Source organism: Angustibacter sp. McL0619 (genome assembly GCF_049994355.1).
Classification (GTDB): Bacteria; Actinomycetota; Actinomycetes; order Actinomycetales; family Angustibacteraceae; genus Angustibacter.
Map to the genome: position 1 here is coordinate 2,948,336 of NZ_CP188257.1, position 55,785 is coordinate 3,004,120.

At 70.9% G+C, this 55,785-nt stretch carries 60 protein-coding genes and 1 tRNA gene (2 of these 61 only partly in view); 13 read left to right on the forward strand and 48 right to left on the reverse strand.

Annotated elements, in window-relative coordinates; genetic code table 11:
- The 12 genes from ACPPVT_RS13645 to ACPPVT_RS13700 form a co-directional block, all read right to left on the reverse strand.
- Window positions 1-616, reverse strand: partial view of a methyl-accepting chemotaxis protein gene (locus ACPPVT_RS13645; RefSeq protein WP_426561114.1) — the 5' end (the start) only. The gene continues 1,136 nt to the left of window position 1, outside the view; only the first 616 of its 1,752 coding nucleotides appear in the window; its start codon is at window positions 614-616; the stop codon falls past the left edge of the window.
- 21 nt (window positions 617-637) lie between these two features.
- Window positions 638-1,054 carry a chemotaxis protein CheW gene (locus tag ACPPVT_RS13650; protein ID WP_426561116.1) on the reverse strand — a complete coding sequence of 139 codons (417 nt, stop codon included), beginning with the start codon at window positions 1,052-1,054 and terminating at the stop codon, window positions 638-640.
- A complete protein-coding gene (locus tag ACPPVT_RS13655) occupies window positions 1,051-3,207 on the reverse strand; it encodes a chemotaxis protein CheW (RefSeq protein WP_426561118.1) in 2,157 nt (718 codons plus the stop codon). The genes ACPPVT_RS13650 and ACPPVT_RS13655 overlap by 4 nt, the downstream gene beginning before the upstream one ends.
- Window positions 3,208-3,280: 73 nt before the next feature.
- Window positions 3,281-4,900, reverse strand: a complete 1,620-nt coding sequence (locus ACPPVT_RS13660; RefSeq protein ID WP_426561120.1) for a methyl-accepting chemotaxis protein — start codon at window positions 4,898-4,900, stop codon at window positions 3,281-3,283.
- 101 nt (window positions 4,901-5,001) lie between these two features.
- Window positions 5,002-6,189, reverse strand: a complete 1,188-nt coding sequence (locus tag ACPPVT_RS13665; RefSeq protein ID WP_426561122.1) for an O-succinylhomoserine sulfhydrylase — start codon at window positions 6,187-6,189, stop codon at window positions 5,002-5,004.
- Window positions 6,186-6,374, reverse strand: a complete 189-nt coding sequence (locus ACPPVT_RS13670) for a DUF1737 domain-containing protein (RefSeq protein WP_426561124.1) — start codon at window positions 6,372-6,374, stop codon at window positions 6,186-6,188. Before ACPPVT_RS13670 ends, ACPPVT_RS13665 begins: the two co-directional genes overlap by 4 nt.
- Before the next feature lie 4 nt (window positions 6,375-6,378).
- Window positions 6,379-7,551: a bifunctional RNase H/acid phosphatase gene (locus ACPPVT_RS13675; RefSeq protein WP_426561126.1), complete on the reverse strand. Its 1,173-nt coding sequence runs from the start codon at window positions 7,549-7,551 to the stop codon at window positions 6,379-6,381.
- A complete protein-coding gene (locus ACPPVT_RS13680; RefSeq protein WP_426561128.1) occupies window positions 7,548-8,321 on the reverse strand; it encodes a zinc ribbon domain-containing protein in 774 nt (257 codons plus the stop codon). Before ACPPVT_RS13680 ends, ACPPVT_RS13675 begins: the two co-directional genes overlap by 4 nt.
- On the reverse strand, window positions 8,282-9,469 hold the full coding sequence (locus ACPPVT_RS13685) for a Nif3-like dinuclear metal center hexameric protein (protein ID WP_426561130.1): 1,188 nt from the start codon (window positions 9,467-9,469) through the stop codon (window positions 8,282-8,284). The genes ACPPVT_RS13680 and ACPPVT_RS13685 overlap by 40 nt, the downstream gene beginning before the upstream one ends.
- Before the next feature lie 149 nt (window positions 9,470-9,618).
- Window positions 9,619-9,694, reverse strand: a tRNA-Val gene (locus ACPPVT_RS13690).
- Between the two features lie 33 nt (window positions 9,695-9,727).
- Entirely contained in the window at window positions 9,728-10,186 is a 459-nt protein-coding gene (locus tag ACPPVT_RS13695; RefSeq protein WP_426567156.1) for a peroxiredoxin, read from the reverse strand.
- 71 nt (window positions 10,187-10,257) lie between these two features.
- Entirely contained in the window at window positions 10,258-10,638 is a 381-nt protein-coding gene (locus tag ACPPVT_RS13700; protein WP_426567157.1) for a DUF3052 domain-containing protein, read from the reverse strand.
- A 253-nt stretch (window positions 10,639-10,891) separates the two neighbouring features.
- On the opposite strand from ACPPVT_RS13700, the gene fdhD reads away from it, so the two are divergent.
- On the forward strand, window positions 10,892-11,731 hold the full coding sequence (fdhD, locus tag ACPPVT_RS13705) for a formate dehydrogenase accessory sulfurtransferase FdhD (protein WP_426561132.1): 840 nt from the start codon (window positions 10,892-10,894) through the stop codon (window positions 11,729-11,731).
- Window positions 11,732-11,744: 13 nt separating this feature from the next.
- Here the strand turns inward: fdhD and ACPPVT_RS13710 are convergent, their stop codons facing one another.
- Entirely contained in the window at window positions 11,745-12,167 is a 423-nt protein-coding gene (locus ACPPVT_RS13710) for a YjbQ family protein (RefSeq protein WP_426561134.1), read from the reverse strand.
- Window positions 12,168-12,312: 145 nt separating this feature from the next.
- Here ACPPVT_RS13710 and aceE point away from each other — a divergent pair, with 145 nt between their 5' ends.
- Window positions 12,313-15,054, forward strand: a complete 2,742-nt coding sequence (aceE, locus tag ACPPVT_RS13715; protein ID WP_426561136.1) for a pyruvate dehydrogenase (acetyl-transferring), homodimeric type — start codon at window positions 12,313-12,315, stop codon at window positions 15,052-15,054.
- On the opposite strand, the gene ACPPVT_RS13720 is transcribed toward aceE, so the two are convergent.
- Complete coding sequence (locus ACPPVT_RS13720) at window positions 15,051-15,710, reverse strand: hypothetical protein (protein ID WP_426561138.1); 660 nt, start codon at window positions 15,708-15,710, stop codon at window positions 15,051-15,053. The two genes, aceE and ACPPVT_RS13720, sit on opposite strands and share 4 nt — an antisense overlap.
- 188 nt (window positions 15,711-15,898) lie before the next feature.
- Here ACPPVT_RS13720 and ACPPVT_RS13725 point away from each other — a divergent pair, with 188 nt between their 5' ends.
- The 6 genes from ACPPVT_RS13725 to ACPPVT_RS13750 all read left to right on the forward strand — a co-directional run bounded on the left by ACPPVT_RS13725 (window position 15,899) and on the right by ACPPVT_RS13750 (window position 22,550).
- Entirely contained in the window at window positions 15,899-17,167 is a 1,269-nt protein-coding gene (locus ACPPVT_RS13725) for a PucR family transcriptional regulator (RefSeq protein ID WP_426561140.1), read from the forward strand.
- 91 nt (window positions 17,168-17,258) lie between these two features.
- Window positions 17,259-18,443, forward strand: coding sequence for an acyltransferase domain-containing protein (locus ACPPVT_RS13730; protein WP_426561142.1), 1,185 nt, complete (start codon window positions 17,259-17,261; stop codon window positions 18,441-18,443).
- On the forward strand, window positions 18,440-19,447 hold the full coding sequence (locus ACPPVT_RS13735) for a beta-ketoacyl-ACP synthase III (RefSeq protein WP_426561144.1): 1,008 nt from the start codon (window positions 18,440-18,442) through the stop codon (window positions 19,445-19,447). Before ACPPVT_RS13730 ends, ACPPVT_RS13735 begins: the two co-directional genes overlap by 4 nt.
- Before the next feature lie 77 nt (window positions 19,448-19,524).
- A complete protein-coding gene (locus tag ACPPVT_RS13740; protein ID WP_426561145.1) occupies window positions 19,525-19,773 on the forward strand; it encodes an acyl carrier protein in 249 nt (82 codons plus the stop codon).
- A gap of 108 nt (window positions 19,774-19,881) precedes the next feature.
- Window positions 19,882-21,135 (forward strand): beta-ketoacyl-ACP synthase II, encoded by a 1,254-nt coding sequence (gene fabF, locus ACPPVT_RS13745; protein WP_426561147.1) that lies wholly within the window; start codon window positions 19,882-19,884, stop codon window positions 21,133-21,135.
- On the forward strand, window positions 21,132-22,550 hold the full coding sequence (locus ACPPVT_RS13750; RefSeq protein ID WP_426561149.1) for an acyl-CoA carboxylase subunit beta: 1,419 nt from the start codon (window positions 21,132-21,134) through the stop codon (window positions 22,548-22,550). The genes fabF and ACPPVT_RS13750 overlap by 4 nt, the downstream gene beginning before the upstream one ends.
- Window positions 22,551-22,582: 32 nt before the next feature.
- Here ACPPVT_RS13750 and ACPPVT_RS13755 read toward each other — a convergent pair whose 3' ends face one another.
- Entirely contained in the window at window positions 22,583-23,377 is a 795-nt protein-coding gene (locus ACPPVT_RS13755; protein WP_426561151.1) for a hypothetical protein, read from the reverse strand.
- A gap of 107 nt (window positions 23,378-23,484) precedes the next feature.
- Here ACPPVT_RS13755 and ACPPVT_RS13760 point away from each other — a divergent pair, with 107 nt between their 5' ends.
- From ACPPVT_RS13760 to ACPPVT_RS13775, 4 genes are all read left to right on the forward strand, one after another.
- A complete protein-coding gene (locus ACPPVT_RS13760; protein WP_426561153.1) occupies window positions 23,485-24,090 on the forward strand; it encodes a TetR/AcrR family transcriptional regulator in 606 nt (201 codons plus the stop codon).
- A gap of 90 nt (window positions 24,091-24,180) precedes the next feature.
- Window positions 24,181-25,725 carry an MFS transporter gene (locus tag ACPPVT_RS13765; protein ID WP_426561155.1) on the forward strand — a complete coding sequence of 515 codons (1,545 nt, stop codon included), beginning with the start codon at window positions 24,181-24,183 and terminating at the stop codon, window positions 25,723-25,725.
- Between the two features lie 103 nt (window positions 25,726-25,828).
- Window positions 25,829-26,173, forward strand: a complete 345-nt coding sequence (locus ACPPVT_RS13770; protein ID WP_426567158.1) for a type II toxin-antitoxin system HicB family antitoxin — start codon at window positions 25,829-25,831, stop codon at window positions 26,171-26,173.
- Window positions 26,174-26,242: 69 nt separating this feature from the next.
- On the forward strand, window positions 26,243-27,130 hold the full coding sequence (locus ACPPVT_RS13775; protein WP_426561157.1) for a hypothetical protein: 888 nt from the start codon (window positions 26,243-26,245) through the stop codon (window positions 27,128-27,130).
- Here ACPPVT_RS13775 and ACPPVT_RS13780 read toward each other — a convergent pair.
- Window positions 27,127-27,630, reverse strand: a complete 504-nt coding sequence (locus ACPPVT_RS13780) for a DUF3145 domain-containing protein (RefSeq protein ID WP_426561159.1) — start codon at window positions 27,628-27,630, stop codon at window positions 27,127-27,129. The genes ACPPVT_RS13775 and ACPPVT_RS13780 overlap by 4 nt on opposite strands.
- A 244-nt stretch (window positions 27,631-27,874) precedes the next feature.
- Between ACPPVT_RS13780 and ACPPVT_RS13785 the strand changes: the two genes are divergently transcribed.
- Window positions 27,875-28,300: a hypothetical protein gene (locus tag ACPPVT_RS13785; RefSeq protein WP_426561161.1), complete on the forward strand. Its 426-nt coding sequence runs from the start codon at window positions 27,875-27,877 to the stop codon at window positions 28,298-28,300.
- Between the two features lie 62 nt (window positions 28,301-28,362).
- Here ACPPVT_RS13785 and ACPPVT_RS13790 read toward each other — a convergent pair whose 3' ends face one another.
- The 32 genes from ACPPVT_RS13790 to ACPPVT_RS13945 all read right to left on the reverse strand — a co-directional run.
- On the reverse strand, window positions 28,363-29,586 hold the full coding sequence (locus tag ACPPVT_RS13790) for an EAL and HDOD domain-containing protein (RefSeq protein WP_426561163.1): 1,224 nt from the start codon (window positions 29,584-29,586) through the stop codon (window positions 28,363-28,365).
- 30 nt (window positions 29,587-29,616) lie between these two features.
- The gene (gene csrA / locus ACPPVT_RS13795) at window positions 29,617-29,859 is read right to left on the reverse strand and encodes a carbon storage regulator CsrA (RefSeq protein WP_426561165.1); all 243 of its coding nucleotides are present in this window, start codon (window positions 29,857-29,859) and stop codon (window positions 29,617-29,619) included.
- Between the two features lie 21 nt (window positions 29,860-29,880).
- Window positions 29,881-31,200 (reverse strand): hypothetical protein, encoded by a 1,320-nt coding sequence (locus tag ACPPVT_RS13800; RefSeq protein WP_426561167.1) that lies wholly within the window; start codon window positions 31,198-31,200, stop codon window positions 29,881-29,883.
- Window positions 31,178-33,241 (reverse strand): flagellar biosynthesis protein FlhA, encoded by a 2,064-nt coding sequence (gene flhA / locus ACPPVT_RS13805; RefSeq protein WP_426567159.1) that lies wholly within the window; start codon window positions 33,239-33,241, stop codon window positions 31,178-31,180. The genes ACPPVT_RS13800 and flhA overlap by 23 nt, the downstream gene beginning before the upstream one ends.
- A 116-nt stretch (window positions 33,242-33,357) precedes the next feature.
- Window positions 33,358-34,461, reverse strand: coding sequence for an EscU/YscU/HrcU family type III secretion system export apparatus switch protein (locus ACPPVT_RS13810; RefSeq protein ID WP_426561169.1), 1,104 nt, complete (start codon window positions 34,459-34,461; stop codon window positions 33,358-33,360).
- Window positions 34,462-34,474: 13 nt separating this feature from the next.
- On the reverse strand, window positions 34,475-35,239 hold the full coding sequence (locus ACPPVT_RS13815) for a flagellar biosynthetic protein FliR (RefSeq protein WP_426561171.1): 765 nt from the start codon (window positions 35,237-35,239) through the stop codon (window positions 34,475-34,477).
- A 3-nt stretch (window positions 35,240-35,242) separates the two neighbouring features.
- Window positions 35,243-35,518, reverse strand: coding sequence for a flagellar biosynthesis protein FliQ (fliQ, locus tag ACPPVT_RS13820; protein ID WP_426561173.1), 276 nt, complete (start codon window positions 35,516-35,518; stop codon window positions 35,243-35,245).
- A 13-nt stretch (window positions 35,519-35,531) separates the two neighbouring features.
- Complete coding sequence (gene fliP / locus ACPPVT_RS13825; RefSeq protein WP_426567160.1) at window positions 35,532-36,389, reverse strand: flagellar type III secretion system pore protein FliP; 858 nt, start codon at window positions 36,387-36,389, stop codon at window positions 35,532-35,534.
- On the reverse strand, window positions 36,389-36,886 hold the full coding sequence (fliO, locus tag ACPPVT_RS13830; protein ID WP_426561175.1) for a flagellar biosynthetic protein FliO: 498 nt from the start codon (window positions 36,884-36,886) through the stop codon (window positions 36,389-36,391). Before fliO ends, fliP begins: the two co-directional genes overlap by 1 nt.
- Window positions 36,886-37,623 carry a flagellar motor switch protein FliN gene (gene fliN / locus ACPPVT_RS13835; RefSeq protein ID WP_426561177.1) on the reverse strand — a complete coding sequence of 246 codons (738 nt, stop codon included), beginning with the start codon at window positions 37,621-37,623 and terminating at the stop codon, window positions 36,886-36,888. Before fliN ends, fliO begins: the two co-directional genes overlap by 1 nt.
- The gene (locus tag ACPPVT_RS13840; protein ID WP_426561179.1) at window positions 37,620-38,579 is read right to left on the reverse strand and encodes a flagellar motor switch protein FliM; all 960 of its coding nucleotides are present in this window, start codon (window positions 38,577-38,579) and stop codon (window positions 37,620-37,622) included. The genes fliN and ACPPVT_RS13840 overlap by 4 nt, the downstream gene beginning before the upstream one ends.
- Before the next feature lie 69 nt (window positions 38,580-38,648).
- On the reverse strand, window positions 38,649-39,113 hold the full coding sequence (locus tag ACPPVT_RS13845; RefSeq protein WP_426561181.1) for a flagellar basal body-associated FliL family protein: 465 nt from the start codon (window positions 39,111-39,113) through the stop codon (window positions 38,649-38,651).
- Window positions 39,114-39,145: 32 nt separating this feature from the next.
- A complete protein-coding gene (locus ACPPVT_RS13850; protein WP_426561183.1) occupies window positions 39,146-40,045 on the reverse strand; it encodes a flagellar motor protein MotB in 900 nt (299 codons plus the stop codon).
- Window positions 40,045-40,812 carry a flagellar motor protein gene (locus ACPPVT_RS13855; RefSeq protein ID WP_426561185.1) on the reverse strand — a complete coding sequence of 256 codons (768 nt, stop codon included), beginning with the start codon at window positions 40,810-40,812 and terminating at the stop codon, window positions 40,045-40,047. The genes ACPPVT_RS13850 and ACPPVT_RS13855 overlap by 1 nt, the downstream gene beginning before the upstream one ends.
- A complete protein-coding gene (locus tag ACPPVT_RS13860) occupies window positions 40,812-41,087 on the reverse strand; it encodes a flagellar FlbD family protein (protein ID WP_426561187.1) in 276 nt (91 codons plus the stop codon). The genes ACPPVT_RS13855 and ACPPVT_RS13860 overlap by 1 nt, the downstream gene beginning before the upstream one ends.
- Window positions 41,088-41,281: 194 nt before the next feature.
- A complete protein-coding gene (locus tag ACPPVT_RS13865) occupies window positions 41,282-42,469 on the reverse strand; it encodes a flagellar hook protein FlgE (RefSeq protein WP_426561189.1) in 1,188 nt (395 codons plus the stop codon).
- 130 nt (window positions 42,470-42,599) lie between these two features.
- Window positions 42,600-43,037, reverse strand: coding sequence for a flagellar hook assembly protein FlgD (locus ACPPVT_RS13870; RefSeq protein ID WP_426561191.1), 438 nt, complete (start codon window positions 43,035-43,037; stop codon window positions 42,600-42,602).
- 67 nt (window positions 43,038-43,104) lie between these two features.
- Window positions 43,105-44,412: a flagellar hook-length control protein FliK gene (locus ACPPVT_RS13875; protein ID WP_426561193.1), complete on the reverse strand. Its 1,308-nt coding sequence runs from the start codon at window positions 44,410-44,412 to the stop codon at window positions 43,105-43,107.
- Window positions 44,409-45,392, reverse strand: coding sequence for an NlpC/P60 family protein (locus tag ACPPVT_RS13880; RefSeq protein ID WP_426561195.1), 984 nt, complete (start codon window positions 45,390-45,392; stop codon window positions 44,409-44,411). Before ACPPVT_RS13880 ends, ACPPVT_RS13875 begins: the two co-directional genes overlap by 4 nt.
- On the reverse strand, window positions 45,389-45,823 hold the full coding sequence (locus tag ACPPVT_RS13885) for a flagellar export protein FliJ (protein ID WP_426561197.1): 435 nt from the start codon (window positions 45,821-45,823) through the stop codon (window positions 45,389-45,391). Before ACPPVT_RS13885 ends, ACPPVT_RS13880 begins: the two co-directional genes overlap by 4 nt.
- Window positions 45,820-47,154 (reverse strand): FliI/YscN family ATPase, encoded by a 1,335-nt coding sequence (locus ACPPVT_RS13890; RefSeq protein ID WP_426561199.1) that lies wholly within the window; start codon window positions 47,152-47,154, stop codon window positions 45,820-45,822. The genes ACPPVT_RS13885 and ACPPVT_RS13890 overlap by 4 nt, the downstream gene beginning before the upstream one ends.
- A complete protein-coding gene (locus ACPPVT_RS13895; protein WP_426561201.1) occupies window positions 47,151-47,822 on the reverse strand; it encodes a FliH/SctL family protein in 672 nt (223 codons plus the stop codon). Before ACPPVT_RS13895 ends, ACPPVT_RS13890 begins: the two co-directional genes overlap by 4 nt.
- Complete coding sequence (gene fliG, locus ACPPVT_RS13900; protein ID WP_426561203.1) at window positions 47,806-48,831, reverse strand: flagellar motor switch protein FliG; 1,026 nt, start codon at window positions 48,829-48,831, stop codon at window positions 47,806-47,808. Before fliG ends, ACPPVT_RS13895 begins: the two co-directional genes overlap by 17 nt.
- 11 nt (window positions 48,832-48,842) lie before the next feature.
- Complete coding sequence (fliF, locus tag ACPPVT_RS13905) at window positions 48,843-50,438, reverse strand: flagellar basal-body MS-ring/collar protein FliF (RefSeq protein ID WP_426561205.1); 1,596 nt, start codon at window positions 50,436-50,438, stop codon at window positions 48,843-48,845.
- The gene (fliE, locus tag ACPPVT_RS13910; protein WP_426561206.1) at window positions 50,438-50,782 is read right to left on the reverse strand and encodes a flagellar hook-basal body complex protein FliE; all 345 of its coding nucleotides are present in this window, start codon (window positions 50,780-50,782) and stop codon (window positions 50,438-50,440) included. The genes fliF and fliE overlap by 1 nt, the downstream gene beginning before the upstream one ends.
- Window positions 50,782-51,177 (reverse strand): flagellar basal body rod protein FlgC, encoded by a 396-nt coding sequence (flgC, locus tag ACPPVT_RS13915; RefSeq protein ID WP_426561208.1) that lies wholly within the window; start codon window positions 51,175-51,177, stop codon window positions 50,782-50,784. Before flgC ends, fliE begins: the two co-directional genes overlap by 1 nt.
- The gene (gene flgB, locus ACPPVT_RS13920) at window positions 51,177-51,536 is read right to left on the reverse strand and encodes a flagellar basal body rod protein FlgB (RefSeq protein ID WP_426561210.1); all 360 of its coding nucleotides are present in this window, start codon (window positions 51,534-51,536) and stop codon (window positions 51,177-51,179) included. Before flgB ends, flgC begins: the two co-directional genes overlap by 1 nt.
- A 211-nt stretch (window positions 51,537-51,747) precedes the next feature.
- A complete protein-coding gene (locus ACPPVT_RS13925; RefSeq protein ID WP_426561212.1) occupies window positions 51,748-52,095 on the reverse strand; it encodes a hypothetical protein in 348 nt (115 codons plus the stop codon).
- A complete protein-coding gene (fliS, locus tag ACPPVT_RS13930) occupies window positions 52,092-52,526 on the reverse strand; it encodes a flagellar export chaperone FliS (protein ID WP_426561214.1) in 435 nt (144 codons plus the stop codon). The genes ACPPVT_RS13925 and fliS overlap by 4 nt, the downstream gene beginning before the upstream one ends.
- Window positions 52,526-53,893 carry a flagellar filament capping protein FliD gene (gene fliD, locus ACPPVT_RS13935; protein WP_426561216.1) on the reverse strand — a complete coding sequence of 456 codons (1,368 nt, stop codon included), beginning with the start codon at window positions 53,891-53,893 and terminating at the stop codon, window positions 52,526-52,528. Before fliD ends, fliS begins: the two co-directional genes overlap by 1 nt.
- 141 nt (window positions 53,894-54,034) lie before the next feature.
- Window positions 54,035-55,240, reverse strand: coding sequence for a flagellin (locus ACPPVT_RS13940; protein WP_426561218.1), 1,206 nt, complete (start codon window positions 55,238-55,240; stop codon window positions 54,035-54,037).
- A 103-nt stretch (window positions 55,241-55,343) separates the two neighbouring features.
- Window positions 55,344-55,785, reverse strand: the 3' end of a protein-coding gene (locus ACPPVT_RS13945) for a sigma-70 family RNA polymerase sigma factor (protein ID WP_426561220.1). The gene runs 485 nt beyond the window's last position; 442 of the gene's 927 nt are visible here — the last part of the coding sequence; the start codon falls outside the window, past its right edge — the gene reads right to left on this strand; its stop codon occupies window positions 55,344-55,346.

Genomic DNA, 55,785 nt, shown 5'->3' on the forward strand with positions numbered 1-55,785 from the left:
CCAGGATCGTGGCCTCGGCGGTGTCCACAGACTGGCCGTCACGGAGCCCGTACAGCGTCTTGACGGAGTCGTCGGTGGCGAAGAACTCGTTCCACAGCACGCCCATCCGGGAGAACGCGGCGCGCTCGTCGTCGGTCATGTCGCGGGTCGGCATGTTGGCCAGGGTGGCGCGCACCGAGGCGGCGGACTTGAGGTAGTTGGCCCGGCTCTCGCTGGCGTCGTCCACCGCCACAGCCGGGGTCCGTCGGCGCGCGTCCCAGGCGTAGGACGCCTGCCAGCCCAGGATGTCAGCGTTCGAGAAGCGCACCTGCTGGAGCTGGTTGGACAGGGCCTGCAGTCGCTGCAGCCGCTGGGTCGTCGAGGCCAGGTCCCCGAGGGCGACGAACGCGCTGCCGCCGACCAGAACCGCGGACAGCACGCCCACCCCGCCCACGGCCAGGATCTTCGTGCGCAGCCCGAAACCCTTGCGTGCCAGCGCCCGCGGCGTCCGGTGTGCCAGGGCGAGCGCTCGGCCCGAGGCCCGGACGCCGCGCCGGACCACCTGCCGGGCCGCACCCGCGGCGCCGACTAGCGGCTTGCGGCGCGTCGGCCCCTGCGTGCTCGTCTGGTCGTCCATGACCGTTCCTCCGGTGGGTGGTCAGAAGCCGACGGCGCGGTCGGCGTCGAGGGCGAGAACGAGACGGCCGGGCAGCTTGTACGCGCCGAGGATCAGCTCACGCTCGGCACCGAGGAGGGTGTCCGGAGCGGGCTCGAAGTCTTGCTCGTCCACCTCCACGACGTCACCGATGGTGTCGACCAGCAGGCTGACCGGCTCACCGGCGATCTGCACGACGACGACCATCGGCTCGCCCTCGGTGCGTTGCGGCAGCCCGAGCGGAACGCGCAGGTCGACGGCAGTCAGTACCTGACCGCGCAGGTTCACCAGACCGGCGACCTGCGGCGGCGCGAGCGGCACCCGGGTGCGGGACTGGCTGCGCAGCACCTCCTGCACCTGCTCGACCTGGATGCCGAGGGTGTGCCCGTCGAGGGTGAACGTGGCCAGCTGGCGGCTCACGCCGTCACCGCCGCAGTCAGGACGCCGGTACTCGGCTCGCCGGTGCGGTCGGGGCCCTGGTCGGCTGCGGTGAAGAAGTTCGGGTCCGCTGCCTGGATGGCTGAGCGGACGTCGAGCAGCTCGATCACCCGGTCGCGCACGACCGCCGAGCCCAGCAGGCCGTCGTCCTCGATGTTGCTGCTGACGTCCACGCCATCCACGATGTCCACGATCTCCTCCACGACGAAGGCCACGCTGCGCCCCGCGCTGCTGTAGACGATGACGGTCAGGTCCTCGTCGGCCCGCACGTTCGACGCGTGCAGGTGCTGACCCAGCCGGATGGTGGGCAGGATGCCGCCGCGGTATTGGATGACCTCGCGACGTCCGACGTGCTCGACCCGGTTGGCGGCGACCTGCTCGAGCCGGGTCACCATCGCCAGCGGGATCGCCACCTGGCGTCCGTCGCCGATGCCGGCGAGCAGCACCTGGTCGTGGCCGGCACCAGTGACGTCCGCGTCGCTGCGTACGGCGAGGTCGCGCTCCAGCGCGTCCTGGCGCAGGCGGCGCTTGGCCAGCGCCTGCACGTCGAGGATCAGCGCCACGGCGCCGTCCCCCAGAATCGTTGCGCCCGAGTAGATTCCGATGGACTTCAACCGCGCAGCCAGCGGCTTGACCACGATCTCCTCGGAGTTCAGCACGCGGTCCACCAGCAGCCCGAACCGGCGGCCGTCGGTCTGCAGCACCGCGATCACCAGCTGGCCGTCGTCGCGGGCCGGCTCGAGCTCCAGGACGTCGCTGAGCCGCACGATCGGTAGCAGCATGCCGCGCAGCCGGAAGACCTCCGCGGAGCCGACCCGTTCGAGCTGGTCCGCGGCCTGCCGGCTGTCCAGCGCCACGAGCTCGGCGAGGTTGACCTGCGGGATCGCGTACCGGTCGCCGGCGCACTCGATGGTCAGCGAGGACACGATGGCCAGCGTGAGTGGGATGCGCAGCCGGCAGGTCGTGCCGCGGCCGAGCACCGACTCGATCTCGATGGTGCCGCCAATGGCCTCGATGTTGGTCTTCACGACGTCCATGCCGACGCCACGACCGGACACGTTGGTCACAGCCGCCGCAGTGGAGAAGCCGGGCGTGAAGATCAGCTGCAGGACCTCGACCGCACTGAGCCGGTCGAGCTGGGCCGCGGTGCGCAGCCCCTTCTCCTGCATGTTGGCGCGGATCCGCTCTGGGTCGATCCCAGCGCCGTCGTCGTTCACCTCGACGACGACCTGGCCACCCTCGTGGAAGGCCCGAAGGGTGAGCACACCTTCGGCCGGCTTGCCTGCGGCGGTGCGCTGCTCGGCCGGTTCCAGGCCGTGGTCGACCGCGTTGCGGACCAGGTGGGTCAGCGGGTCCTTGACCGCCTCGAGAAGGGTGCGGTCCAGCTCGGTCTCGCGACCGACCATCTCCAGGCGGACCTGCTTGCCGCACTGGGCACCGAGGTCGCGCACCACCCGCGGCAGCTTCGACCACAGATGGTCGATGGGCTGCATGCGCGTCTTCATGACGCCTTCTTGCAGCTCGGTGGCGATCAGGTTGAGCCGCTGGGACGCGCGGACCAGGTCGATGTCCTCCTGCAGTCCGGCCTGGCGGACGATCTGGTTGCGGCAGAGCACGAGCTCGCCGACCTGACGCATCAGGCTGTCCAACAGGTCGACGTCCACCCGGATCGAGGACTCGGCGATGGAGCGCTTCGGTCCGACAGCCAGCGCGGCGGGAGCCAGCGCGGCGGGAGCCAGCCCAGCGGCGCCGCCGTCCAGCACGACCTGGATCCGGGCGACTGCGGCAGTCACGTCGACGGTGCCTTCGGTGCCGTCCGCCTCGATGGCAGCCAGCAGCTCGCGCACGCCGTCGACCATGGCCAGCAGCACGTCGGCGATCGGCGCGGTCATCGTGAGCTTGCCGTCACGCAGCCGGGCCAGCAGGTTCTCGCCGACGTGGGTCAGCGACTCCAGGCGAGAGAAGGCCAGGAAGCCACTGGTCCCCTTGATCGTGTGGATCGTCCGGAACACGCTGGCGAGCAGCTCACGTGAGCCCGGATCACGCTCGAGCTCCACGAAGTCCCGGTCGAGCTGGTCCAGGTTCTCGTGGCTCTCCACCAGGAACTCCTGGACGATCTCGTCCGTGTCATCCACGTGGTACTCCTGCAAGCCGGGGTCGGATCCGTTACCCGGCCTATCGGCCGGGCGAGGGTTGAACTGAGTTGGTTCAGTAGGTGAAGCGGGCGATCTGGGTGCGGAGCTGGGCAGCCATCGCCGACAGCTCCTCGATCGCCACCCGGGACTGACCCACCGCCTCGGTGGTGGACGCCGAGGCCGCGGCCACGCCGGTGATGTTGACCGCGATCTCCCCCGAGCCCGATGCCGCCTCGGCGACGTTGCGGGCCATCTCCTGGGTGGTCGCGGTCTGCTCCTCCACCGCGGACGCGATCGTCAACTGGTAGTCGTTGATCTGGCCGATGATCGACCCGATCTGCGCCATGGCCACCACGGCGCCCTGGGTGTCCACCTGGATGGCCTCGACCCGCCGAGCGATGTCCTCGGTCGCTCGAGCGGTCTCCCGAGCCAGCTCCTTGACCTCGCCGGCCACCACGGCGAAACCCTTGCCCGCCTCCCCCGCCCGAGCGGCTTCGATCGTCGCGTTCAACGCCAACAGGTTCGTCTGCTCCGCGATGGAGGTGATCACCTTGACGACGTTCCCGATCTCCGTGCTCGAGGCGCCCAATGCCGCCACGGACCCGTTCGTCGACTCCACCACCTGCACTGCTGAGGACGCCACGCGCGCCGCCTCGTTCGCGCTCACCGCGATCTCACGGATCGAGGAGCCCATCTCCTCGGAGCCCGCCGCGACCGTCTGTACGTTCCGTGACACCTGCTCAGCGGCGGCCGCAACGACGCCAGCCTGCACGGACGCGTCCTCCGCGCCGGCCGTCACGGCCTCAGCCGACGAGGACAGCTGCACCGACGACGCCGAGACCGCCAGTGCGGACGACGCCACGCCCGCCACCACCACGCGCACCGACTCCTGAGCCTCGTTCAACGCCGCCGCCATCTGCGCGACCTCGTCCCGGCCGGCCACCTCAGCCCGTGCGGTCAGGTCGCCTTCGGCCATCGCGGTGAGCACGTCCTTCACCCTTGCGATCGGCCGCACGATGGAGCGGCTCACGAACAGGCCTGCCACCGCGGACAGTGCGAGGGCGAGGGCGGCGGAGACGATCACCAGCAGACGCACGAGGCCGGCGTCGTTCGTGGCCTTTCGGTCCACCGCGTCGACCTTCGCGTCGGCGTACCTGTCGAGCTTCTCTGTCTGGGTCAGCAGGTCCGACCACTGCGAGTCGAGGTCCCCCGTGCTGAGCATGTCGTAGGCCGACTTGAGGCCGGCCGGGCTGCCGTCGCGCAGCAGCCCGATCATGTTGTCCGTGGACGCGAAGTACTCGTCCCACAGGTCGCTGATCTTCTGCAGCGTGTCCTTCTCGGCCGCGGTCAGCGGCAGCTTGGCCAGATCCTCGATGATCTGCGAGCCGTCGGCCTTGTCGGCCATGATCCCGGCGACGGTCTCGCCGCTCGGCTCGGTCGCCTTGGGGCCGCCGTCGACCTGGGCGTGCATCCACAGGTAGGCCTGCCACCCGCTCACGTCGGCGTCGAGGTAGCGCAGGTCGTTGATCTGGTCCCGCATGGCCTGCGCCCGCGACGACTCCTTACGGTTGGCCGCCTGGACCTGCTGACCCCACACACCGGTGGCCGCGAGCACCGCCGTCAGGGCGCAGACCACGCCGAAGGCTGCGAATAGCCGGCGTCCGACAGAACGGTTCAGACCGAGCAAGCGCATGACGGGCAGTCCTCACGAACGGGAGATGGTGGTCGATCACCCGATCGGTCGGCCGCAGCACGACCTGAGGACTCCGGGTCGGCGGCGGCCCCTGCCCGACGTCAGAGCCCGGCGAGCGCGGCGTCCAGGTCGGCGCGCAGGTCGCGCACGTCCTCCAGACCGACGGACAGCCGGACGACGCCGTCGGTGATCCCGACCGCGGCGCGGCCCTCGGGGCCGAGCCGGCGGTGCGTAGTGGTGGCCGGGTGGGTGATCAGCGACTTCGCGTCGCCGAGGTTGTTGCTGATGTCGATGCAGGTCAGGGCGTCCAGCAGCGTGAAGGCGGCGTCCTTGCCGCCGTCCACCTCGAACGTGACCACCGTGCCGCCGCCGGACATCTGCCGCGCCGCCAGCTCGCGCTGCGGGTGCGAGTCCAGGAACGGGTAGCGCACCCAGCTGATCCGGGGGTGCCGTTCGAGGTGCTCGGCCAGCGCCAACGCAGACGCCGTCTGGTGCTCGACGCGCATGCGCAACGTCTCCAGCCCCTTGACCAGCACCCACGCGTTGAACGGGCTGAGCGATGGCCCGGTGTGCCGCATCATCGTCTGCACGGGGCCGTCGATGAAGTCCTGCGGACCCAGGACCGCCCCGCCGAGCGTGCGTCCCTGACCGTCGATGTGCTTGGTCGCGGAGTAGACCACGATGTCGGCACCGTGCTCGAGCGGGCGCTGCAGCACCGGGGTGGCGAACACGTTGTCGACCACCACCTGCGCGCCCGCCGCGTGGGCGAGGTCGCAGACCGCCTGGACGTCGATGAGCTCCTGCATCGGGTTGGACGGCGACTCGAAGAACACCGCGGCCGCCGGGGTGGCCAGGGCCTCGCGCCACTGGTCCAGGTCGTGGCCGTCGACGAAGTCGGTGTGCACCCCGAAGCGCGGCAGGATCTCGTCCAGGATGACGAAGCACGAGCCGAACAGGCTGCGCGCGGCCACCACCCGGTCGCCCGCGGACACCAGGGCCGCCATCGCTACCCAGACCGCCGCCATCCCGCTCGCCGTCGCGTAGCAGGCAGGTGCTCCCTCGAGCTGTCGCAGCCGCTCCTCGAACGCCGCGACCGTCGGGTTCGCGTAGCGGGAGTAGACGAAGCGGTCCACCTCCCCGGCGAACGCCGCCTCGGCGTCCGCGGCGCGCGCGTAGACGAACCCCGAGGTCAGGTAGATCGCCTCGGAGGTCTCGTCGAACCCGGACCGGTCCAACCCGGCCCGTACGGCGAGGGTGTCGGCGTGCCAGTTGTGCCCGCTGGGGCTCACGGGGTGCCCTCGGGCAGCAGAACGGCCTGGGCAACGACAACCCGCCCGTCCACCGACGTGATGGACGGGGAGCCGTACAGCTCGTAGCCCTCGGCCAGTGCCGCGCTCACGCGCTCGCAGAAGGTGCGGTCGTCCGGACCGGACAGCAGCCGGTAGCGCAGACGCTCCACGGAAACCTCAGTCATGGGGTCAGCGTAGGGCGAGCCCGGCGGTGGTCAGGTGGCCCGTCTCGTTGAACGAGACGAGGCTGGAGCCGCCGTCGGACCACCAACGGGTCGTGCTGAGCGAGGCCGGGCTGGACTCCATCCGCCACACCACGGTCGCCGCGGCACCCAGCGCCTCGCGGGCCAACGTCTTGATGGGTCCGGCGTGCGTGACCACCAGAACCCGGCCGCGGGGATGACGGGCGATCGTCCGGTCGCGCACCCGCAGAACCCGCCCGTCCAGCTCGTCGAAGCTCTCGCCGCCCGGCGGGGGGACGGCGGTCGAGTCCAGCCAGGCTCGGTACTCCTGCGGCCAACGCTCACTCACCTCGGCCGTCGTCAGGCCCTCCCAGTCCCCGAACTCGCACTCGGTCCACGCCGGCTCGGTGCGTACGTCCAGGCCGAGCCGAGCGGCGACGACCTCGGCGGTCTGCTGGGCCCGCAGCATGGGCGAGGCGACCACCGCGTCGAACGGCTCGACCGCGACCAGCACTTCGGCCGCGGCGGCGGCCTGGTCGCGGCCGAGCTCGGTCAGCGCCGGGCCCTCGCCGCCGGACCCGCTGAACCGCCGGTCCACCGTGTGCGCCGTCACCCCGTGGCGCAGCAGCACCAGGGTGGCGGCCGTCCCGACGTCAGGGGGGCCGGTGCGGATCGGCGGGCCGCCGACGGCGTCGGGCTGCACGGGCGGGACGGTCTTGACCGCGACCGGCGCGCCGCCCTCCAGCCCGCTGCCGCGCCACGGCAGCCCGCGCGCGGCGTCGTCCATCGCCTCGTTGACCAGCCGGTCGGCCTCCTTGTTCCGCTCGCGCGGGACCCAGACGTAGCTGACCCGCGCCGGGTCGACCACCTGCCGCGCCTGGGCGAACAGCCGACGCATGTCCTCGTGCTTGACCTTCCACCGGCCAGACATCTGCTCGACCACGAGCTTGGAGTCCATCCGGACCTCGATGCGACAGTCGGGGTCGAGCGCGACCGCTGCCTCGAGGCCTGCGACCAGTCCGCCGTACTCGGCGACGTTGTTGCTCGCGACGCCGATGGCCTCGGCCCGCTCCGCGAGCACCTCGCCGGTCTCGGCGTCGCGGACCAGCGCGCCGTAGGCGGCCGGCCCAGGGTTGCCGCGCGATCCGCCGTCCGCCTCGACGACGAAGCGGCGGGTCACAGCCCGGACTCGCCCGTCCGCACCAGGATCCGCCGGCAGTCATCGCAGCGTACGACCTCGTCGTCCGCGGCCGCTCGGATCCGTTGCAGCTCCTGCGGGTTGAGCTCGAGCCGGCAGCCCTCGCAGCGCCTGGCCCGCAGCATCGCCGCGCCCGCCCCGCTGCTCTCGCGGATCTTCTCGTAGAGCGCCAGAAGTGGCGCGTCGAGCCCGAGCACCATGCCGGCCCGGTCGCGCTGCAGGCTCTCGCGCTCGTCGGCCAGCTTCACCAGCTTGGCGTCGCGCGCGGCCACCACCACGGCCACCTTCTCCTGCAGTGCAGCCTGCTCGGTGCCGAGCCGGTCGACGTCGGTGTTGAACGCCTCGAGCCGCTCCATCACCTCGAGCTCGACGTCCTCCAGGTCGCTCTGCCTGCGAGCCAATGTGGCGAGCTCGTGCTGCAGGGACTCCAGGTCCTTGTGGCCACCCTGACCGGAGTCCAGCCGCGCCTGGTCGCGGGCGGCGCGCTGGCGCACCTGCTCGACGTCCGCCTCGGCCTTGAGGAACTCGCGGTTGGTGTCGCTGGCCGCGGTCTGGGCGCGCACGAGGTCGTCGCGCAGCACCGTTGCCTGCTGCTCGAGCTCGGCCAGCTCAGCGTGCTCCGGCAGGGTCCGCTCGCTGTGCGCGATCTGCTGCATCCGGGTGTCGACGCCCTGAATGTCGAGCAGGCGCCACTGGTCGGTCGTCGGGGCGATCAGGGTGTGCTCCCTCGGCTCGGGACGTGCATGGTCCACGGATCGGTGCGCGTGGTGCTCACACGGGTCTCAACCGTACTGCCCACGTCCCCGAGCGCCGCCACGATCCTGCTCTCGCAGCCGGCCAGCCACGGCCACTCGCTCGCCCAGTGCGAGACGTCGACCAGGAACGGCTTGCCGTCACCGGCCGTCTCGCGGGCTTCGGACGCCGGGTGGTGACGCAGGTCGGCGGTCAGGTAGACGTCCGCGCCGCTGGCTCGCACGGCAGCGAACAGGTCGTCGCCGGCACCGCCGGCCACGGCCACCCGCTGCACCATCGCGTCCTTGTCGCCGCTGACCCGCACGCCCTGCACGGTGAACGGCAGCGCCGTCGCCACCAGCCGGGCGAACTGGTCGAGGGTCAGCGGCTCGGCCAGCGAACCGACCCGGCCGACGCCGGTCCCGTGCCCCTGGTCGGCGAGCTCGAGGACGTCGAACGCCGGCTCCTCGTACGGGTGGGCGTCGCGCAGCGCCTGCACGACCTCGGTGCGCAGTGGTCGGGCCAGCACCATCTCGACGCGGGTCTCGTCCAGCGTCTCGACGTCGCCGATCCGGCCGACGCTCGGGCTGGCGCCCGCGCCCGGGGTGAAGGTGCCGATCCCGGTCGACGTCCACGCGCAGCGGCTGTAGTCGCCGAGCTCGCCGGCGCCGGCCGCAGCCAGCGCGTCGACCAGGGTCTCGGCGTCCTGGGTGGGGACGAACACCACGATCTTGTCCAGCTCCGCCAGCGGCTGCGGGCTCAGCGGGGCAAGGTGGTCCAGGCCCAGCACCCGGGCCAGCGCGTCGCTGACGCCGGGCATCGCGATGTCGGCGTTAGTGTGCGCCACGTAGAGGGCGCAGCCGCCGCGGATCAGCCGGTGCACGATGCGGCCCTTGGCGCTCGTCGCGGCCACCGAGCTGACCGGTCGCAGCAGCAGCGGGTGGTGCACTACGAGCAGGTCCGCACCCCACTCGAGCGCCTCGTCCACCACGGCTGCCGTCGGGTCCACGGCGAACAGGATCTTGCGGACCGGCCCATCCGGGTCGCCACACACCAGGCCGACGGCGTCCCAGTCCTGCGCGCTGGCGGTCGGGTACAGGTCGTCAAGGCCGGCCAGCACGTCAGCCACGGTCGGCTGCGGGACCGGCGCCCCCTCGGTATCGCTCACGACAGGAACCTACCGTCGGTCCCGGGCCTGCAGGTGCGGACGCGGCCCGGCGGATCACCCCGCATCCAAGGCGGAGCAGCCGAAAGCAGAGAACCTGGGCACCCGAGGCCCCCTCGGTGCCCCACTTCTCTGCTTTCGGCGTTGTGCGATGGTGGGCCCGGCCGGGTTCGAACCGACGACACCCGCGGTGTAAACGCGGTGCTCTACCAGCTGAGCTACAGGCCCCAACCGCTCGGACGATGCCGAGCGGCCTCGCCGTCACAGGGCGGCGATCGCCTTACGGTACGCGTCGGGGTCGCGGGCCTGCCCCGGTCCGTTCACGACGCTCCAGGCCAGCTTGCCCTCGACGTCGACCAGGAAGGTGCCGCGGGTGGCGCGACCGGCGTCGGTGTCGAAGACCCCATAGGCAGTGGCCGCCGCGCCGTGCGGCCAGAAGTCGGACAGCAACGGGAACTCATAGCCCTGGTCGGCCGCCCACGCCTTCAGCGAGAACACCGGGTCGCAGGAGACCGCCAGCAGCTGAACGTCGTCGTTCTGGAACGCGGACAGGTCGTCACGCAGGGCACACAGCTCGCCGGTGCAGGTGCCGCTGAACGCGAACGGGTAGAAAACCACCAGGACGGCGCGCTCGCCGCGGAAGGCGGACAGCGAGACCGCCTCGCCGTGCTGGCTCTTCAGGGTGAAGTCCGGTGCCAGGTCACCGACGGTCAGGGTCAGATCGGTCATGTGGGTCCTCTCGGGGGCGACGCAGTCTCGGGACGATGCGTTTGGACGAGTGTGCGGGAGCGCTACTTGCGGCCGGACCGCGGGGCCACCAGCTGGGTGGCGCTCCAGTCCTGCCCCGCACTGAACGTGCTGGTGCCGTGCAGACCGGCGGCCAGTGCGGCCTCGACCACCTCGCTAGGTGGCACGTGCCCGTCCCGGCCCGCCTTGGGCGTGAGCAGCACGACGGAGCCGCGCTCGGCCAGATTGGTCAACGAGTCGACCAGGGCGTCGACGAGATCGCCCTCCTCGTCGCTCCACCACAGCAGCACCACGTCGGCCACCTCGTCGGCGTCCTCGTCCAGGAGGTCCGAGTCCACCGCGTCCTCGATGGCGACGCGGATGTCGTCGTCGACCTCCTCGTGCCATCCGAGCTCTTGCACAACCTGACCCGGCTGCAGACTCAGTCGCCCGACGAGCCCCCGGTCGGCCGCGTCGTCCGCGGTGGCACTCACGATTACCCACTCCTCGCCCAAGACCCTGACCGCCCGGCAACGGCTGCCGGACCGCGCGGCACGCCCGCGCGTGCCCGTAGTCCACTAGAGCCCGCCGGATCGCGCAAGCGCCTGTCCACAGGTGGCCGCCCGGCGTGTCGTTTCCGACACCGGCCCGACCCGGCATCTCGTGCTCAGCAGGGCACTATCGTGCGACGCTGAGCGGATGGGACGGATCACCTCGCGGACACCGGCGCAGCGCATCACGCTGGGCCCGGACGGCGGCGTGGTCCGCCGCGCCGACACCCTGGCCGTCGAGGAGCCGCTGCAGATCCGAGTGGACGGCACGCCGCTCACCGTCACGATGCGCACCCCGGGCGACGACTTCGACCTGGCCCTCGGGTTCCTCGTCGGCGAAGGTCTGGTCACCGGCGCCGACGACGTGAAGACGCTCATGCACTGCCTCGACGAGGACCAGGACGGCCGCCCGACCTACAACGTCGTCGACGTGGCCACCCGCCCCGGGCTTGGGCTGCCCGACCTCGGGCTGCGACGGTCGTTCACGACCACGTCCGCGTGCGGGGTGTGCGGCACGACGAGCATCGAGGACGTGCGCCAGCGCTCGCCGTACGACGTCGCCGCCGACCAGACCCGATGGACGCCGGAGGCGCTCGCCGCGATGCCCGAGCTGCTCGAGTCAGCTCAAACCGGGTTCGCCAGAACCGGCGGGCTGCACGGGGCGGGGTTGTTCACGGCGCAGGGCGAGCTGCTGGTGGCCCGCGAGGACGTCGGCCGGCACAACGCTGTAGACAAGGTCGTCGGGTGGGCGGCCCGCGAGCACCTGCTGCCCCTGACCGGTTGCGTGCTGGTGGTCAGCAGCCGCGCTTCCTTCGAGCTGGCGCAGAAGGCGCTGATGGCCGGAATCCCTTGTCTCGCAGCGATCTCGGCACCATCCAGCCTGTCGGTACAGCTGGCCCGCGAAGCGGGTCTGACGCTGGTGGGCTTCCTGCGGCCACCGCGGCTGACCGTCTACGCGGGTGCCGAACGGCTGGGGCTTTCCGGTTGACGCTCGCGGTCGATCAGCCGGTCAGGAACGAGAGCCGCACCGTGCGGTCGGGGTTGTCCACGTTGGTGTCCACCAGCACCACGCTCTGCCAGGTGCCCAGCGCCATCGACCCCGCGACGACCGGCACGGTCGCGTAGGGCGGCACGATGGCGGGCAGCACGTGGTCGCGGCCGTGGCCGGGCGATCCGTGGCGGTGCCGCCAGCCCTTGCCGTCCGGGCCATCCGAGGGCAGCAGCCGCTGCAGCGCGGCGAGCAGGTCATCATCACTGCCCGCGCCGGTCTCGATCACCGCGACACCGGCCGTGGCGTGCGGCACGAACACGTGCAGCAGTCCGTCGCCCGCACCGACGTCCGCCAGGAACCGCTCGCACCGTGAGGTCAGGTCCACGACCCGTTGGGCGTCGCCGGTGCGCACGATCAGCTCCACGCTCTGCATGCTGCGACCCTAGCCAGCCGGGGTCGGTGCTCGATCGTGCGCCCGCGCGGAGGGCCGTCCACGGGACTACCGGTGGGTAGATGTGACGCCGACAACGACGCGCGGCAGGATGGGTGTCGTCAACAGGTCGTGAGAGAGGACCACCGTGAGCAGTCCAGAGGGCGCCGGCCCCATCCTGAACGGGATCCCGAGCCAGCTGCCGGACATCGATCCGGAGGAGACGCAGGAGTGGCTCGACTCGCTCGACGGCGTGCTGGCTGACAAGGGCCGCACCCGCACGCGCTACCTGATGCTCAAGCTGCTCGAACGGGCGCGCGAGATGCAGGTGGGCGTGCCGAGCCTGACGGCCACCGACTACATCAACACGATCAGCCCCGAGGCCGAGCCGTGGTTCCCCGGCGACGAGGAGGTCGAGCGGCGCTACCGCGCCTGGCTGCGCTGGAACGCCGCAGTCATCGTGCACCGCGCGCAGCGACCGGGAATCGGCGTCGGCGGCCACATCAGCAGCTACGCCTCGAGCGCGACCCTGTACGAGGTCGGCTTCAACCACTTCTTCCGGGGCACCGACCACGAGGGTGGCGGTGACCAGATCTACATCCAGGGCCACGCCTCCCCCGGGATCTACGCGCGCGCCTACCTCGAAGGCAGGCTCTCCGAGGAGCAGCTCGACGGCTTCCGCCAGGAGCTCAGCCACCCAGGTGGCGGCATGCCCTCCTACCCGCACCCCCGGCTGATGCCGGACTTCTGGCAGTTCCCCACCGTGTCCATGGGCCTGGGCCCGATGAACGCCATCTACCAGGCGCAGTTCAACAAGTACCTGCACGGGCGCGGGATCAAGGACACCAGCCAGCAGCGGGTGTGGGCGTTCCTCGGTGACGGCGAGATGGACGAGCCGGAGAGCCGCGGCCTGCTGCACGTCGCCGCGTTCGAGGAGCTCGACAACCTCACGTTCGTCATCAACTGCAACCTGCAGCGCCTGGACGGCCCGGTGCGCGGCAACGGCAAGATCATCCAGGAGCTCGAGGCGTCCTTCCGCGGCGCCGGCTGGAACGTGGTCAAGGTGACCTGGGGCCGCGAGTGGGACCCGCTGCTGGCCGCAGACCGGGACGGCGCCCTGGTGCACCTGATGAACTCGACCCCGGACGGCGACTACCAGACCTACCGGGCCAACGACGGCGCGTACATCCGCGAGCACTTCTTCGGTCGCGACCCTCGCACCCGCAAGATGGTCGAGCACCTGTCGGACGACGACATCTGGAAGCTCAAGCGCGGCGGACACGACTACCGCAAGATGTACGCCGCCTACGAGGCGGCCGTGCACCACACGGGCCAGCCGACCGTCGTCCTGGCGCAGACCATCAAGGGATACGGGCTCGGCCCGCACTTCGCCGGCCGCAACGCGACGCACCAGATGAAGAAGCTCACGTTGGACGACGCGAAGCTGCTGCGCGACAGCCTACGCATCCCGATCAGTGACGCCCAGCTCGAGGCCGACCCGTACAAGCTGCCCTTCTACCACCCGGGCGCCGACGACGAGGCGATCAAGTACCTGCTCGAGCGTCGTGCCAAGCTGGGCGGTTCGATCCCGAAGCGGCGCTCGCACGGCAAGACCATCCCGCTGCCGCCGGACACCACCTACGACGTGGCCAAGCGGGGCTCGGGCAAGCAGGAGGTCGCCACCACGATGGCGTTCGTCCGGCTGCTGCGCGACCTGATGCGAGACAAGGACCTCGGCCCGCGGATCGTGCCGATCATCCCGGACGAGGCGCGCACCTTCGGCATGGACTCGTTCTTCCCGACGGCCAAGATCTACAACCCGCACGGCCAGAACTACGTGTCCGTGGACGCCGACCTGATGCTGGCGTACAAGGAGTCCACGTCCGGCCAGATCCTGCACGTCGGGATCAACGAGGCCGGCTCGGTCGCTGCCTTCACCGCGGCCGGGTCGTCGTACTCCACGCACGGCGAGCCGATGATCCCGGTCTACGTCTTCTACTCGATGTTCGGGTTCCAGCGCACCGCGGACAGCATCTGGGCGGCGTCCGACCAGATGGCCCGGGGCTTCCTGATCGGCGCAACCGCAGGCCGCACGACGCTGACCGGCGAAGGCCTGCAGCACGCGGACGGCCACTCGCCGGTGCTCGCCTCGACCAACCCCGCGGTGCTCACCTACGACCCGGCGTACGGGTACGAGATCGGCCACATCGTGCGTGACGGCCTGCGCCGGATGTACGGCGACTCGCCGGAGAACGTCATCTACTACCTGACGGTCTACAACGAGCCGATCGTGCAGCCGGCCGAGCCGGACAACCTCGACGTGGACGCCTTGCTCAAGGGCATGTACCTGCTGCGTTCGGGTCAGCCGGACTCCGGCCGCCCGAGGGTGCAGCTGCTGGCCTCCGGCGTCGCGATGTCCTGGGCCCTCGAAGCGCAGGAGCTGCTCGGGCAGGACTTCGGCGTCGACGCCGACGTGTGGAGCGTCACCTCGTGGAACGAGCTGCGCCGCGACGGCCTGGCCTGCGACGAGCAGTCGTTCCTGGCTCCGCAGGAGCCGGTGCGGGTGCCGTTCGTCGCCCAGCAGCTCGGGCGCCGGCAGGGCCCCGTGGTCGGGGTCAGCGACTACATGCGAGCCGTGCCGGACCAGATCCGCGAGTGGGTGCCCGGCGAGTACGCGACGCTCGGCGCCGACGGGTTCGGGCTGTCCGACACCCGGCCCGCGGCACGGCGGCACTTCCACATCGACGGTCCGTCGGTGGCCGTGCGCGCGCTGCAGGCGTTGGCCAACCGGGGCGAGATCGACCAGCGCACCCCGCAGGTCGCCGCCGAGAAGTACCGGCTGCTCGACGTGAGCGCCGGGACGTCGGGCAACGCGGGCGGAGAGTCCTAGCGGGCGGCCGGACGCCGGGCGGCGAGCTGGTCGAGCTGGTCGCGCAGGTCGACCACGTCGGCGTCGGGGTGCTCCGCCAGCGCGTCGAGGTGGCGGCGGGCCTCGCTGATCCGGCCCGCCTCGGCGGCAGCCTGGACCAGCTCACGACCGGCGCCCGGCACGTGCTCGCGCGGGCGCCAGTGGCCTACTCCCAGGGCGAGAGCAACCTCGGGCATGCCCTCGCGGCGCAGCATCGACAGGCTCTCCTCGAGGGCCCTGCCGGTCGTCTCGCGCTCGACCGCGATGCCGAGCCGACGCTGGGCACCCTCGAGGTCCTCGCGCAGCGACAGACGACCGAGCTCGATCAACGGGTACCAAGCACGCGAGTTGTGAGCCAGCTCTTCGGCGAGCGCCCACTCAGCGTCCGCGACGGCCCGGGGTCGACGTTCCTCGTCCTCGTGACCCTCGGCGGCCTCGCGGCGCACCACCTCGGCCAGCTGGGCGAAGGCCACGGAGTCGTTAGGGTCATCGTGCAGCCTCGCGCGCAGCGCGACCTGGTTGTCGTCGGAGTCCGGCCCGTCCAGCCGGCGTCGCTTCAGGCGGGTCGGGGCAACTCCACCGGCGGTGACCTCCGCAGCCCCCCGCATCCGTTCTCGCAGTCGGTCCAGCAGTCCCACGTCGTCCTCCTAGCGTCCCGGTCAGGGTCCGAGGATCCGGCAGATGCTCAACCGATCCGCTCTGTGACGATAACCCAGGAACGCCCGATCGGCAGCCCCCGTACTTCCCGCCGCCCCCGCCTGGGCGTACGTCGTCACCATCTCGTGACCATTGTGTTTCGTCCACAAAGACGCATTACCCTGCAGGGATGAGCGAGCCGCTGCCGAGCACCCGCCCGAGCGTCACCGCGGGCGTGGCCGGCGCCCGCACCCGACGGCGCATCGAGCAGGGCATGCCGGAGCTCGCCCGCCTCGCGACATCGCGGATGGAAGCGACGCTCCCCTGGTACCGCGCCCTGTCCGCCCAGGACCGATCGTGGGTCGGCCTGGTGGCCCAGGCCGGCGTCGGCGCCTTCCTCGCCTGGTTCCGCGATCCCAGCGGCGTGCTGGAGATCACCGCCGACGTGTTCGGTACCGCTCCGCGCGAGCTGACCCGGGCGATCACCCTGCGCCAGACGCTCGACCTGGTGCGCACAGTGGTCGACGTGGTCGAGGATCAGGTCGACGAGCTCGCCGCCCCGGGTGAGGAGCAGGCCCTGCGGGTGGCCGTGCTCCGCTACTCGCGCGAGGTCGCGTTCGCTGCCGCTGAGGTCTACGCGCAGGCCGCTGAGTCCCGCGGTGCCTGGGACGCGCGGCTGGAGTCCCTGGTGGTGGACGCCGTGCTGCGCGGTGAGGCGGACGACGCCCTGCAGTCCCGCGCGGCAGCGCTCGGCTGGGACGCGCAGACGGACGTCGTGGTGGTCGCCGGGGCGGCCGCTTCGGGATCTGCCGGTGAGGTCGTGGAATCCTTGCGGCAGCACGCAAAACGGCTGCACGTCGATGCTCTCGCGGCGGTTCAGGGCGGCCGCCTGGTGGCCGTCCTCGGCGGGGTGAGCGACCCGCTGGGCACGGCCGACGGCCTGTCCGCGGCGTTCGCCGACGGCCCGGTCGTGGTCGGTCCCACGGTGCCGCACCTGTTCGCCGCGGGTCGGTCCGCCCGGGCGGCGCTGGCCGGCCTGGTGGCGGCGCGAGCCTGGCCCGAGGCACCGCGCCCGGTGCTTGCCGACGACCTGCTGCCGGAGCGCGTGCTGGCCGGCGACACCCCGGCCCGTCGCGCGCTGGTGGACCGGGTCTACCGCCGACTGCAGGACGCCCGCGGCAGTCTGCTGGACACGGTGAGCACCTACCTCGAGGCGGGCGGGTCGCTGGAGGCGTCGGCCCGCATCCTGTTCGTGCACCCGAACACCGTGCGCTACCGCCTGAGGCGGGCCGCCGAGACGTGCGGGTACGACGTGATGCAGCCGCGGGACGCCTACGTCGTCCGGATGGCGCTGGCCCTCGGCCGGCTGTCCGGGTCGACCCGGCGACCGACGTCCGCGGGCGGCCCGGAGGCCGGCCCGGGTGACCCGGTCGACACCGCGCTGGTGAGCCATCAGTGATCGCCATTTGTAGGAAACCTCCAAATCTGCGACCCAAGGTTGGTCCGCGTCGGCAGCCCTTCCAGGCGCTCTGACCGGCGAGGGTAGGAACGTGCTGGTCATCGCCTGCCCTGGACAGGGCTCACAGACCCCCGGCTTCCTGCGCCCCTGGCTCGAGCTGCCGGGGTTCGAGGAGCGCCTCGCCTGGCTGTCCGCCGTCGCCGGCATGGACCTGGTCGCGCACGGCACCGAGTCCGACGCCGACACGATCCGGGACACCGCCGTGGCGCAGCCGCTCATCGTGGCCAGCGGCCTGGTCTCGCTGCTCGCGCTGTTCCCGCACCCGGCCGAGGCATTCCGTCAGATCGCCGCAGGCGCCGGGCACAGCGTCGGTGAGATCACCGCCGCGGCCGGTGCCGGCGTGCTGACCGCGGAGCAGGCGATGGTCTTCGTCCGCGAGCGCGGCCGGGCGATGGCCCAGGCCAGCGCTGTGCGGCAGACCGGCATGACCGCCGTGCTCGGCGGCGACCCCGACGAGGTGGCTGCTGCGCTGGCCAAGCACGGCCTGACGGCGGCGAACGCGAACGGCGCCGGGCAGGTCGTCGCCGCCGGCACCATGGAGCAGCTGGCCGCGCTCAAGGACGACCCGCCGGCCAAGGCCCGGTTGATTCCGTTGCAGGTGGCCGGCGCCTTCCACACCGAGCACATGCAGCCCGCCGTGGACGTCCTGGCCGGCTACGCCCGGGCGATCACCGCCCACGACCCGCGCACCCGGCTGCTGTCCAACACCGACGGGCACGTCGTGCACGACGGGCGCCAGGTGCTGCGCCGGCTGGTCACCCAGGTCAGCAACCCGGTGCGCTGGGACCTGTGCATGCAGGCGATGGCCGACCTCGGGGTCACCGGCTTCATCGAGATCCCGCCGGCCGGTGCGCTGACCGGGCTGGTCAAGCGCGCGCTGCCGGACGTCGAGACGCTGGCCCTGAAGACCCCGGACGACCTGGACGTCGCCAAGGACATGGTTGCTCGACATGGGCAGTCCAGCGGGCTGTCGCAGAGCCCCACCTGGCGCCTGGTCGTGGCCCCGCTCAAGGGCATCGTGCACTTCACCGCACTGGACGCCGGCGCGGCCGTGAGCGATGGTGAGACCGTCGCGACGGTGGCCACGCTGCGTGACACGTTCGACGTAGTGGCCCCGCACGGCGGGCGCGTCGTGGAGTGGCTGGTGGAGGACGGCGACCCCGTCTCCCCCGGACAGCCCATCGTCCGACTGCACCCGCAGGAGGTTCCGGCATGACCGAGCGTCCCCAGATCTCGCCGCCGAGCGGCGCCCCGCACGCGCGCATCTACGGCGTGGGCGGCTACCGCCCCGAGCGCGTCGTGCCCAACTCCGAGCTCGTCGAGGCGATCGACTCGAGCGACCAGTGGATCCGCGAGCGCTCGGGCATCGTCTCGCGCCGCTGGGCAGCACCCGACGAGACCGTGGTGGACATGGCCGAGGCCGCGGCCCGCCAGGCTCTGGACGCCGCCGGGCTCGACGCGTCCCGGATCGGCGCGGTGCTGCTGGCTACGGTCACCCATCCGTTCCAGACGCCGTCCGCCGCCTCGCTGCTGACCCACCGGCTCGGCGCCACGCCCGCCGCAGCCATGGACATCTCGGCCGCCTGCGCAGGCTTCTGCCACGGCGTCGCGCTCGCCGGTGACATGGTGCGCGGCGGTAGTGCCGAGTACGTGCTCGTCGTCGGTGTCGAGAAGCTCTCGGACTTCACCGACCTGAGCGACCGCGGCACCGCTTTCATCTTCGGCGACGGTGCCGGCGCCGTGGTGATCGGGCCGTCCGACACCCCAGGTATCGGTCCGACCGTGTGGGGCTCGGACGGCGAGCAGTGGGACGCCATCCGGCAGCGCGAGAGCTGGATCGCGGTGCGCGACGGCAAGACCGAGTGGCCGCACATCACGATGGCCGGCCAGACCGTGTTCCGCTGGGCCGTCTGGCAGATGGCGCCGGTCGCCCAGCAGGCGCTGGAGAAGGCCGGCATCAGCGCGGACCAGCTCGACGCCTTCATCCCGCACCAGGCCAACATGCGGATCATCGACTCGATGATCAAGGCGCTGCACCTGCCGCCGGGGATCCCGGTGGCCCGTGACATCGCCGAGACCGGCAACACCTCCGCGGCGTCCATCCCGCTGGCGATGGAGCGCATGCTCCGCGAGGGTGAGGCACCCCACGGCGGCCTCGCCCTGCTGATCGGCTTCGGCGCCGGCTTGTCCTACGCCGCCCAGGTGGTCACCCTCCCCTAGTTTCCCGCGCCCGACGGGATCATCGGGCAGGCACACCGCAGTCCATTCCAGGCAGTCACACACAAGGAGCGCCACGCATGGCCAACAGCGAGCAGGAGATCCTCAGCGGTCTCGCCGAGATCGTGAACGAGGAGACCGGGCTCCCCACCGATTCCGTCGAGCTGGACAAGAGCTTCACCGACGACCTCGACATCGACTCGCTGTCGATGATGACGATCGTGGTCAACGCCGAAGAGAAGTTCAGCGTCCGCATCCCCGACGACGACGTGAAGAACCTGTCGACCGTGCGCGACGCCGTCGTGTACATCGCACAGGCCCAGGGCTGACTGTCTCCGTGCCGTCCGGGGACGGCGCCCGGGTCTCCTCCGGCGCCGTCCCTGGGCGACCTCTCCGCAGTCCCGTCACCACCCGAACTTCGAGGAGCTGACCCGAACATGGCTACGAGCCAGAACCGTCGTGTCGTCGTCACCGGCCTCGGTGCGACGACCCCGTTGGGTGGTGACGTCGCCACGACCTGGCAGGCCGCCCTCGACGGCACGTCCGGTGCCCGCACGCTGACCCAGGACTGGGTCGCCGAGTTCGACCTGCCGGTCACCTTCGCGGCGTCTGTCGCGGTGCAGCCCGTCGACCAGCTGCAGCGGGTCGAGACCCGACGCCTGGACCCGTCTGGCCAGTTCGCGCTGGTCGCCGCTCGCGAGGCCTGGGCGGACGCCGGATCGCCCGAGGTCGACGGCGAGCGCCTCGGCGTCGTCGTGGCCAGCGGCATCGGCGGCGTGTGGACGCTGCTGTCGTCGTACGACACGTTGCGCGAGAAGGGTCCTCGCCGGATCTTCCCGCTCACCGTGCCGATGCTGATGCCGAACGGCCCGGCCGCCGCGGTCAGCCTGGAGCTTGGCGCGCGGGCCGGGGTGCACACCCCGGTCAGCGCCTGCGCGTCCGGCGCCGAGGCGATCGGCTACGCCGTCGACATGATCCGGACCGGCCGCGCGGACGTCGTGGTGGCCGGCGGCACCGAGGCCGCGATCCACCCGCTGCCGATCGCCGGCTTCGCCGCGATGCAGGCGCTCTCGACCCGCAACGAGGACCCGGCCCACGCCAGCCGTCCGTACGACCTCAACCGGGACGGCTTCGTGCTCGGTGAGGGCGCGGGCGTGGTGGTGCTGGAGTCCGAGGAGTATGCGCGTGCTCGCGGCGCCCGGATCTACGCCGAGGTGGCCGGTGCCGGGCTGACCAGCGACGCGCACCACATCGCGGCGCCCGACCCGTCCGGTGCGGGAGCGGCCCGCGCCATGCTGGCTGCGCTCAAGGCCGCGGACGCGAGCCCAGCGGACGTCGTCCACCTCAACGCGCACGCAACGTCCACGCCGGTCGGCGACACGGCCGAGGCGAACTCCATCCGGGCGGCGCTCGGCGCGGCGACCGACGGCGTGTGCGTGTCGGCGACCAAGTCGATGACCGGGCACCTGCTCGGCGCCGCGGGCGCTGTCGAGGGGATCTTCACGATCCTCGCGCTGCACCACCGGCTGGCTCCACCGACGATCAACGTCGACGACCTCGACCCCGAGGTGACCCTGGACGTGGTGGTGGACAAGCCCCGACCGCTCGGCGACGGAGATCTCGTCGCCCTGAACAACTCGTTCGGTTTCGGCGGCCACAACGTGGCCCTGGCCATTCGGAGCGCCTCGTGACCGCGACCCACCCCGGGCAGGACCTGAAGCTAGAGATCGACCCGCGCGACCCCGAGCTGCGGCTGGGCATCTTCTTCGACGCCGGTAGCGTCGAATTGCTCACCGAGCGCGACGACAGCGGCATGCTCGCGGCCCGCGGGACGGTGAACGGCACCCCGGCGGTGGCCTTCGCCAGCGACGCCACCATCCAGGGCGGCGCGATGGGCGAGGCCGGCTGCAAGGTGTGCCTGGTCGCGTACGAGCGCGCACTGGCGGACGGCGTGCCAGTGGTCGGCCTGTGGCACTCCGGTGGCGCCCGGCTGCGCGAGGGTGTCGTGTCGTTGCACGCGGTCGGCGAGGTGTTCGCGATCATGACGCGCGCCTCGGGCAAGATCCCGCAGATCTCGGTGGTGATCGGTGCCGCGGCCGGTGGCGCCGCGTACGGTCCCGCGCTGACCGACATCGTGATCCTCGGCCCGGACGGACGCGTCTTCGTGACCGGTCCGGACGTCGTGCGGTCGGTGACCGGCGAGAACGTCGACGCCTTGCGCCTCGGCGGTCCGGAGCCGCACGGGCGGCGATCGGGTGTCGTGCACGTGGTCACCGAGACGACCGAGGAGGCCTACCAGCGCGCCCAGCTGATCACCACGCTGCTCGGCTCGCAGGGCTCGATGGATCTGGCCGCGATCGAGGACCGTCCGCTGGAGGACCTGCTCCCCGAGTCGCACAAGCGCGCCTACGACGTGCACCCGCTGGTGACGAACCTGTTGGACGAGCCGGACACGACCGTCGAGCTGTTCCCCAAGTGGGCGCCGAACATCGTCACCACGCTCGGTCGGCTCGGCGGTCGTACCGTCGGGGTGATCGCGAACAACCCGATGCGGCTTGGTGGCTGCCTGGACTCCTCGTCCGCGGAGAAGTCGGCGCGCTTCGTGCGGATGTGCGACGCCTTCGGCGTCCCGCTGATCGTGGTCGTCGACGTCCCGGGGTACCTGCCGGGCGTCGGCCAGGAGTGGGACGGCGTGGTGCGGCGCGGGGCGAAGCTGCTGCACGCGTTCGCCGAGTCCGTGGTCCCCCGGGTGACCCTGGTGACCCGCAAGTCCTACGGCGGCGCGTACATCGCGATGAACTCGCGCTCGTTGGGCGCGACCAAGGTGTTCGCCTGGCCGGGTGCGCAGATCGCGGTGATGGGTGCGGTCGCGGCGGTCCGCATCCTGCACCGGCGCAAGCTCGCCGAGGTGCCGGAGGACGCGCGGGCGCAGGTCGAGGCCGAGCTCGCCGCCGAGCACGAGATCCTTGCCGGCGGCCTGCCGCGTGCGGTAGAGATCGGCGTGGTCGACGAGATCGTCGAGCCGATCGACACCCGGGGTGCGCTGGCCCGGGCCATCGACGCGGCGCCGCACGCCCGCGGGCAGCACGGCAACATCCCACTCTGAGTCCGGCTGGTGGCTGGCAGGTCAGCCCGAGGTCAGCCCGACTGCTGCACCGGGTCCCGGTGCAGCAGTCGGCGCACTGCCATGTCGGTGCCCAGCTCGAGTCGCAGCTCTGGATGCTCCAGCCAGTCGTACAGGGCCCCGACCTTGTAGATGTTCGGGTGCAGACCGTCCATCGCGACCGGGAACACGTACTCGCTCAGGTCTTTGCCGGCCTCGTCCTTGAGGTGCGTCACCGCGGCCGGTCCGCGATAGAGGACGTGCGGTGAGATCCGGCGGAAGTCCGGCTCGACCTTGGTGACCAGCCCGACCCCACCCACCAGCCGGCTCGTGCCGACGACGTCCGCCCAGCGAATCGCCTGCTCAGCTCCCCGGTCGCGCTGAATGACCTGGTCGCGGGTCAACCACAAGCTCTCGTCGTAGCCGCCGCTGTGCTGGTAGACGCCGCTGCCGAGGAACCACAGGCCACCCACGGCGAACACCACTGCGAAGAAGCCGGACCCAGACCTGGCGACCAGCGCCCAGGCGCTGGCCAGGAACAGAAGTCCGTACAGGGTGGTCATCGCGGCACTGACCTGGACCGGCCGGATCGGTCGGAGCACGGTGGCCGGAACGCCGTCCCGGGCGGCGGTCCGCATGCCGCTGTCCGGCCGGCGTCCTCGCCACCAGCGCACCACCACTGCGGTGCCACCGCCGCCGAACGTGATGACCATCAGGGCGACACACCAGGCGATGATCAGGTCGTCGTCGCTCACCAGATACTCCTCGGCCACGTGTCGGGCGACGATCCCGGGCACCCCGGCCGTCTCGCTGGCCATCATCGTGGCCACGGCCCCCGCGGTCCACAGAACACGCTTGCGTCACGCTTCGAGCAGGGCTAACGTTCTCGATGGAACGAAACCGTTTCGTTTCATCCAGGTGAACGGCAGGGGATCCAGTGGCCCACGCGACCGACGAGCGGACGCGTCCTCGGATCGAGGGCGAGCGCGAGGACGAGATCCTCGCGGCCACCCTGAGCCTGCTCAGCGAGGTCGGCTACGACCGGCTGACCATGGACGCCGTCGCCGCGGCCGCTCGGGCCAGCAAGGCGACGCTCTACCGGCGCTGGTCGACGAAGGCCGACCTCGTCGTCGAGGCGGTCTCCCGGGCCAGCTGCGTGCCGTCCCCCGACGACGTGGACACCGGTTCGCTGCGAGGTGACCTGTTGGCCATGTCGTGCGGCGTCGGCGGGCTGACCGACCAGGTGCCGATGGCCGTCATGTCCAGCCTGGTCACCGCCCTGCACCGCGAACCGGAGCTGATGGACGCCTTCCACCGGCGCTTCCTCGCGCCGCGGATCGGGCTGACCCACGGGCTGTTCGCCCGGGCCGCCGCGCGCGGCGAGCTGGCCGAGGGTGCTGACACCGAGCTCCTCGCGACCGTGCTGCCCGCGATGGTGATCCACCGCACGTTCATCTTCGGCGTCCCGCCGGAGCAGGGCTACGTCGAGCGCGTCGTCGACGAGGTCGTCCTGCCCGCCTGCCGAGCCGAGACCGTGCGCTGAGCACGAGACGTCGGGCACCGCTGACTTCTGCGCCACCTGCCTGTCAGAGCAGTAACCAAGGCTTCTGTTCAACCGATCGAAGGAACCCACATGTCACACGAGAGCGCGGCGGTCCTCGAGCCCGCCGCACCCGAGCCGGACGGCGCGGAGCACGACCACGGCCACCGGCACCTCGGCATCGCGCTGGCGCTGATCAGCGCCGCGCAGCTCATGGTGGTGCTGGACGGCACCATCGTGAACATCGCGCTGCCGCACATCCAGCAGGACCTCGGCTTCAGCCAGGCGAACCTGTCCTGGGTCGTGAACGCGTACACGCTGGCCTTCGGCGGTCTGCTGCTGCTCGGCGGCCGTGCCGGCGACCTCCTCGGCCGGCGCAAGATGTTCATGGTCGGCGTCGGGCTGTTCGGGCTGGCGTCGCTGTTCGGCGGCATCGCGCAGACCGAGGGCCAGATGCTGGCCGCTCGCGTCCTGCAGGGCGTGGGTGCCGCGATCGCCTCACCGACCGCGCTGGCCCTGATCACCACCACGTTCCCCGCCGGCCCGCCGCGCAACCGGGCGTTCGGCGTCTACGCGGCGATGTCCGGTGCGGGGGCCGCCGTTGGCCTCATCCTCGGGGGCGTGCTGACCGAGTACAGCTGGCGCTGGACGTTCTTCATCAACGTGCCGATCGGCCTCGCAGTGCTCTTCCTCGCGCCTCGCTTCCTCGGTGAGTCGGCCCGCGAGCGCGGCAGCTTCGACATCCCCGGCGCGATCACCGCGACCGCCGGTCTCGTCTCGCTGGTCTACGGCCTGACCCACGCGGCCACCACCTCGTGGAGCAACCCGACGACCATCACCACGATCGCGGCCGGGCTGACTCTCATCGCCGTCTTCCTGGTGATCGAGTCCCGGGCGGCGCACCCGCTGCTGCCGTTCCGGATCCTGGCCAACCGCACCCGCGCGGTCAGCTTCATCGTGATGCTGATCGTCGGCGCCGCGATGTTCGCGATGTTCTACTTCCTCGGGCTGTTCATCCAGCAGGTGCTGGGATACAGCTCGCTGAAGGCCGGCCTCGCGTTCTTGCCGTTCAGCTTCGGCATCGTCGCGGCGGCGCAGCTGGCCTCCGCCCTGCTTTCGCGGGTGGACCCGCGCTGGATCTCCGGCGTCGGTGCGGTCCTGGTGTCAGGCGCCATGCTCGGCCTGACCCAGCTGCAGGTCGACTCGACCTACCTGACGGGTCTGCTGCCCTGGATCATCCTGCTGTCCTTCGGTCTGGGCCTGATCTTCGTCCCGCTGACCCTGACCGCGGTCAGCGGCGTCGCCCGCGAGGACTCCGGCGTCGGATCGGCTGTGCTGAACACCATGCAGCAGGTCGGGGGCTCACTGGGTCTGGCCACCCTGTCGACCGTGGCGGTCGCAGCTGCGACAAACAAGGGTCAGCAGCTCGGCGCGGCCCTGGCGGCTTCGGGTGGCAAGCCCACCGCTGAGCAGCTGCACGGGGTCGCCCTGGCCGCCCAGACCTACGGCGCTCAGCACGCGTTCCTGGTCGCAGCGGGAATGGTTCTGGGCGGTGCGGTGATCATCCTGTTCGGGCTGAACATCAAGCACGAGGTGTTGGCTGCGGACGGTGAGGTTGCCGTAGCGCACATGGGGTGACGTTGTAGCGGTGCAAGGCCCGGGGACCTCCGGTCGGCTCTCGCAAGCTCGTTGACGCGGACCTGCGGTCCCCGGGCCTTGTTGCGTTCGCACCGTTGACGAGATCGATCAGGGACGCCCAGACGTGTCCCACTACACCTACCGCGTCTCGTGGTCGCCCGAGGACAGAGAGTTCGTCGCCACGTGCGCCGAGTTCCCTTCGCTGTCATGGTTGGCGCCCTCTCAGCTCAAGGCGCTGCGCGGAATCGAAGGCGTTCTTGAGGACGTGCTGGCCGACCTTGAGGCGCAGGGTGAGGAACTGCCGCTGCCGTTCGCTGAGCGCCACTACTCAGGCAAGTTCAACCTTCGCGTCGGCGAGAGCCTGCACCGCGCCCTGGCCGCGCACGCCGCGGAAGAGGGCTTGAGCCTGAACCAGTACGTGGTGAGACGGCTCACCAGCGCGCGCTGACTGCTGATCCTGTCCGGCGAGACGCTGCCGACAAGCTGACTGTCGGTGGCGAGTGCCATGGTGTGGGGCGTGACCCGTGACGTGCTCGGCGACGGCCGGGCGTTCCTGGACCGCGAGGCGCGTCTGATCGAGCGCCGCCTCGCCGGCGTGCTGTTCGACCGAGCCGAACCGGACGGCGTCATCGACGCGGTCCGCGCCTACCGCAACGCCGACGGCGGTTTCGGTCACGGCCTGGAGCCGGACAAGCGCTGTCCTGCCAGCCTTCCCATCGACGTGGAGTGCGCCCTGGAGATCCTGTGGCAGGCCGGTGCCGCAGGATCCGCCGCCCCAGCCATCCACGACCTCGTCGTCGGCGCTCGCGACTGGTTGGACTCGGTTGCCGAGATCGACGGCGCGGTGCCGCTGGCGTTCCCGGTGATAGAGCAGTACCCCCGTGCCGACCACTGGACGGACTGGACGTACGCACCCGGACTGAACCCGACCGCCGGGCTGGCCGGGCGGCTGCACCGTCTGGGTGTCACCCACGGCTGGCTCGACCGGGCGACCGACTGGTGCTGGCAGCAGCTCGAGTCGGTGTTCGACGAGGACGCGCACGCGCTTGGCGAGGTGCTGCTCTTCCTGGCGCACGTACCCGACCAGGCCCGGGCCCAGCGGGTGAGCGAGCAGGTGCCGGCGTGGCTGGCGCAGGCGCGCTGGTACCGGGAGGACGCGGCCGACTCGGAGTACGGCGTGACCCCGCTGCACCTGGCTCCGGCGCCGACCAGCAGGTGGCGCAGCCTGTTCGACGACCGGACGGTCGAGGGCCACCTCGACCGTCTGGCCCGCGACCAGCAGGAGGACGGCGGGTGGCCGATCACTTGGGAGCCACCGAGCGTCGCGTCCGCCCAGGAGTGGCGCGGGATCGAGACGCTGCGGGCGTTGCGCACGCTCGAGGTCTACGGACGGATCGAGAGCTAGCCGACTCGGTGCAGCCAGCGGACGGGGGCGCCGTCGCCCGCGTAGCGGAACGGCTCGAGCTCGTCGTCCCAGGCGGCACCCAAGGCGGTGTCGAGCTCAGCGAGCAGCGCCGACGCGTCCCCTGCGTTGGCCCTGGCCAGTGCGCGCAGACGGTCCTCGCCGACCAGCACGTCACCGTGGATGCCCACTACCGCGTGGTGCACACCCAGTCGCGGAGTATGGCTCCACCGCGCGCCGTCGCTGGACGCGCTCGGCTCCTCGGTGACCTCGAAGCGCAGCTTGGCCCAGCCCCGCAGGGCCGAGGTCAGACGCGCCCCCGTGCCGGCCGGTCCCTGCCAGGACAGCTCGGTGCGCACCGTGCCGGGCTCGGCCGGCTGGTCCGTCCAGTCAGCGCTGACCCGGACGTCGAGCACGCCGCCGGCCGCCCACTCGACGTGCGGGCACAGCGCAGGGGGCGCGGAGTGCACGAAAACAACACCACGCGTCATCGCGGCAGACATCACGACCTCCTCAGGGCCTCGAGGGACGTCTTCCCCAACGACCTCGGGCTCGGAGCGTGGCTGCACACGTGCTGCTGGCGTTCGGCGCGCCGGAGCGCACTGAGACAAGTGTGCCTCACCTGCCTCATCAGCACCAGTCCCTCACGGGCGAGGACGTTTCGGTCGATTGGTCGACCATTTGGCTGAAGAAGGGCCACCGGGCTGCCGATGCAGACGACGAAGCTGCGAGGGAAGGATCCGGTACGTGGAGAAGAGCGAGCTGTTGATGGCCGAGGCGTACGACGACGGAGTCGTCTCGGAAGTCATCCGGCCGGCCGCCATCGTGCCCGAGGAGGCGGCTCGCGCCGTCCTCGTCGAGCTCGCCCTGCGGGACGTGCAGAACGGTGGCGTCTGGCAGTCCGAGCCGCAGCTGTGGAGCCTCTACGACCGCCCCTGGCACGGCTACGACAACCCGGCAGGCGCGGAGCTGATCGGCACCATCCAGGTCGCCTATGGCACGCCCACCAAGTACGAGATCACCATCTATCGCGTGACGGTCACCCGGTTCGGCGTGGACCACGACTGGACCGTGCACTCCCTCACCGACGCCGCGCTCGACTTCGGCGGGCTGACTCTGGACGCCTGCCCGCGGGCCACGATGTCGTCTCCGCCGCGTCCGTTCAAGTACTGAGCCGCCCGGGCCGGTGCGTTAGCGCACAGGCCCACGCCTCGACGTCCCGATTCAGGTCCGTGTCAGCCGAGCTGGAGCAGCTCGTGACCCCACACGACCGCCGCCAGGTGCGCCATCTGGATGTCCAGCGGCGCACTCAGGTCGAAGCCTGACACGTGGCGGTCGACGTCGCGCACCAGGCGGCCCAGCTCGTCGGTGCCGTCCAGGACGGCGCGGCGGATCTGGTCGCTGGCACCGATGGTGTCCAGCATCTGCTGGCTGCTCAGGCCCGTCTTCTCCGCGAGCGCGGGCAGCAGCCCGGCCAGGAACGCGACGCCGGTGTTCGCCGTGCTGCGGGTGTTGGCGACCAGCTGGCAGGCCCGGGCGCGGACCAGCACCTCGACCGAGGTCACGGCGTCCGGCGCTTCCTGGCCCGCCACCAGCATCAGCGCGATCCAGCCGGACAGCGTCTGCGGTCCGACCAGGACCAGAGCCTGGTTCACCGAGCTGATCGAGCGGCCGGCGCCGGCCGCCGCGCTGTTCGCCATCCGCAGTGTGCGGACGGTGAGCACGGGGTCGGTGCTGACCAGCTCCTCGATCTCGGACATGTCGACGTCGTCCTGGGCCAGCGCGGTCAACAGCCTGAGGCAGACGGAGTGCCGCGGCGACAGCGACATTGACTGCTGGATCGCCGGACGCGCGTACAGGTAGCCCTGGAACAGGTCGAAGCCAGCGCTGACGGCCAGCTCGTGGGCCTGCTCGTCCTCGACCTTCTCGGCCACGACGAGCAGCCCGAGGGCGTGCAGCCGAGTCACCAGGGCGGCCCAGTCCTCGACCGGCACCTCCAGAACGTCCACCTTGACGACGTCGGCCAGCGGCAACAGGCTCTCGGCGGACGAACCCGGGACGAAGTCGTCCAGCGCGACGCGGAAGCCAGCCTCGCGCAGCTTGACGATGCGCTCGCGGACCAGGTCGCTCACCTGAACCTGCTCGACGACCTCGATGATCGTGTCCGCGGCGGGAGCGAGGTCGATCAGCTCACCCAGGAGCAGACCGGCGTCCACGTTGACGAACAAGGGGTGCCCGCCGCCCAGGCGCTCCCAGCCGAGGTCGCACGCGGCGGTGACCAGCACCTCGGCGGTCGCCCGGTCGCCGTTGAAGGCGTCGTCGTGCGGCGGGGGCGCGCCGCGGAAGAGCAGCTCGTACCCGTACAGCTTGCCGGAGCGGTCGACGATGGGTTGGCGGGCCAGCGAGGCCGAGCCGCCCCGTGAGATCTGGCCCGGGGACAGCTGGATACTCGTCGTCACGGGTACTACATCGGCAAACGAGGCCCGTTCTTAAGATGACGGGCGACGGTTGCGGACCGCGTCCTGCAACGCGGCGAGAGTCTCCTCGCTGCTCAGCGTGGCGGCTCGGTTCGCGGCCTTGACCGCCTCGTAGACCTCTTCGCGGTGCACCTGGACGTGCCGGGGCGCGTCGACGCCGAGCCGCACGACGTCACCCTTGATCTCGAGCACGCGGACGACCACGTCGTCCCCGATGACCAGGCTCTCGCCGATCCTCCGCGTGAGTACGAGCATCGACCCAGCATAGGTGCCGATCTACTGCCAGCGGTCCAGGCACGGCGAGGCCCACGCGCCGATCGTCGCCGGCCGGCTGTCCAGCCAGGTGACCGGCAGACCGTGCTCGAGCAGGCCGAGCGGGTCGGCGGTCTCGTGGATCTCGTACGCCGCGAGCCGGTCCGCCGAGCACCCCGCCTCGGCGAGGGCGGCCAGCCAGTTCCTGGTCCGGGGCGCGGGCCAACGGGCGTCCACGGTCGCGGTGACGGTGGCCGGACCCAGCTCGGTCAATCGCTCGCCGGCACACCTGGCGTCAGCCTGCGAACCACCCGACGGCAGCACGACCAGAACGCCGCCGTGCTCGCGGGCCAGTCCCTGCAGCTGTTCCCGGCGGCCGCGCGGGTCGACGTCCTGGTCCACGATGTTCGAGGTCTCGAGGTCGACGAGGCAGCAGGGGTCGGCACCGGTGGTTCGGGCCCAGGCCATCGCTAGCGCACGCACCGCCGCAGCCTCGCCGACCAGGACCTGGACGCCGACGAGTCGCCGGGGTGCCCTGACGGCGATGTCGTCCAGCACCTCCAGCAGGCTGAGTCGGTCGTCGTCCACCGGGGCGGGCTCGACCGGAAGTCCCAGCCGGGCGACGGCCGGGGTGACCAGGCGGGCGCGCGGGGCGCCGCCGGACAGCGCGCGAGGTCCGAGCTCGCGAATCGGGGTCACCGCCGGGGCGGCCTCGAGCTCAGGCTCAGGCTCAGGCTGACGGTTCGGCTGTGTGGGAGCCATCACCCGCGGGGTCGCGGGTGCGAAGTCGAGGACGCCGCTTGGCTGGGTCTCGGGGGCGGCGCGGGCCACCAGGTCGCGCACAAGCTCGTCGAACGTGTCCGACTCGGTGGACAGCAGACGTCCGGCGGTTCGCACGCCGCCGTCCAGCGCGTCCGCGTTGGCGAGCAGGTCGTCGATGGCGCTGGGCAGAGGTGCCTCGGTCGGCAGGGCGCTGGCCCGGCTGAAGGCGAACGCGGACGCGGACGCCGATGGCATCAGCTGGGACGGCGAGGACGACATCGAGGACGACATCGAGGACGACATGGTCGTGGACATCGCCGCAGACAGGGCCGGCGAGAACTCGCGGGCGAGCGCACTGGTGTCGGCGCTCTCAGCCGGCTCGGTCAGCTCGGCGGTCTCGTCCACCGCGATCTCGTCCACCGCGATCGCCACCTCGTAGCGCCGCTTGGCGAAGAAGCCGCCCAGGCCGCCGACGAGCTTGCGTTCGGCGTGCACGATCCGGGCGTCCGGCCCGTGCTCGTTGCGGACCCGCAGCAGCAGCTCGTCGAGGTCAGCACCCTCAAGCAGCAATCGCTGTGCCACAGCTGACCACTCCCGTCGTCTCGATCCGCAGCGTGGGGTCGATCTCGGCGTAGGACAGCACCGGAAGCCGGGGCACATGCGGTGCCAGCAGCCGGCGCAGCGCGGACCGGACCACCGGCGGGCAGACCAACACGGGCTGACCACCGTTGCGCTCCGCTTCGAGCAGGCCGTTCATCGCCGAGTCGACCAGGCGCTCGACGTTCGCGCCGGGCAGCGCGAGGACGGTGCCGGCCTCGGAGGGCCGGGCGGCCTCCACGAGCTGCTGCTCGAGCATCGGATCCAGGGTCATCACCTGCAGGACCCCGTCGCGCGCCCAGGCGTCACAGATGGCGGGTCCCAGCGCGAGGCGTGCCGCCTCGACCAGCCCGTCGAGGTCCGCACCGGCCTTGGCCCGTTGGGACAGCGCCTCGAAGACCCGCACCAGGTCGCGGACCGAGACGCCCTCGGCGAGCAGCGCCTGCAGCACCCGCTGCACCTCCCCCGTGGTCATCAAAGCGGGGGTGAGCTCCTCGACGACGACCGGGTGGGTGCGCCGGACGGACTCGATCAGGGCCTTGACGTCCTCGCGACCGAGCAGCCGAGCCGCGTGCGTCTGCACGATCTCTGCGAGGTGGGTGATCAGCACGCTCGACCGGTCGACCACGGACGCGCCGTACAGCTCTGCCTGCTGGCGGGCCTCTATCGGCACCCACTTGCCGGCCAGGCCGAACACCGGCTCAGTAGTCGCCCGGCCGGGGATGTTGTCGAGCCCCTCGCCGATCGCGAGCACGTGCCCGGGCGGGGCCTGGCCGCGGCCGACCTCGACGCCGCTGATCCGGATCGAGTAGCCGGACGGCGGCAGGTCCAGGCTGTCCCGGGTCCGGACCGGTGGCATGACCAGGCCGAGCTGGAGGGCGATCTTGCGACGCAGGGCACGAACCCGGTCCAGCAGGTCGCCGCCGACCCCGCTGTCCACCAGGTCGACCAGGTCGGGGGCCAGGACGACCTCGAGCGGGTCGACCCGCATCTCGCCCATCAGCGCGTCCGGGGAGTCCTGGGTCGACGGTTCCGCCGCAGCGGTCGCCGTCTGCTCCGCCTTGAGCTGGGTGTTGGCCCGCGACGATGTGCGCTGCGCGACCAGCAGCACCGCCGCACCGACCAGCATGAACGGGAGCTTCGGCAGACCGGGCAGCAGCCCGATGCCGATGGCGGCCGCCCCGGCGATGTAGAGCGCTCGCGGCTGGGCACCGATCTGCTCCGCCGCGTCCGAGCCCATGTCGCCGTTCGTCGTGGAACGGGTCACGATCAGACCGGTTGCCACGGACAGCAGCAGTGCTGGGATCTGCGAGACCAGGCCGTCGCCGATGGTGAGCAGGCTGTAGGTCTGCAGCGCCTCGCCCGGTGACAGCCCGCGCTGCAGCATGCCGATCGCGAAACCGCCGACGAGGTTGATCATCGTGATCACGATGGCCGCGACCGCGTCACCCTTGACGAACTTCGAGCCACCGTCCATGGCGCCGTAGAAGTCCGCCTCGGCCGAGACGTCGGCGCGGCGCTTGCGGGCCTCGTCCTCGTCGATCAGGCCGGAGTTCAGGTCGGCGTCGATCGCCATCTGCTTGCCCGGCATGGCATCCAGGGTGAACCGGGCGCCGACCTCGGCGACCCGGCCCGCACCGTTGGTGATGACCGCGAACTGGATCACGACCAGGATCAGGAAGATCACCAGGCCGATGACCAGCGAGCCACCGACCACGAAGTGCCCGAACGAGTCGATCACCTTGCCGGCGTAGCCGTCGCGCAGCACCAGCCTGGTCGCCGAGACGTTCAGCGAGAGCCGCAACAGGGTCAGGACCAGGATGAGCGAGGGGAAGACGGCGAAGTCGAGCGGACGCTTGATGTAGATCGACACCAGCAGCACAGCGATCGCCGACGTGATGTTGAACGCGATCAGCAGGTCCAGCAGGGCCGCCGGCAGCGGGACGACGAGCAGCAGGACGACGCCCACGATGCCGATCGGCAGCGCGAGCTGGCTGGCACGAGAGGTCACGGACACCGAGCCCATCGGGTTCTTGGCCGGTCCGTGGCCGCGACGTGTTGCCATCCTGGCAGCGAAACGACCGGTCGTGGGACCGGCCTCCTATCTCCTCGACAGGTTCGCCGCGAACCTTGAGCCCGTGCTCAGCGACCGACCGGCGCAGGCACCTGCGCCGGCCTGGGCAGCAGGTGCGAACCGGCCGCCGCACCGCGCCTGCGCAGGCCCATCACGAAGGCCAGCACCTGGGCCACCGCCGCGTACAGCTCGGCCGGGATCTCCTGGCCGACGTCGCACGCCGCATGCAACGCCCGGGCCAGCGGCACGTCCTGCACCAGCGGCACCCGCTCCTGGGTCGCCCGTTCGCGGATGGCCGTCGCCACTGCGCCGGACCCCTTGGCGACCACGGTCGGCGCACCCGTACCCGGCACGTAGCGCAGCGCGACAGCGACGTGCGTGGGATTGACCATCACCACGTCCGCGGACGCGACGTCGGCCATCATCCGGTTGCGGCTCATCGCCAGCGCCTTGGAACGCCGCGCCCCCTTCAGGTGCGGGTCGCCCTCGGACTGCCGGTGCTCCTGCTGGATGTCGTGCCGCGACATCTTGATCTGCTTGTTGATCTGCCGGCGCTTCACCAGGTAGTCACCGACGGCCATGATCAGCCCGACCAGGACAGCGGCCCGGACCAGGCTCAGCACACCCCCACCGGCGACGCCCAGCGTCGAGATGAGCGGCGCGTTCACCGCCCCGGTGAGCTTGGGCGTGACTGACGCGACGATCGCCCAGAGAACGAGCGAGAGCAGCACGGTCTTGATCAAGATCTTGCCGGCCTCCCACCAGGTCATCAGGCCGAACAGACGCTTGATGCCCTTGATGAGGTTGAGCGACTTGAAGCTCGGCTTCAGCTTCTTGGTCGCCGGGTGCAGACCGCCCTGGGCAGCGGCTGCGGCGATGCCGATCAGCATCAGCGCGACGAACAGCGGCATCAGCGCCATCGCGCCCTCGCGCAGGCCGGTCCCGAGCAGGGCCAATGCTCGGTCGGGGTCCGGGTCGGAGATCGCCGTGGTGACGCCCATCATCAACGACACCAGGACGTCGGTCAGCGACTTGGCCGCCCGCGGCACCAGGTACGTGGCGGCCAGCATCGCCAACCAGGCGCCGAGGTCGGGGGTGCGCGCCACCTGCCCTTCGCGGCGCGCCTCCTTGAGCCGCTTGGCTGTCGGCTTCTCGGTCTTCTCGCCACTCACCGGCGGCCGCCGCTCATCCGGTGACCAGCCGCATCAACGTGGCGCCGGTGGTCTGCGCCAGACCCTGCACGACGTCCGGCAGCGCGACCAGCACGGTGCCGACCAGGGCCAGGGTCAGCAGGATCTTGAACGGGAAGCCGAGCGAGAAGGCGTTGAGCGACGGGGCGATCCGGGTCAGCAGTCCCAGCGCGACGTCGGCCAGGAACAGCACGGCGAGCAGCGGTGCGGCGATCTGCAGGGCGGACAGCATCATCTGCCCCAGCCCACCGCTGAGGACGTCGGTCAGCGTCGCGAGGTTGATCCCGCCGTCCAGCGGGATGGCCTTGTAGCTGCGGAAGAATCCTTGGAGCACAACGAGATACGCGCCGGAGGCGAGCAGCAGTGTGGTCGCGACGAGCTGGAAGAACTTGCCGAACACCGCGTTGCCCTGCTGCATCATCGGGTCGAACGCGAACGACAGCGAGAACCCGCCGAAGATGTCCAGCAGGTCGCCGGCGGCCTGCACTGCGGAGAAGATCAGCAGGCAGATGAAGCCCAATGCCGCTCCGGTGAGCAGCTGCAGGACCATCGCCGAGATGATCGCCGGGGTTGTCGCCGGCGGGGCCTGGACGTGTCCGCTCGCCACCACGGGCAGCGCCAGGACGACGGACAGCATCGCCTTCACGGTGCGCGGTATCGCCTTGGAGGAGAACGGCGGTGCGATGGCCAGCCACGCCCCGGCTCGCATGGCGGCGAGCATGACCGTCAGCAGAACGTCGGCAGGCAGGTCGATCGGCATGGCTCAGCCGTAGTTCAGGATCGCGGGGATTCGTTCGTACAGCTGGGTCGTGAAGCTCACCAGCTCGTGCAGCATCCAGTTGCCGCAGATCACGATGACGATGGCGATGCCGATCGCCTTCGGCACGAAGCTCAGGGTGGCTTCCTGGATCTGGGTGACGGACTGGAACAGCGAGACACCGAAGCCGATGGCCAGCGCGGTGAGCAGGATCGGTGCGCAGAGCTTGGCGGCCAGCAGCATCGCCTGCAGCCCGATCTCGATGACGGTCTGGTCCTTCATCTGCTCCCCACCCTCACCGGTAGCTCGTGACGAGGGCGTGGACGATCAGACCCCACCCGTCGACCAGGACGAACAGCAACAGCTTGAACGGCAGCGAGACGGTGACCGGCGGCAGCATCATCATGCCCAGCGACATCAGCGCGGCCGAGACGACCAGGTCGATCACCAGGAACGGCACGAAGACCAGGAAGCCGATCAGGAAGGCCGACCGCAGCTCGGACAGCGCGAACGCCGGCACCAGGGTCGACAGCGGCACGGACGCCGCGTTCTTCGGCTTCGGCTGGTTGGCCGCGCTGGTCATCAGCGCGAGCTCCTCGGGCCGGGTGTGCTTCACCATGAACGCCTTGAGCGGCTTGCTGCCCGCTTCGAACGCCTGGGTGGCCGTCAGGTCGCCCTTCAGGTACGGCTGGATGCCTGTCTCGTTCACCCTGGTGAGCACCGGGCTCATCACGAACAACGTCAGGAACAGCGCGAGCCCGGCCAGCACCTGGGTGGGCGGCGTGCTCTGCAGGCCGAGGGCGTTGCGGGTCAGGCCGAGCACCACGAAGATCTTGGTGAAGCTCGTCGTCAGCAACAGCAGCGCAGGGGCCACCGACAGTGCCGTGATGGCCAGGATGATGACGATCGAGCTGGACGGCTTGTTGCCGTCCGTGCCGGTCCCGCCGATCTGGATGCTCACGCCACCGGACGAGGGAGCCGTCGGGTTGGTCGGTGCCTTCGGGTCAGCGTGCACCGAGGACGACGCGGCCGCGACGACCGCGGCCGTGCGCGCCTGCGCGGGGGCGGCCGAGGCGGGCGCGGCGAGAGCGAGCCCGAAAAGGGTGCCCAGCACGAGCAGGACGCCGACTCCCAGCGCACGGGTGGCACGGATCACTTGCGCACCGTCATCTCGCGGACGGCGTCGATCGCCTTGGCCCAGGTCGCCGGGGACAGAGCGGAACCGGCGAGCGGTCCACGCGGTACGTCCGCGCCCCGCTTGCCGCGCACAGCGGACGCGATAGCAGTGTTGTCCGCACCCGCGTCACCGCGGGCCACGGGCACGCCGTCGGCGTCCACCCAGTCCTCGCCGTCCGGCTGGACGTCGGCCTCGACCTTGACCGGGGTCGCGAGCATCAGCGCCTCGAGCGGCTGGTCGCTGAGCAGCTCGATCCGGTTCTCGGTCACGCCGAGCACGAGCGCGCGGTCGCCGACCTTGACGACGGCGACCGAGGCCCGCTGGGCGAGCGGCTGGCGGGCCAGCACGTCGACGTCCACGCCCTTGGAGCTGCGGCGCTGGTTGCGCCGCATGCCCCGCGAAGCCAGCCAGAGCAGCACCAGCACCACGGCCAGGGACAGGATCACCCGTCCGGCCAGGGCCAGGAAGTCCATCAGGCGTTGTCCGGCAGGGTGCTCGAGATCAGCTCAGTGATCTTCAGGGCGTAGTCCTCGTCGACCACCACGACCTCACCGCGGGCGATCAGCCGGCCGTTGACCAGCAGGTCGGCCGGGCTTCCGGCCAGGCGGTCCAGCTCGACCACGGCGCCGGGCTGCAGGCTGAGCAGCTCGCGCACGGTCATGGTGGTGCGGCCCAGCTCCGCGCTGAGCTCCATCACGACGTCCTGGAGCAGCTCCATCCCGGCCGGCGAGGCCGGCCGCTCCTCGGCCGCTGCCGCGATCGCACCCGCGGCCGGCTGCGCGGCGAACACGGCGAGCCAGGCGGCCGGCCCTTCTGGCCCCTGCAGCGGGACGATCGTGCAGTCCCGTCCGCGCAGCAGGTCGACGGCGCCGGCGGCCGTGGTCTCCATGACCTGGCCCAGCGCGCCCACCCCGAGAGCTACCCGCAGCGCCTCCAGGGCCGGACGGAGCGCGTCCACCAGCGGCAACGGGCCCATCGGGGAGTCCGCGAGCGCCGTGGCGAGGTCTCGGTCGACCACCAGGACGACCGAGCCGGCCTGGGCACCGAGCACCTCGGCGTGCGCCGCGACCGCGTCCTGCGGGATGGACGACGCCGCCTCGTCGAGGCTCATGACCTGCCCGGCAGCAAGCGGAGCGCTCGTCGGCAGGAGGTCCGCCACGGTCTGCGCCGTGGCGACGACGTCCTGCTCGAGGTGCGTGATCGTGGTCATTCGCTGGCCCTTCTGGAAAGAACAGAGTTGGCAACGGACGCGGCAGCGGTGGCGCTGATCGCGGAGTCTGTGATGAGGCAGGCGGCGCGGGCGCCCTGGGCGCCGGCGACTCCGCGGGCGCAGATCACGCCGGCGGAGACCAGGTCGAGCGGGCGGTCCACGGGGTGGCCGAGCTTGACCAGGTCGCCGACCCGCAGGTCCATCAGGCGGGAGGTCGACATGGCCCGCGGTACGAAGCGGACCGACACCTCGACGGGCACGTCCTCGACGAGCTGGGTCATGGTCGCGCGGGAGGTCGCCCGGGCCTCGCGCACCGCCGGGTCGTCGGCGCCGGCGTCACCGGCGCGCATCACCAGCGTGGTGGCCGGCAGTGCGACACTGGCCGGCCCGGAGAAGTCGCCGATCGAGATCGTGAACGTGGCGACGATGTACAGGTCGGTCGCCGCCGCGACCTGGACGAACTGGGGGTTGAACTCGAGCGAGCGCAGCACCGGCGACAGCTCGGTCACGGCGGCCAGGCCGTAGCGCAGCTCGCCGAGCAGCCGCTCGACGACGCGCAACACGAGCTGGGTCTCGATCTCGGTCGGGATGCGCTCGGGCTGCTGGCCGCCGAGCCCACCGAGCATGCGCTCGATCGCCTCGAAGCCGATCTGCGGGGCGATCTGCAGGAACGCGGCACCCCCGTGCGGCTCCGGCTGGAACACGGCGAGCAGGTTCGGCGAGGGCAGCTCGCTGACGTAGTCGTCGTAGCTGCGCTGCTCGACCCCGGCGAAGGCGACCTGGCAGGCAGCACCCAGCTCGGAGCCCAGAACGGTGGCCCACTGGCGCGCCACGGTCTCGTACACCATCTCGAGCAAGCGCCCCTGCTCGCGGGCGAGCTTGGTCGGTCGACGGAAGTCGTACGGCTGCGGCTCGGCACGTCCGGCAGTCAGGTCGACGCTGTCGTTCGAGGGCATGTCGGATGTATCGGCAGCACAGGGCCGTTCTTTACGCCGAATGGGGCATCTTTTGCCCTTCGGCTGGGGTCACTGCATGACCAGTGTGGTCGGGTACAGGTCGATCACGTCCTCGCCGTAAGCCTTCTCCACGGCCTCGGTGAAGGTCGCGATGGCCTTGCGCCGCGCGGCGGGCTGAGCGAGCACCGTCATCGACTGCCCGCTGAACTGGTCGATGGCGATCGCCAGGGCGTGGCTGGGGTCCGGGCCCTCCTTGACGCCCTTCTTCAGCTGGAGCGAGAAGGCGAACTTCAGGTAGTGCCCGCCGTCCAGGTTGATGTTGATCGGGTCGACCGGCACCACCACGCCCGGCTCAGGCTTCTTGGGCACCTTGTTGCCGTCCGGCTTGAGCAGGAAGAACCACGCCGCGCCGGCGGCGGCCAGCACCAGGACCAGCACGATCAGCAGCTTGACCTTGGACTTCTTCTTCTTCTCGGGAGTCTCAGGCGCCGCGGCCTGCGCGCCCGCCGGGGCGGACGACCTGATGCTGCTCACGACTCTCTCCTCGGTCTTGTTCATCGCACGTCCTACATGTCCGACAGCTGGGGGGCCATCTTGGGCAGCAGAGCGCGCACTTGCGGGCTCTGGTCACTGACGAGCACGATGTCGACCCGTCGGTTGAAGCTGATGGAGCGGGGATCGGACGCCGGGAACATCGGCCGCGAGGACCCGTACCCGGTGGCCGAGAGCCGGGTGACTCTGAGCTGGCCGGTACCGGCGAGCCATCTGACGACCCCCGCCGCGCGAGCGCCGGACAGCTCCCAGTTGGTCGGGTAGATGTCGCTGGTCAGCTTGAGCCGGTTGGCGTGGCCCTCGACGGCGATGTCGTTGGGCAGGTCTCGGATGGCTGGCGCCACCGCGGCGAGTACCGCGATGCCGCGCGGACGCAGGGTGGCGCTCGCGCTCTCGAAGAACACGTCGTCCGAGACCAGTGCGACGACCAGACCCCGCTCGGTCACCTTGAACCGGACGTCGTTCTGCAGGCCGTCCTTGCGTAGGGCTGCGCGGATCCGCTTCTCGATGCCGTCCAGGCGCTGGATCTCCTTGACGGCGTTGGCCTGGGTCACCGCGTCCGGGGTCAGCGCCGGCACCGAGCTGTCCTTCGCGCCGGTCTTGCGCTCGGTGGACGCCCCACCCTTGGCGATGCCCAGACCGATGTCCATGTTCATCGGCTGGGGCACGACGCCGTCGTTGTCCTGGATGCCGGAACCACCGGAGATCGGCACGTTGGTGGTCGCGCCGAAGCCCGAGGTCAGGCCCTCCTTGAGCTGGGCGAACTTGTGCACGTCCACCTGGCTGATGGCGAACATCACGATGAACAGCACCATGAGCAGGGTCATCATGTCGGCGTACGAGACCAGCCACCGCTCGTGGTTCTCGTGCTCCTCCTCGTGACCGCCGCGTCGGGCGCCACGGCCGCCGGACATCAGGCGGCCTCCTTCTCCGATGCGCCGGCCGGCAGGTAGCTCTGCAGCTTCTCCTGCACGACCCGCGGGCTGGTGCCGGACTGGATCGCCAGAACGCCCTCGACGGCCACCTCCATCTGCTGGCAGGCGCAGTCGGACAGCCGCTTGAGTCGGCTGGAGATGGGCAGCCAGAGGATGTTGGCGCTGAGCACACCCCACAGCGTCGCGACGAACGCGCCGGCGATGAGGTGGCCGAGCTGGGCCGGGTCGGCGAGGTTCTCCAGCACGTGCACCAGCCCGATGACGGTGCCGATGATGCCGATGGTCGGCGCGTAGCCGCCCATGTCCCCGAAGAACTTCGCGGCGCGCCGGTCCTCGGCACGCTTGGTGTCGATCTGCGCGTACAGGATCTCGCGCAGCTCCTCGGGGTCCGCACCGTCGATGGCGGACTGCAGACCCTGGCGCAGGAACGCGTCATCGATGTCCTGGACGGCGGACTCCAGGGCCAGCAGGCCCTCGCGGCGGGCGCTCTCGGCGAGCTTGACGACGGTGGCGACGGTCTCGTCGGCGCTGATCGGGCTGCCGGTGAACGCGTCCTTCAGCGAGGCCGCGGCCTTCTTGGCGTCGCTGAGCAGACCGCCCGCGAGGCCGGCGCCGATCGTGCCGACGAACACCAGCAGCAGCGGCGGCAGCAGGAAGATGGCCATCGGGCTGCCGCCCTCGAGGATCATCGAGGCGAAGATGGCCACGAAGGCCAGCACGACCCCGATGATCGTCGCCGGATCCATCAGTTGCTCCGCAGGGGCCGCAGCGGGACAGCGGTGGCGATGAACTCCTCGGCCGGTTCGGGCTCCTCGGCGAGGACGGCCAGGTGCTGGGCCAGTGCGACGACCGACGCTCGGTGGGTGAGCACGCGCTCGCTGAGCACCTCGACGGGCTCGGCGACGACGTACTTGGTGCCGTCGACAAGTGTCACCACGGTGTCCGGCGTGGCTTCGGCCTTCTGGATCAGGTCAGGATTCAGCACGAATCCTGGCCCGTTCAGGCGGGTGAGGTGAATCACGGGGTCCGTCCCTGGAGTCCTGCGGCCACCCGTCCGTGAGTGGCTCACCTGCCCCATCGGCCGACGTCCCGCCGTCCTGAGCATTCGCTTGCTCCCTGCAAACCACATTGCTCCGCCCAACCCGCTCCCGAGCATCGGGAAGGCGGTTCGAGCGGAGCAAAGTGGGCGGGCTGGAGCAAGCCCTGGGGGCAGGGTCAGCGCTTGATGTTGACCAGGTCCTGCAGGATCTCGTCGCCGGCGGTGATGATCCGCGAGTTCGCCTGGAAGCCACGCTGGGCGACGATCAGGTTGGTGAACTCGGCGGCCAGGTCGACGTTGGACATCTCCAGCGCGCCGACGGCCAAGGCGCCGCGCGAGCCGCTGCCCGCCGTCCCGATCTGCACCAGGCCCGAGTTGCTGGAGGCCAGGTAGCCGGACCCCCCGGCCTTCATCAGGCCGTTCGGGTTGGCGAAGGTGGCCAGCGCGAGCTGACCAAGCGCCTTGGTCTGACCGTTGCTGAAGGTGCCGGTCAGGATGCCGTCGCCGCCGATCTGGAAGCCCTGCAGCGTGCCAGCCTCGGCGCCGTCGGCCTTGGAGACGCTCAGCGTGCTCAGGCCGGAGTAGCCGGTCAGCTGGGACATGTCGACGGCGATGCCGTTGACGGTCATGGACGTCGGGTTCGGCGTGCTGCCGTCGACGTTGAAGTTCAGCACGCCGGTCACCGGTGGGGTGGCCGGGGTGGTCGCGTCGGTGATCGTGACGTTCCAGCTGGTCGGCGAGACCCGGCTGTAGGACACGTTGAGCGTGCGCGCCTTGCCCTGGGCGTCGTAGACGTCAACCGACGTCTGCGGCGTGCTGGCAGTGCCGTCGGCCGGCAGGTTGCCGCTCAGCGTGACGGTCGTGGTCGCCTGCGGGGCGATCGTCGAGGCGATCGGGATCGACAGGTTGCCGATCGCGCCGTTGATGTTGATGTTGCCGTTCACGTCGGCCATCCAGCCCTGCAGGATGCCGCCGTCCGGGCCGACCAGGCGCCCGGTCGCGTCGAAGCCGAGGGCGCCGTTGCGGGTGTACACGTTCTGGCCGTTGAGCTTCTCGACGAAGAAGCCGTCGCCCTGGATCATCACGTCGGCGCCGCGGCCGGTGCTCTGAGCCGCGCCGGCGTTGAAGTTCGTGGTGATCGCCGCGACGCGAACGCCGAGGCCGATCTGCGACGGGTTGGTGCCACCGCGGGTCGCGGTCGGCGTGCTGGAGCCCTGGACGAGCTGGCTCAGGGTGTCCTGGAACACCGTGTTGGACGCCTTGAAGCCGGTGGTGTTGACGTTGGCGATGTTGTTGCCGACAACGTCCATCATGGTCTGGTTGGCGCGTAGGCCACTGATCCCGGAGTACAGGGAGCGAAGCATCGGTCTCTCCTTCTGAAGGCGGACGAGGTGCTCGTCCAGCTGGTGTCTGAGGGTCCTGGCGCGTCCGTGCGCCGCTGCTCGCGTCCGTGCTGTGGTCTGGGGTGGGGCGGCAAGCCCCGGTGGATCGGCGTCAGCCTCCCGCTCGCACGGTGGTGACCTGGGACAGCGGCACGTCCTGGTCGCCGATCGTCAGCTTGGGCTCACTGGTCAGGCTGCCGCCGAAGGTGGCCGAGCTCACGACGCCGTCGTGGCTGGCCCCGTCGGCATCCACCCAGGAGATCTTCTTGCCGACCAGGCTGCTGGCCGCCAGACCCTGCTGCAGCGAGAGGGTCGCGGTGGAGTCGGAGGACAGCTGCTCGAGCTTCTCGACCTGGGTGAACTGCGCGGTCTGGGCCATGAACTCGCTGCTGTCGACCGGCTTGGACGGGTCCTGGTAGCGCAGTTGCGCTACCAGCAGCTTCAGGAAGGCGTCCTTGTCCAGCTGCGTCTTGTCCTTCGGCACCGACGCCGAGGGGCCGACCTGTGTGACCGGGACATTGATCCCTGAGCTCGTGACGGGGGTGGTCATGGTCTCTCCTGCCGGGTAGCGAGGTGGTCTTCGGGCTGGTCGGGCTGTTGGTGGTGGTGGGAGCGGTTCACAGCGTGAGATCCACCCTTCGGCGCAGGCCGCCGAGCAGTCGCGGGGAAGGGGTGTCGGCGACTGCGCTCGACCGCTCCCCCACCGGACGTCGTCCCGCCCGGTCCTCGCTGCCGCCACCGGTGTCTTCCCGGCCGGACTGGCCGGCCGTCCGCGGATCCTGCTGCGGCGCCTGGAAAGGCGCCTGGTCGGAGACCTGCACCGAGGCACCATCGGACAGACCACCGGCCGCCAGGTCGGCGCGCAGGTCGCCGAGTGCCATGCGCAGCACCTCGCGGGTCACGTCGCTGGCCGCGTGCAGGTTCAGGCTCAGCCCGGCGGCGCCCATCGTGGCTACCACCTGGATCGCGCCGAGGTCGGCCGGACGCAGCTGGACGGTGATGGTGTGCAGCCCGGTGCGGGACGCCTCGCTCGCCGCGGCGAGCGCTCGGGTCGAGACCTGCGCGGCGACCTGGGCCGCGAGCTGCGGCACGACCACCGGGTTCGCCTGCGGCGCAACGCTGCTGGTCGGCGTGACCGTCGCGGCGGCGGCGGCGGGCACGGTGGCCGGGACGACCTGCAGGACGGCGGGCGTGGGCGTCTCGACTGCCGGGTTGGCCGCCGTCGTGGCTGGCTGCGCGGCGTGGTTCGGCTCGGTGTCGACCGCCCCGATGACCGCTCCCTTGCTGGTGGCCGGGCCGGCGTTCACGGTGAACGCTGCCGCCGCGACCGGGGCGTCGCCCGGCACGTTCGTGCTGGGGGCGATGTGGCCGGGGGCCTGAGGCTGCGACGCGGACAGTGCCGGACCGGCGTCCGGGGTGCCAGGCCGGGCGACGGCCGCGAGCTCCTGCGTGCCCTGGGTGGGCGCCGGCGCCTGAGTCGTCGAGGTAACGGTGGTGGCAGAGGTCGTGGCGGCGACGAGGTCGGCGACCATGGTCTGCGCTCCCCGGTCGGCCGTTGCGGTTGCGACGGCGGCGACGGTCGTCGCGGTGACCGCGGCCTGCTCGGCCGCGACGGCGCCGGGCGTGACAGCCGTTGCGCCCGGGGAAGCGCTTTCGGCCGCGGGGCTGGCCGCGTCGGTGTTTGCCGCGTCGGTGCCGGGGCCGTCGGGAGTGGCCTCGTCGCGTCGGTCGACCTCGTCGGTCGCCGCCGGGTCGGTTCCGGTGGCGCGGCGCAGCGCGTGCTCGAAGCCTTCGCGGTGCGGCGCGCGCTCGCTGCGGTCGCCACCCGGCGCACGGTCCGCGCGGGCGGACTGGCCCGACCTCGCCGAGGTGGCAGCGGGGCCGGGAGCACGCTGCGGCAGTGCAGCGGGCAGTGCGGGGCTCATGCGGCTCCTTCCATCGCGGCGGTCACCCGTCGCACGTAGATCCTGGTCTCGGAGTACGGCGGGATGCCGTGGTACTTCTTCACGGCACCCGGCCCGGCGTTGTAGGCAGCCAGCGCCAGCGGTACCGAACCGAACGCGTCCAGGTGCTTCTTGAGCAGGCGGGCGGCACCGTCCACGGCTTGACTGGGGTTGCTCGGGTCGACGCCGAGCTCGCGAGCCGTGCCAGGCATCAGCTGCATGAGCCCGATCGCCCCCGCGCCGCTGCGGGCGGAGGCGTCGAAGCCGGACTCGGCCTTCGCCACCGCCTTCAGCATCCCGGCGGGCAGGTCGTAGCGCTGGGTCGCCGCGGCGAACAGCGCGTCGTAACGGGTCGATCCGCTGGCCGCCTGCCGAAGCGCGGACGGGCGGGCCACGCCCACCGGGCTGCTGGCGACGGCGTGGGAGTTGCCGGCGGGCAGCACCCGCCGGATCCGGGTCGGCGTCTCGTAGACCTTGGCGATCTTGACGTCGGTGCCGGTGTGCGGGGCGTGCAGCATCTTGCCGCCGCCGACGTAGATGCCGATGTGGTGGTCGCCGAAGACGAGCAGGTCACCCGGCTTGGCGTCCGCCATCGAGGCGACGGCCTGGCCGGAGTCCTTCTGCTCGTGCACGGTGCGCGGCAACTTGACGCCGAGGTCGTCGAACACCCGCTGCACCAGGCCGGAGCAGTCCAGACCGTTCTGCGGGTCGGTGCCGCCCCACTTGTAGGGAACGCCCAGGTACTTGCGCGCGTCGGTGACCACGTCGTCGCCGTCCGGTCCCGCCGGGGACGACGAACCCAGGGTGGCGGAGTCCTGCGACGTGGAGTCGCCGGTGGCCGCAGCGAGCTGGACGGCGAAGCCGGAGTCCGTACCGGTGGCCGCGGCCGGCTGCGCGGTCGCGAGGGTGGCGATGCTGCTGCGGATCTCCTCGATCCGGGACAGCACGGAGACGGCGGTCATGCCAGCCCCCGCGAGGACCGTGCAGCATGCCGGGCGCCGGAAAGGTCGTCGCTGAGCGCCTGGTCGGCTCGGGCCCGCTCGGCGAGCTGCGCCTCACGGTGCCGCTCGGCCAGCCGCTCGATCGCCCGGGCCCGCATCCGGGCCTGCATCCACTGCTCCCGCGCGGCGTCCAGGTCCTGCTCGGAGACGGACCGGGCCAGCACGGCCTCCCCCACTGCGGCGGCCATCGCCGCCCGGGCGGCCACTGCGGCCAGGAAGTGCGCCGCTGGCCCGCTCGGGGCGCTGCCGGCGCCCTGCAGCTCGGACGTGCGCCGCAACACCGTGGTCTCGGCGGTGGACAGCCTGGACTGGGCGCCACCGAGGGAGCGGCGAGCCTGCTCCTCCTGGACGCCGCGGGCCCGCAGCAGGCCGCTCAGGGCGAACTTGGTCATGGCCGGGCACCCGCCTCGAGCAGCGCGGACACGATCGCGGTCAGGTGGGACCACGCGGTCTGGCTGGACACGGTGTCCTCGAGGGGCTGGCGCAGGAAGGCGTTGACCGCGTCCCAGTGCACCAGGGCGGCGTCGACGTCCGGGTCCGCGCCCGGGGCGTACGCGCCGACCTCGATCAGCTCACGGGCGTCGCGGTGCGCCGCCAGCACCCGGCGCAGCACGGTCGAAGCGGCCCGCTGCTCGGGGGTGGTTACTGCGCCGGAGACCCGCGAGACGGACTCCAGGACGTCGATGGTCGGGAAGTGCCCGGCGGTGGCCAGCCTGCGGGACAGCGTGATGTGCCCGTCCAGGATCGAGCGCGCAGCGTCGGCGATCGGTTCGTTGTGGTCGTCACCGTCGACCAGCACGGTGTAGATCCCGGTGATCGTGCCGTGCTCGCCCGGCCCGGCCCGCTCGAGCAGCTTCGGCAGCAGCGCGAAGGTCGAGGGCGGGTATCCGCGGGTGGCCGGCGGCTCGCCGTTGGACAGCCCGATCTCGCGCTGGGCCATCGCCACCCGGGTCAGGCTGTCCATCATGAGCAGCACGTCGAGACCGCCGTCGCGGAACCACTCGGCGATCCGGGTGGCCACGAACGCGGCCCGCAGCCGGGTCACAGCCGGCGCGTCGGAGGTGGCGACGACCACGACCGAGCGGGCCAGGCCCGCCTCGCCGAGGTCGCCCTCGACGAACTCGCGGACCTCACGGCCACGCTCACCGACCAGCGCGAGCACGCTGATCGAGGCGCTGGTGCCGCGGGCGATCATGGACAGCAGGCTGGACTTGCCGACTCCGGAGCCGGCGAAGATCCCGAGCCGCTGACCGCGCCCGGCGGGCACCAGGGTGTCCAGCGCGCGCACTCCGAGCGAGATCGGGGAGTCGACCCGCTGGCGCAGCAGCGCCTGAGGTGCGCGGTGGTTCACACCGACCAGGTCGCCGCGCAGCGCGATGCCGCCGTCGACTGGCTGGCCCAGACCGTCCAGGACGCGGCCGAGCAGGTCCTCGCCCACCCGTATCCGCAGCCCGTCGCCGGAGCCGAAGACCGGGTCGCCGGCCCGCAATCCCTCGACCTCGCCGAGCGGCATACAACGCACCCGGTCGGCGGTGATGCCGACGACCTCGGCGGGGACGCCGTCCAGCCCGTTGGTGGAGGCGAGCAGCAGCAGGTCGCCGACGGCCGCCTGAACGCCGACGACCTCGACGACGAGACCGAGGACGGCGCTGATCCGGCCGACCCGCTGCGCGGTGGCGGCACGGACGGCGACGTCGAGGCGCTGCAGGACCGAGCCGCTCATGCGCGCTCCGCGCTCAGCCGGGTGCTCGCGGTGGCGCGCACGGAGTCCAGGGCGCGCGCCAGTGCCGCCTCGATGCGGGCGTCCACGACCGACCCGGCCTGCTCGGCGACGGCGTCGCCACGCAGCAGGGTGCCATCGCGCACCAGCCGCACCTCGTGACCCTCGAAGCGGAAGGTCGCGTCATCGTCGAGCTCGGCGCGGTCGGCCTGGTCGCGGACGATCTGCACGTCCTGCGGGTTGAGCCGCACGGTGACCGGCGCGTCGGTCGGCAGCGGGCTGAGCGCGCGACGGATGCCACCGAGCGCGGCGGCGTCCACCACGGCAAGCTCAGCGCCGAGGATGGCGCGGGCCAGCGTCACCGCGGCTTCGAGCACCATGTCGGCCACGTCCTCGAGACCGGGCACGCAAGCGGAGCCCAGCTGATCGGCTGCCCGGCCGAGGCCGCCCAGCGCGAGCTGGACGTCGCCGCGGGCTGCCTGCTCGAACGCGACGCGCTGGCGCTCGGCGGCGTCCATGATCGCCTGGGACCGGGCGGCGGCGGCGCGCTGTCCACTCGACAGGCCCTCCGCGTACCCGAGCGCCCGTGCGGCGAGCCGGTTGTCGGCGCGGTCGGTGCCTGCGCCCACGGTCAGCGGCGCGAAGCGGCGCGCGTCAGTCGACGTACTCATCGTCGCCCCCGCGCCGCAGCATGATCTGGCCGCTCTCCTCGAGCGAGCGGATGACCTGGACGATCTTGGCCCGTGCCTCCTCGACCGCAGCGACACGCTGCGGGCCGAGCAGGCCGATCTCCTCCAGCAGGTTCTCCCGTGCCCGCTCGGACACATTGCTGAGGACCTTTTCGCGCACGAGGTCGGTGACACCCTTGAGAGCCACGGCGAGGTCGCCGGTCTCCACCTGGCGCAGCACGAGCTGGACGCCGCGGTCCTCCAGGGTGGTGACGTCCTCGAACACGAACAGGCGGGCGCGGACTGCCTCGGCGAGCGCGGGGTCGCGGCTCTCCAGGCTCTCCAGGATGATCCGCTCGGTGGCCGGGTCGGCCCGGTTGATCAGGTCGACCAGCGGCTGCACGCCACCGACGGCGGCGGCGTTGCGGCCGGGCTGAAGGACGGTGGAGGTCTGCCGCTCGAGCACGTCGGCGACGACCCGGACCATCTCGTGGTTGGTGCGCTCCATGGTGCCGATGCGGTGCGCGACCTCGGCCTGCTGGTCCGGCGGCAGACCGGACAGGATGACCGACGCCTGGTCCAGCTGGAGGTGGGCCAGCACGACCGCGACGACCTGCGGGTGCTCACCGGACAGGAAGCTGACCAGGGTGCGCGGGTCGGCGTCGGCCAAGAACGAGAACGCGTCGGTCGCGTGCGCCTTGGCCAGCCGGTCGATCACCGCGGAGGCACGCTCGGAGCCGAAGGTCGCGGCGAGCAGCTCGTGCGCCACCTCGACGCCACCGCCGGCCGCGTTCGCCGCACCGGCGCCGAACGCGTCCTGGAACTCCTGCAGCACCGACTCGACGACCTCGGGCGCGACGGAGCGCAGCCGGACGATCTCGCCGGCCACCTCCTCGATCTCGGCCTCGCGTAGCTGCGACAGGATCGGCGCAGAGCGCTCGCGACCGATCTGCATGAGCACGATCGCGACCTTCTGCGGCCCGGTCAGGGCTGCGACCGCGGGCTCGGTCAACGTCGCCACCATCAGCCCCGGCGGTCCGCGAGCCAGCCGCGCAACAGCTCGGCCACCTCTTCGGGCTGGCGCTCGACCAGCGAGAGGACGTCGTCCTTGCGGCGCTGCGGGATGGCCGGTGCCGGCCCGTCGTCCGCCGAGCCCAGGGCCGGCAGCCGGTCGGCCGCCTCCAGGGCCTGGCGCTGCGCGGGGACACCCACCTGCGACTCCAGCAGGTCCAGTCGCATCAGGTCGTCGGTCGCGGCCTGCGCCTTGCGCTTGCGCCAGGACAGCCAGAGCATCAGCAGGACGATGAGCACGACCAGCGTGATCCCGGCCTGCTTTGCCCAGCCGACCATCTGCGCGCGCTGCTGTGCCTGCTCGGCCTTCTTCAGCTCGACCGCATCGGCCTTGGCTGCGGTCTGGTCGAACGGCATGCTCGTCACGTTCAGGGCGTCGCCGCGAGTGGTGTCGATACCGGCCGCAGTGCGCACGGCGCTCTCCAGCTTGGTCAGGTCGACGCCCTTGGTCTTGTCGTCCACGACGACCGAGACCGACTGGCGCACAATGGAACCCGGCGTCGCCTTCTTGTGCTCGGTGACCTTGGACTGGGCGTTGTTCGTGGTCGTCGTCGACTTCTCGTAGCTGCCGCTGCCGCTGGATCCGCTCGGCACCGCCAGGTTGTCCGTGCCGAGCACCCCGCTCGCGGAGCCGCTGCCGCCGGCGTACTTCTCGGTGGTCGTCGAGGTGGCCAGTGGCTTGGCCTCCTTGTCGGTGTACACCCGCTCGGTCGTCGTGTCGATCGAGTCGAACTGGAGCGTGGCGTTCACCTGGGCGACCGCGTGGCCAGGGCCGACGATCTTGTCGAGCACCGCCTGCAGCTGACCTGCCTGGCGGTTCTCGTAGTCCTGGGTGAGCTGGTCGTTGGTGGCGCCACCTGAAGCGGTTCCCGTCACGGATCCGTTGGTGGACAGCAGGTTTCCCTTGCCGTCGACCACGGTGACATCGTCCGAGCTCATCCCCTCGATGCTCGAGGCGACCAGGTGCACGACGCTCTGCACCTGCTGGCTGCTCATCTCGGCCCCCGGCTTCATGGAGACCAGGACCGAGGCGGTGGGCTTGCTCTGGTCGTCCAGGAACACGTCCTTGGCCGGTATGGCGAGGTGCACGACCGCGGCGCTGACGCCGCTGATGGCCTGTACGGTCTTGGCCAGCTCGCCCTCGAGGGCACGCTGGTAGGTCACCTGCTGCTGGAACTGGGAGGCGGTCACGCCCTGCTTGTCCAGCAGCGAGTAGCCGCCCTCGGACGACGCGGGCAGGCCCTGGCCGGACAGCTTGACCCGCTCGCTGTACACGAGGTCCTTGGGCACCATCACGGTCGCGCCGCCGTCGGTCAGCTGGTACTTGACGCCGTCCGCGTCCAGCTTGTCGACGATCGCGCTGGCGTCCTCGCCGGCCAGGTTGCCGAACAGCGGCGCGTACGTCGGGGCGCTGGCCCAGCGGAAGAACGCGAACCCGCCGAGCGCCAGGCCGATCACCAGCAGGATGCCGATGACCCGCTGGGCCACCGAGAACGCGACGAGCTGCTGCTGGATCCGACGGAGCGTGTCGTTCATCGCCTGCGGCATCAGCCCTGCATCCTCATGATCTCGTTGAACGCGTCAAGGGCCTTGTTGCGCAAGGTGACGGTCAGCTCGGTGGTCAGCTCGGCCTGCGTCGCGGCGACCATGTACTCGTGCACGTCCTTGAGGTCGCCGGTGGCGGCCTGGACGCCGAGCTGGTCGGCCTTGTTCTGCACGTCGCTGAGGTTCTGGATGCCACCCTCGAGCGCGTTGGCGAAGTCGGTGCCGGAGGTCCCGGCAACCCCGCCGGCGCCACCGGCGCCACCGGCGCCACCGACGCCACCGACGCCACCGACGGTGGGCACCGAGGCGTTGGACGCCAGCGCGGCGCCGATCGCGGCGATGCTCATCAGTTCCTCCCGAGGGCGAGTGCGGCCTGGTAGGCCTCGCGGGCACGATCGACGACGCTGAGGTTCGCCTGGTAGCCGCGCTGGGCCATGATCAGCTGGCCCATCTGCTGGCCGAGGTCGACGTCCGGCATCTTCACGTAGCCCTCGGCGTCAGCCAGCGGGTGGCTGGGGTCGTAGACCATCCGGCCCTCGGCGCTGCCCTTGGCGACGCCGGCCACCTGCACGCCCTGGCCGCCGTCCATCGCGGTCGCGATGATGCTGGTCTGCTGGTAGGCGTTCTCGGAGGTCCGAGTCACGTTGTTCATGTTCGCGATGTTGTCGCTGACCGCGTCCAGCCACTTGCGGTAGACCGCGACTCCGGACTGGGCGATGCCGATGGAGTCGAAGATCGGCATCAGGCGCTCCGCATCGAGGTCTTGAGGATGCTGAAGTCGTGGTCGACCGCGCGCAGCGTCAGCTGGTAGCGCAGGTTCGTGTCGACACTGGACAGGGTCTCGGTGTCGAGGTTGACGTTGTTGCCGTTGAGCCGGGTGGGCTCCAGCGACGTCTGCGTGGTCGGGGCGACGGAGCTGACCGAGCCGGAGGCGATGCTGCCGTCGTCGACGGCGCTGCGCAGGCTGTCCTCGAAGCTGACCTTGGTCGAGTGGTACCCCGGCGTCTCGACGTTCGCGATGTTGTCAGCGATCGAACGCTGACGAGCGGCCAGGCCGGTCAGAGCGCTGCGCAGGGCAACGCTGGTCACATCGTCGAACACGGAGTGCACCACCAAGTTGAGAAGTGAAACAAGGGTGGTGGCCGATCCGTGGCCGGGGTCGAGCAATCCGTGCTCACCAATGTTCTCGTCCCGGGCCGGATGGACTTGAGGCCTGGGCCGCAACGATTTTCAACGTTTCGTCGGGGTGTTCACCCGAACGCCTTAGCCGTTCACCCGTTCACTACCCCGAATGGAGTAACAGGGGGTCCGGTCAGTACGTTGCGTCGACGTACAAGGGCCGACTGGGTGCCGAGTCGAAGCGCATCCGACGGCCGACCTCGTGGTGCTGGCGTGAGCTGGTTGCGGCTCTTGCGATGTCCTCGATGAGGCGCAGCTGACGCTCCAGGACGAGCTGGGCGCGCTCGTGCATCGACTCGGGCAGAGTTGCGATGCCAGTGGGGGGCGCCCACGAGCCGAGCATCGTCGGCAGGTCCTCGTGGTCGCCGCGGCGGACTGCGGCCAGCACCGCCTCGGCGGCCTCGACGTCCTGCTCGAGGTCGGTCAGGGTGGCCACCCACACGGCGCGCCAGTCCTGCTCGGCAGCAGGGGTACCGGTCATGCCGAGGCGCCCAGCAGTGGCCCGGCGACGTTGGCCGGGACGGAGGTCATCGCCTGGGTCCAGGCCTCGCGCAGCGGCTCGATGACAGCGATGCAGCCGGCGGTGCGCTCCGGGTCCATCCGGATGTTCGCGGCGATCAGCTCACGGATCACCCAGCGGTAGAGGCTGGCCAGGCCGGCCGCGCCGTCCCAGGCTTCCGTATCCAGGCTGCTGAGCAGCTCTGCGACGATGTCCTGGGCGTGGGCGATGTTGTCGTTGGCCACCTCACGGTCGCCCTCGAGCTGGGCCCGGTGGGCCCGGGTCAGGTCAAGCGAGAGCCGGTCGTAGAGCATGACCAGCAGCCGGGCGGGCGACGCGGTGGTCGCCGCGTTCGCGCCGTAGCTGCCCGCGGCGCGCTGGTAGGCCTGGTTCTGCGGTGTCGGAAAGTTCATCAGTCGCTCCCGGAGTTGCTGCTCAGGCTGCTCAGCTGGCCGGCCAGCCAGGTGGACTGGTTCTTGAGCTTGCCCAAGGACACCTCGAGCGCCGAGTACTGCTTCTGCAGCGCGGTCTGCCGAAGAGCCAAGCGCACGTCCCAGTCGGCGATGCGGTCCGTCAGGTCCTTGATGCTGCTCTGCCGACCGGTGATAGCCGAGGCCAGCGAGCCGCCGCTGCTGGCCGCGCCCTGCGCGAGCGTCTGCACGCCGTCCGCGAAGCCGGTGCCGGCCACCGTCGCCGTCGTGAACATCGCCTTGGTCCCGGCCGGGTCCGCGGTGAGCGCGGTGCTGAACTTCGTGGAGTCGAAGCTGAGGGTGCCGTCCTTGGTGACCGAGATGCCGACCGAGGACAGCGACTTGCCACCCACGCCGGCGCTCACGCTGGACAGGATCCGGCTGGTCAGCTGGCGCATCAGGCTGTCGCCGGCCAGCGGTCCGGCACCGCTGCGGGTGCCGTCACTGGCGGCGACCCCGCTCGACGAGACCGACGAGATCGAGGCCAGCGTCGCGTTGGCTGCGTCCACCATCGCCTTCACCGCGTCACTCATCGACTGCTGGTTCGGCTGCACCGAGACGGACACGTCCGTGGCGAGCGAGTTCAGCTTGACGGTGACGCCGGGCATGACGCCCTCGACCGTGTTGGAGGACGAGGTGATGTCGAAGCCGGCGTTTGCGTCGCCCACGTGCAAGACGGCGTCCTGAGCACTGCGCACCTGGTCGAAGCCGGTGCCGGCGATCGCGCCGCCGCCGGTTGCGGTCAGGCTGAAGGCGTTCTTCGCGCCGGTGTCGGTAGCCGTGAGCTGCAGCCGGTACTGCCCCGGGGAGACCTGCACGGCGGCGGCCTGCAACCCGGAACCCGACGTGCTGTTGATCGCGCTGACCAGGGACTGCATGGAGCCGTCGGCCGGCGTGATCGCGACGGTCGTGGAGCCGCGGTGGATCTCGAACCCGGTGTCGGAGAACGAGGACGTGTCCGTCAACGACGAGTAGGTCGTCCCGCTGACCACGGACTGCGCGGTGGCCAGCTTGCTGACCGAGAAGGTGCTGGTGCCGGCCAGGGCGCCTGCCGAGGCGGTGGCCGTGACGGCGCTCGAACCGGACGAGGCGGACGCCGCCGTCCAGGTCGTCGACTTCTGCAGCAGCTCGGCGGCCGTCTGCAGCGAGGACATCTTGGAGTTCACCGTCTGCAGGGCGGTGACGGCGACCTGCTGGCTGCCGAGGCTGGTCTTGAGCCGGGTCTGCGGCGCGGCGTTCAACGTCATCAGCTGGCTGATGATCGTTGTCGTGTCCAGACCACTGATCAGTCCGTCGACGCTCGTGGCCACGTCAGCTCCTCGCTGCTCGGTTCACCGGAGATCGGGGGTGGATGCGCCTGATGGGCGGGGCCGTGTGGCCCCGCCCATCAGGTCACACCCGAACTGCTGGGTCGTGCTGGTTACTGCCGGTGGTACTGGTTACTGCTGGGCTCAGCCGAGCAGCTTCAGGACCGACTGCTGCGACGAGTTCGCCTGAGCGAGCATCGACGTGCCGGCCTGCTGCAGAATCTGCGCCCGGGTGAAGCTGGTCATCTCCGCGGCCATGTCGGTGTCGCGAATCTGGCTCTCCGAAGCGGACAGGTTCTCCACCGCGACGTTGAGGTTGTTGATGGTGTGCTCGAACCGGTTCTGGTAAGCACCGAGCTGCGAGCGGGTGTTCGACACGGACTTGATGGCCGAGTCGATCGTGCTGATCGCCGAGCTGGCGCTGTTGACCAGGTCCAGACCGGAGGTGCCGAGTGAGGTCGCGTCGACCTTGCCGATCTTGACCTGGATCTGGTTGTCGGACGTGCCGTTGGCACCGACCTGGAACAGGCCACCAGTGGCGCTGGCGGTGCTCGAGGTCAGGTCCTGCACACCCGGAGCGTCGGACGAGGAGACCGCGAACGAGGCGCCATTGGCCTGGCTGCCGGAAAGCTCAACCTTCCACACGCCGTTGCCCGTGTCGCTCACCTTGGCCTGGACGGTGCCAGCCGCGTAGCCGGTCACGCCGGTGAACGCGTTGTCCACACCCTGCTGCAGGGCAGCCTGGTAGTCGGCCGCGGTCGAGTAGCTGCCATCGGCCACGCTGACGTTGAAGGCCGTGGACGCACCGGCGGTGCCGTCGGACTTCGTGAACGCGCCCGTGACGGTGAAGCTGGCGGAGCTGGCAGTGACGCCGGTCGATGCGCCGGAGACCGAGCCGGCAACCTTGGAGACGTCGCCGCCGTAGGTTCCGTCGAGCAGCTTCGACGCACCGAACGAGGTGGTGCTACCGATGCGGTTCAGTTCGGTGTTGAGCTGGTTGAACTCGGTCTGGGCCGCGGTGCGAGCGTCCGAGTCCTGCGAGCCGGAGTTGCTGGCCTGCACAGCGAGGTCACGCATGCGCTGCAGGATCGCGGTGGACTCGTTCAGGGCGCCGTCAGCGGTCTGCACGACGTTGACGCCGTCCTGAGCGTTGCGGACGGCGACCTTCAGGCCACCGATCTGCGAGCGCAGGCCCTCGGAGATCGAGAGGCCGGCAGCGTCGTCCGCCGCGCGGTTGATGCGGAAGCCGCTGGAGAGCTTCTCTAGGGACTTGCTCATCTGGTTGTCGGTGACCGACAGGTTGCGGTACGAGTTCTGCGCCGCGATGTTCTGGTTGATGCGAAGACCCATGATGAAACTCCTCCGTGATGGGGTCCGAGTGCCCTTCCGTGGGCTGTCAACCGCTCAATCGTCCGAGCGGCGATGGGGATGAGACTTTTCGAAAGACTTTTCGTCAGGCCGTCAACGTGATGTCGGCACGCATGCCCGGGCCTGCTGCCGGGCGCGGGGCCGGCGCGGCGGACGAGGCGGCGGCGAACGCTGCGACCTTGGCGTAGTAGGCACTGCGCCGGCGAGCCACCACACCGTCCGGCCGCTCGGGCTCGGTGACCTGCTCCGGGTCGAGATGGGTGTTCATGCCGTCACGCAGCAGCACGAGCGCCTCGGCCCGCAGCTGTGAGACGCGAGACTCGGTCACGCCGAGCTCGCGGGCGATCTCGGCCATCGGCCGCTCGCCGAGGAAGTACTGCTCGACCACGACGCGCAGCCGCTCGGGCAGCGCCGACACCGCGGCTGCGAGGTAGCGCATCCGCTCCTGCTGGACGACGAACTGCCCGGCGTCAATGTGGTGGGCGTCCTGGGATACGTGCTCGTCCGCCGAGCCGTTCATGTCGACC

Bases quoted from the DNA above. Each gene is read 5' to 3' on its own strand.
- ACPPVT_RS13660 (WP_426561120.1), bottom strand. From the start codon at position 4,900: ATGCGCTTGCTCGGTCTGAACCGTTCTGTCGGACGCCGGCTATTCGCA.
- ACPPVT_RS13670 (WP_426561124.1), bottom strand. From the start codon at position 6,374: ATGACTGAGGTTTCCGTGGAGCGTCTGCGCTACCGGCTGCTGTCCGGT.
- fdhD (WP_426561132.1), top strand. From the start codon at position 10,892: ATGGGACGGATCACCTCGCGGACACCGGCGCAGCGCATCACGCTGGGC.
- ACPPVT_RS13710 (WP_426561134.1), bottom strand. From the start codon at position 12,167: ATGCAGAGCGTGGAGCTGATCGTGCGCACCGGCGACGCCCAACGGGTC.
- ACPPVT_RS13725 (WP_426561140.1), top strand. From the start codon at position 15,899: ATGAGCGAGCCGCTGCCGAGCACCCGCCCGAGCGTCACCGCGGGCGTG.
- ACPPVT_RS13735 (WP_426561144.1), top strand. From the start codon at position 18,440: ATGACCGAGCGTCCCCAGATCTCGCCGCCGAGCGGCGCCCCGCACGCG.
- ACPPVT_RS13740 (WP_426561145.1), top strand. From the start codon at position 19,525: ATGGCCAACAGCGAGCAGGAGATCCTCAGCGGTCTCGCCGAGATCGTG.
- fabF (WP_426561147.1), top strand. From the start codon at position 19,882: ATGGCTACGAGCCAGAACCGTCGTGTCGTCGTCACCGGCCTCGGTGCG.
- ACPPVT_RS13765 (WP_426561155.1), top strand. From the start codon at position 24,181: ATGTCACACGAGAGCGCGGCGGTCCTCGAGCCCGCCGCACCCGAGCCG.
- ACPPVT_RS13780 (WP_426561159.1), bottom strand. From the start codon at position 27,630: ATGTCTGCCGCGATGACGCGTGGTGTTGTTTTCGTGCACTCCGCGCCC.
- csrA (WP_426561165.1), bottom strand. From the start codon at position 29,859: ATGCTCGTACTCACGCGGAGGATCGGCGAGAGCCTGGTCATCGGGGAC.
- flhA (WP_426567159.1), bottom strand. From the start codon at position 33,241: ATGGGCTCGGTGTCCGTGACCTCTCGTGCCAGCCAGCTCGCGCTGCCG.
- ACPPVT_RS13815 (WP_426561171.1), bottom strand. From the start codon at position 35,239: ATGCCGATCGACCTGCCTGCCGACGTTCTGCTGACGGTCATGCTCGCC.
- fliQ (WP_426561173.1), bottom strand. From the start codon at position 35,518: ATGAAGGACCAGACCGTCATCGAGATCGGGCTGCAGGCGATGCTGCTG.
- fliO (WP_426561175.1), bottom strand. From the start codon at position 36,886: ATGGACTTCCTGGCCCTGGCCGGACGGGTGATCCTGTCCCTGGCCGTG.
- fliN (WP_426561177.1), bottom strand. From the start codon at position 37,623: ATGACCACGATCACGCACCTCGAGCAGGACGTCGTCGCCACGGCGCAG.
- ACPPVT_RS13840 (WP_426561179.1), bottom strand. From the start codon at position 38,579: ATGCCCTCGAACGACAGCGTCGACCTGACTGCCGGACGTGCCGAGCCG.
- ACPPVT_RS13850 (WP_426561183.1), bottom strand. From the start codon at position 40,045: ATGTCCGGCGGCCGTGGCGCCCGACGCGGCGGTCACGAGGAGGAGCAC.
- ACPPVT_RS13855 (WP_426561185.1), bottom strand. From the start codon at position 40,812: ATGGATCCGGCGACGATCATCGGGGTCGTGCTGGCCTTCGTGGCCATC.
- ACPPVT_RS13865 (WP_426561189.1), bottom strand. From the start codon at position 42,469: ATGCTTCGCTCCCTGTACTCCGGGATCAGTGGCCTACGCGCCAACCAG.
- ACPPVT_RS13870 (WP_426561191.1), bottom strand. From the start codon at position 43,037: ATGACCACCCCCGTCACGAGCTCAGGGATCAATGTCCCGGTCACACAG.
- ACPPVT_RS13875 (WP_426561193.1), bottom strand. From the start codon at position 44,412: ATGAGCCCCGCACTGCCCGCTGCACTGCCGCAGCGTGCTCCCGGCCCC.
- ACPPVT_RS13880 (WP_426561195.1), bottom strand. From the start codon at position 45,392: ATGACCGCCGTCTCCGTGCTGTCCCGGATCGAGGAGATCCGCAGCAGC.
- ACPPVT_RS13885 (WP_426561197.1), bottom strand. From the start codon at position 45,823: ATGACCAAGTTCGCCCTGAGCGGCCTGCTGCGGGCCCGCGGCGTCCAG.
- ACPPVT_RS13890 (WP_426561199.1), bottom strand. From the start codon at position 47,154: ATGAGCGGCTCGGTCCTGCAGCGCCTCGACGTCGCCGTCCGTGCCGCC.
- ACPPVT_RS13895 (WP_426561201.1), bottom strand. From the start codon at position 47,822: ATGAGTACGTCGACTGACGCGCGCCGCTTCGCGCCGCTGACCGTGGGC.
- fliF (WP_426561205.1), bottom strand. From the start codon at position 50,438: ATGCCGCAGGCGATGAACGACACGCTCCGTCGGATCCAGCAGCAGCTC.
- fliE (WP_426561206.1), bottom strand. From the start codon at position 50,782: ATGAGCATCGCCGCGATCGGCGCCGCGCTGGCGTCCAACGCCTCGGTG.
- flgC (WP_426561208.1), bottom strand. From the start codon at position 51,177: ATGCCGATCTTCGACTCCATCGGCATCGCCCAGTCCGGAGTCGCGGTC.
- ACPPVT_RS13925 (WP_426561212.1), bottom strand. From the start codon at position 52,095: ATGACCGGTACCCCTGCTGCCGAGCAGGACTGGCGCGCCGTGTGGGTG.
- fliS (WP_426561214.1), bottom strand. From the start codon at position 52,526: ATGAACTTTCCGACACCGCAGAACCAGGCCTACCAGCGCGCCGCGGGC.
- ACPPVT_RS13940 (WP_426561218.1), bottom strand. From the start codon at position 55,240: ATGGGTCTTCGCATCAACCAGAACATCGCGGCGCAGAACTCGTACCGC.